The sequence below is a fragment of the Bacillus sp. ISL-7 genome (genome assembly GCF_018613065.1).
In genome coordinates this window covers 23,685-76,717 of sequence record NZ_JAGGQW010000026.1, presented here as the reverse complement: position 1 = coordinate 76,717, position 53,033 = coordinate 23,685, and the positions used below count along the sequence as shown (strand labels likewise).

General features: G+C 37.8%; 41 protein-coding genes. 27 read left to right on the top strand and 14 right to left on the bottom strand.

Annotation, left to right across the window (positions count from 1 at the left end):
* The first annotated feature begins 294 nt into the window (after positions 1–294).
* From J7E66_RS08110 to J7E66_RS08100, 3 genes are read left to right on the top strand one after another with little or no spacing between them, the layout of a single operon-like run.
* Positions 295–1,839, top strand: a complete 1,545-nt coding sequence (locus J7E66_RS08110; RefSeq protein ID WP_214999040.1) for a MotA/TolQ/ExbB proton channel family protein — start codon at positions 295–297, stop codon at positions 1,837–1,839.
* Between the two features lie 16 nt (positions 1,840–1,855).
* Entirely contained in the window at positions 1,856–2,599 is a 744-nt protein-coding gene (locus J7E66_RS08105) for an OmpA family protein (RefSeq protein WP_214999031.1), read from the top strand.
* A 37-nt stretch (positions 2,600–2,636) separates the two neighbouring features.
* Positions 2,637–3,992, top strand: coding sequence for a protein kinase family protein (locus tag J7E66_RS08100; RefSeq protein ID WP_214999029.1), 1,356 nt, complete (start codon positions 2,637–2,639; stop codon positions 3,990–3,992).
* Positions 3,993–4,390: 398 nt separating this feature from the next.
* Here the strand turns inward: J7E66_RS08100 and J7E66_RS08095 are convergent, their stop codons facing one another.
* From J7E66_RS08095 to J7E66_RS08065, 7 genes are all read right to left on the bottom strand, one after another.
* Positions 4,391–7,204 carry a GAP1-N2 domain-containing protein gene (locus J7E66_RS08095; protein ID WP_214999027.1) on the bottom strand — a complete coding sequence of 938 codons (2,814 nt, stop codon included), beginning with the start codon at positions 7,202–7,204 and terminating at the stop codon, positions 4,391–4,393.
* On the bottom strand, positions 7,201–8,469 hold the full coding sequence (locus tag J7E66_RS08090; RefSeq protein WP_214999026.1) for a TRAFAC clade GTPase domain-containing protein: 1,269 nt from the start codon (positions 8,467–8,469) through the stop codon (positions 7,201–7,203). The genes J7E66_RS08095 and J7E66_RS08090 overlap by 4 nt, the downstream gene beginning before the upstream one ends.
* 13 nt (positions 8,470–8,482) lie before the next feature.
* Positions 8,483–9,121, bottom strand: coding sequence for a beta-mannanase (locus tag J7E66_RS08085; protein ID WP_214999024.1), 639 nt, complete (start codon positions 9,119–9,121; stop codon positions 8,483–8,485).
* Positions 9,122–9,187: 66 nt separating this feature from the next.
* On the bottom strand, positions 9,188–10,462 hold the full coding sequence (locus J7E66_RS08080; protein ID WP_214999022.1) for a vWA domain-containing protein: 1,275 nt from the start codon (positions 10,460–10,462) through the stop codon (positions 9,188–9,190).
* Positions 10,463–10,654: 192 nt separating this feature from the next.
* The gene (locus J7E66_RS08075; RefSeq protein ID WP_214999015.1) at positions 10,655–13,000 is read right to left on the bottom strand and encodes a hypothetical protein; all 2,346 of its coding nucleotides are present in this window, start codon (positions 12,998–13,000) and stop codon (positions 10,655–10,657) included.
* A 114-nt stretch (positions 13,001–13,114) separates the two neighbouring features.
* Positions 13,115–16,507: a tubulin-like doman-containing protein gene (locus J7E66_RS08070; RefSeq protein ID WP_214999013.1), complete on the bottom strand. Its 3,393-nt coding sequence runs from the start codon at positions 16,505–16,507 to the stop codon at positions 13,115–13,117.
* Between the two features lie 93 nt (positions 16,508–16,600).
* The gene (locus J7E66_RS08065; RefSeq protein WP_214999011.1) at positions 16,601–18,364 is read right to left on the bottom strand and encodes a VWA domain-containing protein; all 1,764 of its coding nucleotides are present in this window, start codon (positions 18,362–18,364) and stop codon (positions 16,601–16,603) included.
* Positions 18,365–18,586: 222 nt separating this feature from the next.
* Here J7E66_RS08065 and J7E66_RS08060 point away from each other — a divergent pair, with 222 nt between their 5' ends.
* The 3 genes from J7E66_RS08060 to J7E66_RS08050 are packed head-to-tail and all read left to right on the top strand — an operon-like array spanning position 18,587 to position 21,460.
* The gene (locus J7E66_RS08060) at positions 18,587–18,736 is read left to right on the top strand and encodes a hypothetical protein (RefSeq protein WP_168245755.1); all 150 of its coding nucleotides are present in this window, start codon (positions 18,587–18,589) and stop codon (positions 18,734–18,736) included.
* Positions 18,729–19,661 carry a hypothetical protein gene (locus J7E66_RS08055; protein ID WP_214999009.1) on the top strand — a complete coding sequence of 311 codons (933 nt, stop codon included), beginning with the start codon at positions 18,729–18,731 and terminating at the stop codon, positions 19,659–19,661. The genes J7E66_RS08060 and J7E66_RS08055 overlap by 8 nt, the downstream gene beginning before the upstream one ends.
* Before the next feature lie 17 nt (positions 19,662–19,678).
* Positions 19,679–21,460: a hypothetical protein gene (locus tag J7E66_RS08050; protein WP_214999008.1), complete on the top strand. Its 1,782-nt coding sequence runs from the start codon at positions 19,679–19,681 to the stop codon at positions 21,458–21,460.
* 181 nt (positions 21,461–21,641) lie between these two features.
* Here J7E66_RS08050 and J7E66_RS08045 read toward each other — a convergent pair whose 3' ends face one another.
* On the bottom strand, positions 21,642–21,941 hold the full coding sequence (locus J7E66_RS08045; RefSeq protein ID WP_214999006.1) for a DUF4359 domain-containing protein: 300 nt from the start codon (positions 21,939–21,941) through the stop codon (positions 21,642–21,644).
* Between the two features lie 424 nt (positions 21,942–22,365).
* Here J7E66_RS08045 and J7E66_RS08040 point away from each other — a divergent pair, with 424 nt between their 5' ends.
* Together J7E66_RS08040 and J7E66_RS32585 are read left to right on the top strand one after the other, a co-directional pair.
* Positions 22,366–23,292 carry a CPBP family intramembrane glutamic endopeptidase gene (locus tag J7E66_RS08040; protein ID WP_214999004.1) on the top strand — a complete coding sequence of 309 codons (927 nt, stop codon included), beginning with the start codon at positions 22,366–22,368 and terminating at the stop codon, positions 23,290–23,292.
* A gap of 392 nt (positions 23,293–23,684) precedes the next feature.
* Positions 23,685–25,100 (top strand): L,D-transpeptidase family protein, encoded by a 1,416-nt coding sequence (locus tag J7E66_RS32585; RefSeq protein ID WP_214998998.1) that lies wholly within the window; start codon positions 23,685–23,687, stop codon positions 25,098–25,100.
* A 62-nt stretch (positions 25,101–25,162) separates the two neighbouring features.
* Here J7E66_RS32585 and J7E66_RS08030 read toward each other — a convergent pair whose 3' ends face one another.
* Both J7E66_RS08030 and tagU read right to left on the bottom strand, forming a co-directional pair.
* Complete coding sequence (locus tag J7E66_RS08030; RefSeq protein ID WP_214998996.1) at positions 25,163–25,738, bottom strand: 3D domain-containing protein; 576 nt, start codon at positions 25,736–25,738, stop codon at positions 25,163–25,165.
* A gap of 271 nt (positions 25,739–26,009) precedes the next feature.
* On the bottom strand, positions 26,010–26,939 hold the full coding sequence (tagU, locus tag J7E66_RS08025; RefSeq protein ID WP_214998994.1) for a polyisoprenyl-teichoic acid--peptidoglycan teichoic acid transferase TagU: 930 nt from the start codon (positions 26,937–26,939) through the stop codon (positions 26,010–26,012).
* A 333-nt stretch (positions 26,940–27,272) separates the two neighbouring features.
* Between tagU and J7E66_RS08020 the strand changes: the two genes are divergently transcribed.
* The 4 genes from J7E66_RS08020 to J7E66_RS08005 all read left to right on the top strand — a co-directional run bounded on the left by J7E66_RS08020 (position 27,273) and on the right by J7E66_RS08005 (position 30,731).
* The gene (locus J7E66_RS08020; RefSeq protein WP_214998992.1) at positions 27,273–28,064 is read left to right on the top strand and encodes a serine hydrolase; all 792 of its coding nucleotides are present in this window, start codon (positions 27,273–27,275) and stop codon (positions 28,062–28,064) included.
* Positions 28,065–28,126: 62 nt separating this feature from the next.
* On the top strand, positions 28,127–29,161 hold the full coding sequence (locus J7E66_RS08015) for a C39 family peptidase (protein ID WP_251032828.1): 1,035 nt from the start codon (positions 28,127–28,129) through the stop codon (positions 29,159–29,161).
* Between the two features lie 233 nt (positions 29,162–29,394).
* Complete coding sequence (locus tag J7E66_RS08010; RefSeq protein WP_214998990.1) at positions 29,395–30,366, top strand: glycosyltransferase family 2 protein; 972 nt, start codon at positions 29,395–29,397, stop codon at positions 30,364–30,366.
* Between the two features lie 53 nt (positions 30,367–30,419).
* Positions 30,420–30,731 carry a hypothetical protein gene (locus J7E66_RS08005; protein ID WP_214998988.1) on the top strand — a complete coding sequence of 104 codons (312 nt, stop codon included), beginning with the start codon at positions 30,420–30,422 and terminating at the stop codon, positions 30,729–30,731.
* A 37-nt stretch (positions 30,732–30,768) separates the two neighbouring features.
* On the opposite strand, the gene J7E66_RS08000 is transcribed toward J7E66_RS08005, so the two are convergent.
* A complete protein-coding gene (locus J7E66_RS08000; RefSeq protein ID WP_214998987.1) occupies positions 30,769–30,963 on the bottom strand; it encodes a hypothetical protein in 195 nt (64 codons plus the stop codon).
* 74 nt (positions 30,964–31,037) lie between these two features.
* On the bottom strand, positions 31,038–31,286 hold the full coding sequence (locus J7E66_RS07995; RefSeq protein WP_214998985.1) for a hypothetical protein: 249 nt from the start codon (positions 31,284–31,286) through the stop codon (positions 31,038–31,040).
* A 251-nt stretch (positions 31,287–31,537) separates the two neighbouring features.
* Between J7E66_RS07995 and J7E66_RS07990 the strand changes: the two genes are divergently transcribed.
* From J7E66_RS07990 to J7E66_RS07935, 12 genes are all read left to right on the top strand, one after another.
* On the top strand, positions 31,538–34,906 hold the full coding sequence (locus tag J7E66_RS07990) for a PA14 domain-containing protein (protein ID WP_214998983.1): 3,369 nt from the start codon (positions 31,538–31,540) through the stop codon (positions 34,904–34,906).
* A gap of 242 nt (positions 34,907–35,148) precedes the next feature.
* Positions 35,149–35,862 (top strand): IspD/TarI family cytidylyltransferase, encoded by a 714-nt coding sequence (locus J7E66_RS07985; RefSeq protein ID WP_214998981.1) that lies wholly within the window; start codon positions 35,149–35,151, stop codon positions 35,860–35,862.
* Positions 35,859–36,884 carry a ribitol-5-phosphate dehydrogenase gene (locus J7E66_RS07980; protein WP_214998979.1) on the top strand — a complete coding sequence of 342 codons (1,026 nt, stop codon included), beginning with the start codon at positions 35,859–35,861 and terminating at the stop codon, positions 36,882–36,884. Before J7E66_RS07985 ends, J7E66_RS07980 begins: the two co-directional genes overlap by 4 nt.
* A gap of 22 nt (positions 36,885–36,906) precedes the next feature.
* The gene (locus J7E66_RS07975) at positions 36,907–38,073 is read left to right on the top strand and encodes a CDP-glycerol glycerophosphotransferase family protein (RefSeq protein WP_214998977.1); all 1,167 of its coding nucleotides are present in this window, start codon (positions 36,907–36,909) and stop codon (positions 38,071–38,073) included.
* Positions 38,074–38,104: 31 nt separating this feature from the next.
* On the top strand, positions 38,105–39,301 hold the full coding sequence (locus J7E66_RS07970) for a CDP-glycerol glycerophosphotransferase family protein (protein WP_214998976.1): 1,197 nt from the start codon (positions 38,105–38,107) through the stop codon (positions 39,299–39,301).
* A gap of 125 nt (positions 39,302–39,426) precedes the next feature.
* Positions 39,427–41,733 carry a bifunctional glycosyltransferase/CDP-glycerol:glycerophosphate glycerophosphotransferase gene (locus J7E66_RS07965; RefSeq protein ID WP_214998975.1) on the top strand — a complete coding sequence of 769 codons (2,307 nt, stop codon included), beginning with the start codon at positions 39,427–39,429 and terminating at the stop codon, positions 41,731–41,733.
* A 168-nt stretch (positions 41,734–41,901) separates the two neighbouring features.
* Positions 41,902–42,300: a glycerol-3-phosphate cytidylyltransferase gene (tagD, locus tag J7E66_RS07960; RefSeq protein ID WP_214998974.1), complete on the top strand. Its 399-nt coding sequence runs from the start codon at positions 41,902–41,904 to the stop codon at positions 42,298–42,300.
* Positions 42,301–42,346: 46 nt separating this feature from the next.
* Positions 42,347–43,495 carry a CDP-glycerol glycerophosphotransferase family protein gene (locus tag J7E66_RS07955; RefSeq protein ID WP_308162486.1) on the top strand — a complete coding sequence of 383 codons (1,149 nt, stop codon included), beginning with the start codon at positions 42,347–42,349 and terminating at the stop codon, positions 43,493–43,495.
* Positions 43,496–43,631: 136 nt separating this feature from the next.
* The gene (locus tag J7E66_RS07950; protein ID WP_251032827.1) at positions 43,632–44,435 is read left to right on the top strand and encodes an ABC transporter permease; all 804 of its coding nucleotides are present in this window, start codon (positions 43,632–43,634) and stop codon (positions 44,433–44,435) included.
* Between the two features lie 16 nt (positions 44,436–44,451).
* Entirely contained in the window at positions 44,452–45,261 is an 810-nt protein-coding gene (gene tagH / locus J7E66_RS07945; RefSeq protein ID WP_088089635.1) for a teichoic acids export ABC transporter ATP-binding subunit TagH, read from the top strand.
* A gap of 84 nt (positions 45,262–45,345) precedes the next feature.
* Positions 45,346–46,077, top strand: a complete 732-nt coding sequence (locus tag J7E66_RS07940; protein ID WP_214998972.1) for a WecB/TagA/CpsF family glycosyltransferase — start codon at positions 45,346–45,348, stop codon at positions 46,075–46,077.
* A gap of 235 nt (positions 46,078–46,312) precedes the next feature.
* The gene (locus J7E66_RS07935) at positions 46,313–47,362 is read left to right on the top strand and encodes a glycosyltransferase family 4 protein (RefSeq protein ID WP_214998971.1); all 1,050 of its coding nucleotides are present in this window, start codon (positions 46,313–46,315) and stop codon (positions 47,360–47,362) included.
* Positions 47,363–47,476: 114 nt separating this feature from the next.
* Here the strand turns inward: J7E66_RS07935 and J7E66_RS07930 are convergent, their stop codons facing one another.
* Both J7E66_RS07930 and J7E66_RS07925 read right to left on the bottom strand, forming a co-directional pair.
* Positions 47,477–48,487: an LCP family protein gene (locus tag J7E66_RS07930; protein WP_214998970.1), complete on the bottom strand. Its 1,011-nt coding sequence runs from the start codon at positions 48,485–48,487 to the stop codon at positions 47,477–47,479.
* Positions 48,488–48,633: 146 nt separating this feature from the next.
* Positions 48,634–49,266 (bottom strand): YigZ family protein, encoded by a 633-nt coding sequence (locus tag J7E66_RS07925; RefSeq protein ID WP_214998969.1) that lies wholly within the window; start codon positions 49,264–49,266, stop codon positions 48,634–48,636.
* Positions 49,267–49,594: 328 nt separating this feature from the next.
* On the opposite strand from J7E66_RS07925, the gene J7E66_RS07920 reads away from it, so the two are divergent.
* From J7E66_RS07920 to J7E66_RS07910, 3 genes are all read left to right on the top strand, one after another.
* A complete protein-coding gene (locus J7E66_RS07920) occupies positions 49,595–50,737 on the top strand; it encodes a sensor histidine kinase (protein WP_214998968.1) in 1,143 nt (380 codons plus the stop codon).
* Positions 50,738–50,805: 68 nt separating this feature from the next.
* Positions 50,806–51,489 (top strand): response regulator transcription factor, encoded by a 684-nt coding sequence (locus J7E66_RS07915; RefSeq protein ID WP_214999042.1) that lies wholly within the window; start codon positions 50,806–50,808, stop codon positions 51,487–51,489.
* 136 nt (positions 51,490–51,625) lie between these two features.
* Entirely contained in the window at positions 51,626–52,474 is an 849-nt protein-coding gene (locus J7E66_RS07910; protein ID WP_214998967.1) for a DegV family protein, read from the top strand.
* The last annotated feature ends 559 nt before the right edge of the window (positions 52,475–53,033 follow it).

Below are 53,033 nucleotides of genomic sequence, written 5' to 3'. Positions count from 1 at the left end.
TGCCAGGCACGAAAAGGACAACTTGAAAAAGGTTGTCTTTTTTGTGTTCATTTTAAGAATTGCCATAAAATAAACATAACAATACTTTAATAAAAAGGCCTCGAAATTTACTCATTTCTTCTATTTAAAAAATCTAAAACCTAATATCTTACAAATAAAAACCCCCACACCAGTAGTTTCCATCGACAAAAATTTATATTTTTCCCTAAAAATTACTTTTTCTTGTTACAATTAAAGATGGAATTCTAGTGTAAATGACAAATTACTTACATTTATAGGAAAGGGACAAATAGAATGAATCGATTTTTATTACCTCTTTTAATGTTTTTACCGACTTTTTTACTATTAATCTATTATTTAAGTGGAGGGGCCACCAAGCTTGGTGCAAATGAGTTTCTTGTACTAGCCGTTTTAATTGTTCTTGGCACGATTGCCAATTTCTCAATAAGAAGTAATAACACCATCTTTACATTTTTAAATAAACAGGATGAAGATCTTTCGAAAAATCCAGAAAATAATCAACTTGCTGTAACGATATGGCGAGCATTTAATGATAAAAAAGAAAGAACAAAGACACAGCTCAATATTCCATCGTTTATTGAGGTGTTTATGTCTGAATATCATATTGATAATAAAACAAGTATTGTCAAACGAATGAAACTGATTCATACGTTTGCATCGATTTCCATACTCGTCGGGGTCCTCGGTACCTTTACAGGCCTCGTAATCACGCTAGCTGCCCTTAACCCAAGTGATATTGATAAATCCATCTTAAAGGTGTTAGGCGGCGTCCATACTGCCTTTTTCACTAGTATCGGTGGAATCCTATTTTCGATCGCGATCAATCTTCATTCAAAGGTAAGAAACTCGGAACAATTACTATTGCAAGTTATGTTGAAAGTTGAAAACTTTATTCACCAAAAGGATCAAAAAACCTCTGACTATTATGTGGTCGAGGCTATTGGCGGAGTTAAAGAGGCCGTTCACAATATGGGAAATGCCTTCCTGGAGGTCGCCGGCTTTTCGAAGGAATTTAAAATAGCTACTGATAATTTACAAAAATTTAATAAAAACTTTCAGCAAAACACGATGGCAGTTAGTGGTTTATTTAAAGACATGATGGCCATTACTGAATTGTTTAATCAAAAGACCGCGTTAATTCATGATGATTTTGAGAGAATGTTTACTTATTTTAATAATCAGCACAATCTTAATAACGAAATTAAGATGACGTTTGAAAATACAGCCCATGACATTAAGTCGTTTGTCGCGAACCAAAACAATGTGATTGATGGTTTTATGAAAAACAATTATAACTTACACAATTCATATAAATCATTAGTGGATAGTTCACAACAGGAGATCCAACAAGCTTACAAAGAAATGGCTAACTTTTTCGAAGGTACAACGTCTCAAATTTCTCAAATTGTAACTCAAAATGAATCACAAGTAGATATGCATAAGCAATTGACTGAATCGATCTATAAACAAATTAAAAAAGAGCAAGCAGGTCTATTGAAGCAGCTGAAAGAGACGAATACAGAAAACGGAGAAGTGAAGGACTTGTTTAAGGATGCCGTGACCAGTATGGGAAATTATATGAGCATTCAAGAGTCATCTAATCAATCTTTAGAAACGAGCCTATACGCCCTGAGCAACAATATTAAAAATACAAATGATCTCATCGGAAAACTGGACCAAAGCTTTTCAAAAGGGGCTAAGGAGACACCTGAAGCTTTAAACTCTCTTGAGTCAACTTTGAATGATTTAATGAAGAGTCTAGAGACTTTTTCAGAAAAAATGAATGAAAAACAATATGCAGTTAATCTATCAAAATAGGAAAAGGGTCTGAGCAATGAAGGAAAAATATAAACGACTAATCAATGACGGTTCCGGAGAATCAGATTTCTGGCCCACGTTTACAGATTTGTTATCAACCATCCTTTTAGTTGTCTTAATTATCTTTGTCGCGATCATCATTAGTTTTAATAAAGAAAGCAAAGCGATGCAGGCAAAAGCGATGGAAAGCCAGACGGAAATTAAGAAACAAGCAAAGCAAATTGCTGACAAAGAAAAGCAGATTGAGGCGTTATCCTACATTCAAAAGGATATTGTCAAAGATTTAGACAGGGAATTTAAAAAGCAGCATATGGAAATTTCAATCGATAAAGACACGGGTGCAATTAAGTTTAAGGATGACTTGTTATTTGAAAAGGGCAAGGATGTTATTAAGCCAGAATTTAAAAAACAGCTGGATAAGTTTATCCCCATTTATTTTAAGACACTTTACGGAAAGTATAACAACAGTATTGCTGAAGTCGTGGTCGAAGGGCATACCGATGATAAAGGCGACTATATGTATAACCTCGATCTATCCCAGCGCAGGGCTTTCAGTGTCGTGAAATACATTTTAAGTGATGAATTCGGAGATTTTCCATATAAGAATCAGGTAACAAAAAATATTACCGCCAACGGACGGTCTGAGAGCCAGTTGAAGATCGTCAAAGGCAAGGTGGACCGTGCACAGTCGAGGCGGGTTGAGTTCAAATTTAGGCTGAAAAATAGCTACGAGGGAAGCGAAACCCAAACTGGGAAGTAGGTTCCTTCGGTATTAGTATGACCAGGGAGCTGTGAAAATGGCTGACATTAACCAATTCAAGATCATTAAAGAACTGTATACTGGTGAGCAATTAACCGTTTATCAAGTGAAAGATCCAAAGGACGGAGAATCAGGAATCCTTCGCTTGATCCATCAGTTGCCGCTTCGTGATGAGTGGAACCAGTTCTATCATGAGTACGAGGCGAAGATTACCAATTATAAGCACCTTCCTGCAGTGAAGGTGCTAGATGTATGGGACCGTAAGCCCTTTGTTGTGATGGAAGGAAACGAAGGAAACTTTTTAGAAAAAGAGCAGATGCTTACCGGGAAACAAATTGATCAGTTAGTCGATGCCGTCGTATATTTGCACAAACATGGAATTCTTCATGGTAAGATCAATCGATTTAATATCTGGATAAAAGTAAATGGAGAGATTATCTTATATGGCGCAGGTGAGAGAACCGTTTTTCAACCAGATAGAAAAATAACCATTCAGGATGACCTCAAACAAGTGCTATCCGTATTAAAAAATCATTCTTCCCTTGCTGAATCGCATTTTGAGGGGATAAGCTTTGATCACATCGAGGAACTGCAAGGGTGGATTCTAAGGAAATTAGCGATTCCTAAGCCCGGATTAGTGAATCTAGGTGAATCCTCAAAGACCGTTTTTGAATCAGCTATTCAGGAGAAAAACAAAAGGGAAGAGCCAGAGTTTGTAACTCCTGCTCCTTCGCCCCCTAAAGAAAAGCGGAAATCCGGCTCATTGTTTATAGGCGTTGCTGTTGCTGCTATACTTATAATCGTCATCTTTTCCATTAACTTTTTAAAGGGTGGAGCGGAAAAAACCTCGAATCAAGCGAGCGAAAGTAAGCAAGAAACAGCTGTGGAAAAGGACAATCCAAAGGTGAAGGCAGTGGAGAAAAAGGGTCAGGTTGATTTAAGTCAATTCTCGCAAGTAGTTTCTGGCTGGGATCCAATCAAACATGCTTCCATCAAAGTAGCAGGTCATGAATATACTTTAGTTGCCGCTGCCCAGAAACAAGACGATTCATCAGGCAAGGTGAAAGTTTTTATTTTATCCCAGGGCAAGAAGGTAGGGGAATCGCATGAGTATAATGGCAATTCTTCCGAAACAAAATCATATATAGATTCGTTACTAACAATTACAGCAGAAAATGGGCAAACCGGTCTGCTGGTTTTTGAACTTCCAGATGATAGTGGTTTAATTTCAGAAGTGATAGCACTAACAGTACAAGCAAATGGAAGTGCCAAACAGGTATGGAGTGACTATGGTACTGAGGTTAAGCAGAGCAAAGATGTTATCAGCGTGACAGGGACAGAATTGTCCAATCTTTCTTTGAAAAATAATAAGTTTACCTTAGAGAAAAAATGAAAAGTAACTCCAATGAGTCTATTTTCAACAAAAATTAGATAAAAACAGAGAAAAGTGTGTCCAATAAGGGCTATTGGCGACAAAAATCATAAAAAAATAGAGAAAAGTGTGTCCAATGAGGGCTATTGGCGACAAAAATCATAAAAAAATAGTGAAAAATGTGTCCAATGAGGGCTATTGGCGACAAAAATCATAAAAAAACAGAGAAAAGTGTGTCCAATGAGGGCTATTGGCGACACAAATAAAAAAAATAAGTGAAAAATGTGTCCAATGAGGGCTATTGGAAACAAAAATCATAAAAAACAGTAAATAGTGCCTACAATGTCTAGTTCCCCACAATCAACAATAAAGGTTTCCACAAAAAAGAGCATCCCACCTCAGGAATGCTCTTTTTTGCACTATTCTTGGCTGTCACTTATTTGGTCTGTAAAAGGGAATTCATTCGCAACTTCGTTTTCCCCTTGAAGCAGCGTAAGTTTTTTATTATCCATCCTTACGTCTGTAATTCCCACCGCCTTAAAAATAGGCTCAAGTGGTTCTGCTGTGCCTTTTAGACCGGTATTAGTCGAGAAGACCCAAAGATAGGACTCTCCTGAATGGTTTTTTGAAACGATTACCACTTCAGATGTATTATCTGCAGGATCAAAATCATATTCCGTCCCAACAAGCGAGAATCCACCTTTTAGCTGCCCATTTTCAAAGGGGCTGGCTTCCGTTTCAGTTTTCAGATCCAACTGGAAATTACCCTCTTGTCGATCGGTCAGGGTTACCCCTTGGGCTTGTCCAACAATTTTTTCAAATTGCTTTCCATCAAGAGGTAGTCTAAAGATCTCACCGTCTACTTTTTTATCAGATAACTTTTTAAATTGGTCTAGAGATACTACATTCTCTGCTTTCTTGACATTCTTTTTCACAGCCGGTGTCGATGCAACCTTTTTTGTGGAATGTTTACTGGAATAATAGTCCACTCCAAACCAAGCTGCACCGCCTGCTCCGCCAAGTACGACTACAATAATTAACAGTTTTACCCCATACTTTTTAAAGAATTTGACAAGAGGACTTGCTGTTTCTGTTTCAACTTCCTTCAAAAAGTTCTTAAAGCTGCTCTTTCGGATTAATTTCAATTCTTTATTGTACTTTTTATTCCGCCAAATTGATTTTGGATCGGAAACTAAATAGCTTCGTAAAGCACTTCGATAGGGTAAGTCAATTCCAACTAAATTTGAATGATCCTTTATAAAAGCCATCATCGTTTTGTCATCGCCGTATTGGATCAAGTGTTTAAATAGCATCCCATAATCTACTTCACCATGTTCCGATCCAAAGGCAATATTTAGTACTGGAATGTGCTCAGTGGTAACCTTGACTCGTAAGAGCTGCTGCAAATTCTCCCGCACCAGTTCCCGGCCCAATCTTGATAACGATTTAAGCTGATTAGGACTAGCCTGAGATGGCATGCTGAGCACCTGGTATAGGGCATCAGTCATTAGATAATTATCTTTTGCCTTGCCATCCTTCATATCTCTCGGGTTTATCGGTTGGTTGAAAATTTTACCGAATGTCATGATATCCTGAGCTGTCAGCTCTTTTGGACGAATATGATCTAACATGACCCATACTGACCGCCCAAACATCTTTTGTTTAAAATCGAGAAAGTCCTTGTCTGCCATATCCACTTTAAAGTCCTTGATGGCAAGAACAGCGGTGAAAGCATTACTCTCCTGTTTTAACGAGGCTTCAATTTTGGTAATCACAACCGATTTAAATTTTTCAATAGCTAAAAGGTATGGTGAGCCAAGCATTGATTTGAGCTCACACAGAATGTCTTCGACTCGAATGATCCGATTGAACCGTTCATCCAGATAAAGCTCAAGGAGCCTGTCATAGTTGGGATGCTCATTAATAAACATCAAAATCGCTTTATAAGAGCGATTGTCCTGTTCAACCAATTTCCAGAGCTTATGGAAAAGTTGAGCATTTTGATAATAGTTGAGTGTTTCTAGTATGAATGAGAGAGCCTCATCGCTTCGTACCACTTGATTGATGGACACTACAGCGTGAATGTAATCTAGAGCTGTTGCAGGATCGCCTGCATATTTTTCCATCGCTAGGATTTTTAAAAATAGCTCAATCAAAGGTTGTTTCTCGTCACTATTCACCTGTAGAAACTTCTGCAAACTATTTAAAAAGCCTAGTTTATTATCATTATATAAGGAGTCATCATGACTATTAAGTGTTTGATAAAGGGAGGTCAACTGATAGTAGCTAGCCACCTCTAGCTTCTGCTCCTCAGTTATGCCTGATAACGCTGTTTCTGCGAACGCAAAGAAATCATCCATTCGCTTCGATTGGGAAAAATGGTCGAGTGCAAAGTCTAGATACTCATGCTTCTGACCAGAAATATCGAGGCCAGAAATCCTATCATTTGCAAAATCAAAAATGAATTGCTTTTCAATCGAACGATCATTCATGTTTAATGTACCTGGCTCATAAAACATCACATGGATATAGTTTTTACTCTCTGGTTCACTTGAAAAGGTCATTGCGCCTAATTTGCGGCGGTGTGCATAGGGCAAATAAAGATAAACTAACTCCAACAGTTGAAGTGCAGCCTTCGAATATTCCTGCAAAGGTATATTTAATGAGATAAACACCTTTTTCTTCCCAGCAATGGACGACATGACTGCAAATAATAGTTGTTTAAACTGTTCTTCGCGAATTCCTAAATTCCCCAAAAGAGTATCTTTTCCGGCAAGAACATCCATATCATCATATCCGGTTTCTTCCAATGCCGGAAGAACATGGCCTTGCTCCGTTTTATAGGAAGTCTGAAAGTCATTTATTCGAAATAGCTTTTCAGGATGTTTAATCCATTCTTCCTTTCGATTAGACGGGAGTACATAGTTATGCATGAAATAAGCGCTGCGCTGACCCGTAAAATCAGCAGGCACAAATACAGATTGACCAATGACCATGTCACCGGTTTCCGGCTGAAATAGTGTGACAGTTTCCGGGTAGAGGGAACTGTCCTTTTCCCCACGTGTTGTTAAGGCCTTTGGCGATTGATAAATGCAAAAGGGATGTAAATATTTTTTCACAAATGACTTATCCAAGCCTTCGGAAATAGCAATGGTATCATATCCGTCCGTTGAGAGGAATATTCCGCCCCGTTCCCTGGTATACATTTGTTGTTGAATTAACTTTCCGGTCACTGCACATGTCTCCCTTCAATATAGCCCAGCTTATACAGGAGCCAAATAAACGGTTCATCCACACGAATCGGACTAATAATCCCACTAACTTGTCGATCGACTGGATTGCTTCCGAGGGCAGACACGGCAAAATAGGAAGCCTCGTTAAAAAAAACATCAATGGAACCGACGAACGGAGTATCTACCTTTGATAGAAATCTTCTAATCTCTCCATTGATATTCTCGTATTCATCCAGGTTAAGGTATCCACTATGTGTGACATTGCGGAACACATTGCTATTAGAACGAATATATTCACCCTCGTCGGAACTTAGGGTATACAATAAATCACTTTTTGTCAGCACGACTGCAGTCGGAATATTCGTTTTGTTGTTTTCCTGTTGGGAAATGAAATCCTCAAATAATGCGACAACAACCTCGCGGGGTTCACGAGCAAGTCCAACTATCTCCCCCGGATTTTCACCCATTTGATGAAGCATTTTCTGACGGATTGCTCGAATTTGCATTGGGTCGACTAAGAATAAAATTCCCGCTGAATTTTTGATATGGGGAGCATGAAGTTGAAGATATTCTTGTTCAGTCATACCCTCACCAGCTACATCAAAAAATACGAGTGTCAGTGGTGCTTTGTCTTCATCTTTAAACACAAATTGGAAAATAAACGGTTCTTGGCGCTTTGTCACAGCGGTAGCATCAAGCAAATTTCCATTTTCAAATAAAGGAATTTCATAGTCATCCCTGAATCTTCTGCTAATCGCGTTATTAAGCGGAATACATGCCGCATTAAAATTATTAGCTGTTACATGCTGCAAGGTATGAATGAGAGACGTAATATAAACAGATTTCCCGACAGAAGTAGCACCGACAATGGAAAGAATATTACTTGGATATTTACCTGCTGTAACGGGGAGTTCATTATGGCACCCTGGGCAAAGTCGCTTTCTCGTCACAACCGAATATTTATCAGAAACACCCATAAGCACACGGTCGGAGTAAATCTTATTTTCATCTGGAATCGTCGAAGGATAAACAATTGCCTCCAGTTCATCAATGGGGGCAAGCCCAAATTTCGCCCGATAATCATTCAATTTATCATCTTCCTGAAGGTAAAATACCTCATCATCATCACGGTGGTGTGCGGCACGGAAGACGACATCTTCATGATGAAATTTTGAAAAGCAGTAGGGGCAGACAATATCATAAAAAGGCAGTCTGGTAGGTTCTGGCTGCTTTTTTTCAAACATTCGTTTTAGTAGTCCAAACATGTAAAGTCTCTCCTTATTGTGGAATCAGTTCAAAAATTTCAGCTGATTTCCTTCCATTACTAAAAAAGATTCTAATATATTCATCCTTGCCGATTTCCTTTTCGAGCAGCTCCGTTTTTCCAGGTGGGAAGTCACGAATAAATGGGAAGACGGTTCCATCTTCAATGGACATGGGAGGACTGCCTGTTTTTTTAACATAGACTAACAGATCTTTATCAAGCACGATTTCTGTCATGATGGACATGCGGACTCTTTTTTTCGGCTGAAGGAATTTATTTTTATAGGTAATTGAAAAATAAATCTTTGCCTTCGATCCCGTTATATAAATGAGATTGTTATCGTTTTCCTGACTAAAAACAGCCAGCTTTCCGTTACGTTTTTGGCAGGGGAAGATGCGATAGGCATAGCGGCCAATCGCATCCAGTCTTCCAACATATCCATGATTGGCTTTATATTCCTCGCGGGTATAGAGTTTCAAATCCTGCTCATTGATTTCGCTGATTGGTTTTACATTTTCTGAGGGCGTTTTATAAATATAGACAAAGTCGATATCTTTAGACCAGAACCAAGTTAAGTGAACCTCTGAATCTCTTATTGTTTTTCGTATATCCTTTATTTCATAATCAGGGGAAGCAAGGGTTTCCCAGTTCACCAGAAATCACCCACAATCTTTTCTAATTGGTACGGAGAGGTCCAAGCCGCTCCTAAACGCTGTCCATCAAAATCCCTTTTTAAAATGATTCCTTTTTAATGAATTTCTTTTTACGGAAAAATCAGGCCCACTGGTGTTACGCGGCGCACTGCCCGAGAACTTCTCACGGATCGGGATCATCAGCGTTCCAAGACCAGTCAACGCAGTTAAGAGAATATCGGCAGCGAGGCGGTAAGAAAATCCTGACTGCAGGCTATCTTGCAAACCAAGTTTGAGTACCAATCCTGCTAATAGTCCAGCAAACACCCCAGTAATAGCATAGCTTTTCGCTAAATAACGGTTGTCGAAAATTATTCCAAGCGCGAGACCAAACAATCCGCCGATTAACGTGATTAAGACCACTCGGAGAATGGCGAGATAGGTGCTGTCTTGAAACAATCCGTGTCTTTGTGTCACAAGCAAAAGGTCCTGGTTTTCTAAGTAGATTTTTTCAAATACGTTCGTTAATTCATTGGCATTTTTAACATCATAAAAGGAACCGCCGGTACTTGATGCAATTAATCTAAGTAATTGGGCACCGCCTTTATCAATCTTGCTCATCCCAATCGTATTTATGACAATGTCCTTATTCTGGTAGGGCTTGACCACTGCATCAAGGTCAAGTTCACTATAACCATCTGAGAACAGAATGACCATTGGTTTTCGTCCATTTTTTTGGTGGTCATCTATCTCTTGAATAGCTGTGTCTAAGGCGTTGCCAATATCGGTGCTTCCTGTAGCTTGTAAACGATTGATTTGCTCAATCGCATTGGTGCGTTCTTGTTTATCACTGACGTTAAACATCGATTTTGTAATAACAGCGTCTTCGTTAAATGATATAACGGAGGCACGATGGGTCGGCTTCATATTGGATATGAGTTTTCCAGCAGCCTTCAAGCTTTCGTGTCCAGGGTCCGTTTCATTCATGCTGTCTGAAATATCCATGACCATCACGATATCATCGGGCGGTTTGATATTTGAGAAATTAAGAGAATATAAGAATTGAAATAAGAGGCCGGCAGCAAACAGCATGACGAGAGTGGCAGGTACAAGCATTTTCCAAGAAAGGCCTGAGTATTCCAAGCGCCAACTGCGTCCATTAATAATGGGACTAATTAACTCAGCACCTAAGCAGAAGAGACCTGCGATCAGGGCTAGCTGGCCAAAATAGGCGCCCATTAAAAGGATATTAGGCCAAACGCCATAATAGGACTCGATTAACCACTCACCAAGGATAGCACCTAGAAGCCCGGCAATGATACTAAAAACAAAAAACAGGATACTAAATTTCCGAACAGGCATGTTCAAATCTCCTTACTAAAAGAGTTCGTTTTCAATGATTAAAGGTAATTCCTTGAAATTTGATTACCGTCTAGCTCCAACGCCCAACGGCTAGTGGACTTCGCCCTTCTCCCTACGATAAGTCAAGAACGAATGCGCTATCGCTCTCCGTGTTTCCTTTATCTCAGTCGAAGTGCTCCAGTCCATACGCCGCTAAGCGGGCGTTTCCGCTTTGGAGTGGAATTCGTATCCTTTTTCTGTATAGGCCTTGTAGTATTTTTCCCCTCTTTGGTAGTACATTAAGTCACTCAGCTTAAAGCCGCCCATCAGGGTAAGCTTTTCGATTCCGCTGCTATTCCTCTCATGGGCACAGCCCACCTTAAAATGGCGTGTTTCTTGTTCTTTTTCTAAAGCGAACTTCATGAATTTGCTGTGAAAGTCACCGAAGAAGTATTTTTCTTCATAGCGATGTTCCTGTTTGTAGTTAAACACTTCAATATGAATCGATGAATTTTCGCTTAAGCGCGTGTTTAATTGCTTAAACAAATCCTCTTTGGTTAGAACGTCTTGATTATCATAGTGCGTCATAACATTCGCCCGTTCTAACAGTTCATCTTCAAAGCTGCGCTGGAATTCCTCTTGGGTCAATACCTCACGATTACATACAAACAGCAATCTTTCGATCAGTTCGGTCGCACCGTTTTCAAGGAATGATAGCAGGTTTCCAAAAAAGAGCTCATCAGAAAAGAAATGAGGACCACGTTTTTCCTTCAGCTTTTTCGTTATGCTGCTAATCATTTGTCCATAATATTCCGCGATATTTTTATCTAAATACTCATCCGAATCATACAGACTCTCCGCAGCTGCTTGTTTCAATAAAGATTCCGCCTGATCGACAATCTCTATTTTCGCGCGCAGATACTGGTGGTTTTCTTGTAATACTTTATGATATTGCTTTAAGATGGCTTGCTTTACCTCAAGTTTGACCATTTGATACTTTAAACCGTAAGCTTCTTCAAAAAAATACTGTAAAAAGCTAGTTAGGTTTTTCTTGTCTGAAAATGGGAGATAGCTTTTTTTAAAATCACAGCTATCCACGATTCGATGATAGAGCTGCTCGAGCCGTGCTTCAGCTTCTGCTCGTTCATTTTTGGCTTCACGTATCATTTTATGAATTTCATCCAGTATGCTAAAATTCGAGCCTGTGGCATCAGAGGTCCATAAATAGGCGCAATATAACCCGTACTTTTCATTATTAATTACGTTTTCATGGAGGCACCGCTCAATATGTGCTTTCAAGTTCATGGTTTGTAAATGCTCACTAACCGGCTCTTTAAAGTTAGTATGGAAAAAGCGTTCTGTACCACATTCATACAGATGTTCTTCTGCCTCCTTGACAGACATTCTTTTTACCGTTTGATAGGAATTGGACACTCCCATCATGTCATTCATATCCACGAGCTTTTCGTCCGAAGGAATAATGTCATGATAATATTTCTGGAAAGAAGCCTCCGTCAACTTAAATAAGCCGAGTACATTTTCGCGTTTCTCGGAGCTGGCTGCTTTTAATGACGTCAGCAGTTCATGGAAAAAATGGCTGGCCGCATGAAGCGCAATCGCTTTATTGGGGCGGTTCACCTTGGAAAAGCCAGCTGAGGCGAATACTGGTTCCTCTGAGTTTCCTCTGAAACTACGTTTAAAGTCCTGATGATTATAGCTGTCCATCTTTTCATGATAATCGGTAATCATTTTTCGGTTTTTTAAGAGATTTAGATTGCTAATAATTTCGTAGTTTTGCTTCCCGGCATCACTTGAAATTAAGCCATCTTCATTTTTATCGCTTAACAAATACACCATGTCAAAGAGCGGGGAAGGGGGGTGAACGACTGGCAGCCGCAGATCTTCTTCCAACTGAAGTTCTTTTTCAAAGGTGTATTTATCGTGTTGAAACTGATTTAACTCATTAAAAAAACTAATCCCTAGTGAAGTAGAGAGGGCAAAATTTTCGCCATCCTGCTTTTCCTTTATTAATCCATACAAATCTACTTCCACTTGTCGAAAAGACTCTTGTAAAATACTTTTTAACAGCAAAGTAAATTCTTGAATCAGGATATTTGCAGGGTCATCGACGGCCGTCACCACACATAGGTTTAGTTTAACTAGAGAGGAATAGACCTTACCGTACTCAGCAATTTTTGACGAAAGTTTACGGAAGGTTTTATTTAGTTCAATCAGCAAATTCTCATCCTGATAAAAGGTCTCGTAAATGCTTCTACGAATGGTTTTGGGATCAAACTGATTGCCTGGAAGTTGAATGGATAATACGTTATCGTGGCTGATGGTATTGGTTTGATAGGCATGGAAATATAACACACCTATGCTGTTATGCCATTTTTCTTCATTAATAGTCATGATGGATGTCATGGCTTCCTTGACAGAGTCGCCTAGAAATAAAAAGACAATGGGATGGTTTACACTGCGCTGTTCGTTTTCCTCTAATGTCATTTTTTCCAGCTGGTTTGAAAAGGTGTTTGCGTATTTTTGTAAGAGTTCTTTCAAAGCTGTTTCCCCCCGTTGAAAACATTCCCCTATTTATAAAATAATGGGTGTGATTAGAGGCGGCCACATGCAAAAGCTGCAAGTGGCCTAAATAAAATTATCTGTAATTGTTTGTTATGATTTCAATTGACGGAGCATGTCATTAACCTTGAGCATCATTTCTTTATAGAAACTGTATATTTCTTCGCCATTGACTAAATCCTGGTAATCGTAATCAAGGGCTTCTTTTTCCCTTGAATAGGTTGCAGCCATTTCCTCTAAAGCAGTAACAAGTTCGGTCGTGTTTTCTTGGTTGATCATGTCATTGCTGCGACGATCTGATTTCTTTTGCAGTTGATCCATTTTCTTTTGGCTCAATGCTTTGAAGGCATGATAAAGTTCATAATCAACAAACTTCGTTGTCTTCATTAAATTCACAAATGGTTCCCATGCATCTTCTTCAATCTCTTTATCGTACACGTATAAGGCGCCGCGTTTCCGAATTGTTTTTGTATAAACGGCTTGAATGAATTGAGTTAAAGAAACCTCTTTTTCTTCTTGTGAGGCAATATATTGCTCAATCTCAGAGATTTTCTCTTTGATTAAGTGATACTTTCTAACTTCTAGTTTTACTTTTTCAATTAGTTTAGGTGTACGGATGAGATTTTCTTTTGCCAATTCCAAGTTGGTGCTGTCAAAGATATCACTCACACCGTCGGACTCCATGGCGCCGTTAAACATGTCTTTAAGCTGGCGAAGGATTTGCTTCAGGCTGCCTAGGGTTGCTTTGTTTAACTGTTTCGGATCTATTTCGTAATGAGCAAATAAGTCCGAAATGTTCATTTCTTTTGTAAAATGGCATTCGTAGCGAGCACTAGTGCTGTGATCGGAATTCTTCACCGTAATGACTTTAAATTCCATCGCTTGTTCAAACATGGAACGAATACTGGCATTGTATTGCTGAACGCGCTTGTTGCGGTACGTATCTCCCCATGATTCTTCAGGAATCGGTGAAGGGAGGTAGGCCCAGTTTTCTTTATCTGTTTGAACAAGGTGGCGGCCAACGCCTTCTCTTTCTAAAATCGTTTTTTCATAGGACTCCTCATAAATGGAGAGTGGGGAGTACGAGAACAATGGAATACCATTTTTTGTGTTTAACCAGAAGATCCGATTCTTCAGTTCACTCTCTTTAATGGTGAAATGAGATTCACTAATCGAATGCTTTTGGTATTCCTTCACTCCTTTTAAAATGTTAGGAGCCTTTACTGGAACGGATACAAATCCCCATTCTGGGAAATGAAGGGCACCACGACCGTTATCTAAATGGAACACTGGTGTTGCATCACCATCAAGTCGTGCAGCAATTTTGTCTTGGATGATTCGATCAATTGGCATATCTTCGCCATGCTTAAGCCTTAAAAAGTCTTCCATTGATTTCGTAATCAACTCGCCAAACTGGTCGCTTAGGAATTCTGAAACGGTACCTACGATATCGATATCTGATTCATTGACCCAATAGGATGACTTTTCGAGGAGCATTTCTGACCATTGCTGGACAAGTTGTTCTCCATCCTTTGAATCGAACATGCTTTCAATTTCACGGGCCACATCCGGTACACTGACTAAATGCCAGTAATAGGTGACATTATCTTGTTGTTTGACTTCCTCACCATTCACAAGAATATTGGCGTTCTGTTCAAATATCCCTCTAAGTGCATCGAGGATTTCTTTATAGACCACATAAATCTTGTTGTTTTGACTATTGATTAGCTGATATAGATCTTCATAGAATTCAATCATTTCTTCCATTCGTTCTTTTTCGGCGCGAAGATCATACTCATTCAACTTGGACTCGATATAGGCATTCTTTTTCTTTTCCTTAGATATAAATGCACTTCTGGCATCTTCAAGTTTATTGTAGGTATACTCCTCAGCCGATTGAATGGCTTTAGGCATACGTTCTAGACGTTCGCGTAAGCCTTCTACATAGGTTTGCAGGGTCGTTAATAAGCAAAACCCGTCCTTCTGGTAGATTAAACGTGATGCGTAGATAGGGCCTTTTTTTGAATTTAAAAACATTTTCTCAATTTGCCGGCGGAATTCTTCAATGATTTCGCCTGGATGCTGCTTTTTGCATTTACGATACTGATCTTTTGCTTTTAAAAGAAACTCTCTGTCTAATTCATCATTGATATTGGTTACCGATGTTTTGATGACATTGTTGTAGGAGAAACGGTCACTATTCTCATAGCCTGAAAGCGGTTCTGGTACACGTTCATTAAAGCGCTGGTGGACGGAATCAGGGTCAATCCGCAGTTTTTCAGCAAATTGCTCCACATCTGATTGCTCAGGACCTGCTTCAAACATATTATCCATTTTTTCAAACAGCTTGTAGGCAATGTAGGTTGTCATTTCTTCCAGTGGAATTTCGGCCATGGAAGCGCCGATAATGTTGTATTGATAGTTAGCTGGATACGGCTTATGCATGCCGGCAATATTGGATCTGATATTGCTGATATAGTCATGGATGGCAAATTCCTCGCCGGATCCTTTATCTTCACTAGCCATAAAGTTTGTAATATTTTCAGCTGTTACATTCATGCAGTAATCGTAGGCATTCTCAAGCCATTTACCCTCAGTATTCGTACCTGATATTAAATGGCAGAGATTAAACGGCGGCACTTGTGAGTTTACGGTTAATAAATTGCCGTACTTCTGAATAAAACGTTCATTTCTTTCATCACAGTTCATCCAGTAATCGAGTTCTTTTAAGGCAGCGTAGCCGTTCTTCTGGATGTATTCAGCCGTATGGTGGTTGATTCCTTTTTTAGACAAATTCACGTCAGGAGTGAAAAGGTAGCCAAGGATACTTAAACGGTCAACACCTTTTGCCCCAAACTTTTTATCCATGATTCCTCTTATAATGTAGGCAATATCTAGGTAACAGCCACTGCCAGTCCCACCAGAAAGTCCGGTAAGCAGGAAGACGTATAATCGTTTTCCAGACCCTTCAAGTACGGCATCCATTTTGTTTTGAATGATCGTTACAACCTGATTGATTTTTGTAAACATGAGCAGTCTGCCCGCTTGGCGTACGCCTGAAGCCCCGCTGATTCCATCCGTTATTGACAATTCGGGTGATAACCAGTCTTTAATATAAGGTTCAATCGTGCTGCGATTTGAAAGAACGCTGCCGATTTCTGGGTTGGAAAGCAGGACGAATTCTTTATGGGGGTCAAGGCCAATCCCATTATATTTTTTATTACGATCATGCTCATTCGTTTCAAATGCTAAAAACTCAATGTTACTTGGTTTATCTTTCTTCTTTTTCGATAAGGGATCTTCTGGAAGTTTAAAACGGCGATTTACTTGGTATTTGAGTCTTAATAGGGCATCAATTCCTGTACCGCCAAGTCCAATGACAAGCATCGGATTGTCAATCGTATCAACGCGGATTTTCTCTGATATAATCCCGCCGCCATGGGCGACTTCCAACTGTGATATATGCTCTTTAACACTTGCTTTCATGCAACTATTCCTCCCTAGCTGTGAACTACTAATATATAGACGAAAAATAAATTGATTAGGATTCCTTTTTCGGTGCCTGACACCGAAAACCGCTTAGCTTATATATTCAATATAAATAGACTTATTTACCTTCTTTAACACAATGCGAAGACGGTCATTTCGTTTGATCTGCTGACCTTTCTTGGCATCGATTGCCCGGCCGCTTTTTTCAATCGTACAGTCCGAGTTGTTGATCAGCAGGAGCGAATCCCCAGCATGCGGCTTGAAGATTATTTGATTGGTTTCAGCGAATTCAGGATGCAATCCTAGCAGCTGATGCAGCTGAAACTTCCCTTTAAAACCTTTTAATGGCTTGTATTGCGGATTTGAGCGTTCACCAGTATCCTCGTCTTTTACTTCCACAACGATTTGACCACTAAAACCTTGCTTTTTCCTTAACTTGTTGTAAGCAAATACGGCTAGAAGAATGAGCGCAATCACTCCAGCAGCCGCATAAAGCCATGAAAACGGCGTCTCTTCTTTTGGTTGAGTGGTTTTACCTGCTACAGATGTCTTGGCTGTGTTTTGGACCGTAATTTTTTGCGGCTGCGTTTCACGGAAAAAGCTATTATCTTCCGCTTTTACCACTACTTCATAACTGCTTGAGTTTCCTAACTTAAATTGACCTGAAAAGCCTTGGTCATCAGCTGATAAGCTTACTTCCTCGGTTTTCCCCTGATCGAGATCTTTCACATATAGAGTCGATTTCATTGATTGATAAATGCTTTTATCAGCGATAGGTGTACCATTATCTTCAAAAAAGGAATGGATCTTAACTGTTTCGCCCGGCTTGTAACTTTGCTGAGCAAGCTTATCTAGCTTCAACTGTAAATCATAATTGAAAACAAGGTTGATATCGATTTTGTCCTTTGCTACCCCTTTAACCTTCAGTGTCCAATCTCCCTGAACTGGTTTCAACAGTTTGACCATAGAGTAGGTCTTCGATTTTGAAAGTAGGACTTGGTCTGAAGGGATGGCGAGCTCATTACCGGAAGGATTAACGAGCTTAACCTCGACCGGATGGTTGGACATTAATGAGATGTTGGCTTCTAATACATTTTCATTGGGAACATTTATTTTGATATCTTGAAAATCACCATTACCTACTATTTGATTAATCGGAACGATTTTTAATTTTAAATGGTTGGCGAAAATTTCACTAAGGATGCCGGGCAATTTATCGGCAGAACTTGCTTCGAAGAATTCCCCATTCGTGCTCTTGGCTATATTTGTGAGAACCTGTTTATTTAGCTTGCCATTAGCGTTTAAGCCAATCGTATAGATTGGGTATCCTTTCGCTTTAGCGGCGGCGACTGCTTGGTTTAGGTCTTTTTCCGCTTGCTTTTCGGTTTTGGAGTTCTTTGGGTCTAGTTCGTTATTCCCGTCGGCAAGCAGCACGATCAATGGGTAATAACCTTGCTCGTGACTACTATCTAATACGTTGACGGCTTCCTTAACCCCAGTTGATAAATCGGTGTACATATATTTTTGAACGGAGTCGATGAACGACTTTAGGTCCTTCTTATCCTGTTCTGACTTGATTTTGACAAGCGCTTTTTCACGCATGACTTCGTCAGCGTAAGCGATGGCACCAATTTTATCGCCATTAAAGGAGGCCATATCAATGAACATCTTCATCGCTTCGTTACTGATATTCTTTGGGTCACTGCTCTTCATGGAATTACTCACATCAACGACAAGCATTCCCTCCATTCGAGAAGTGGAATTTAACGGACTTGCAGCGTGTACATTATATAAGGAAATATTCCAGAATAGACACGTAACTATGATTAAACTACTGATACATTTTCTTAACATCTGTGTGCAACCCCCACTGCATTTTTCCTATTTCGGGTAATAATTACAATTCTTGCATTGTACAACTATTCTACCACTTTCCTATTATATACCGAAACAATTATTCCCTAGATATATTATAATTCTACTATTATAATATAAGTTAATGTATTTATTGGAAAATATCTGGGTTTGATTGTGGATAATTAGTTTTCATAAAATGATCTCAAAAGGAGAAGTAAAATGTACGGTGTGGTATTCACTAGTCTTCTAGTTTTAATCCTTTGTTGGAAAACCTATAAATTAATGAAAAATAAGCGAAATAGCGGTGATTTTGAAGGTATTGATGATGAATTAGTCATCATGCTAAATGAAGGTGATTCGATTGGCTAAACAGGCCGTCCAACTCTCCAAGAAAAAAAGAACAAAATATCGATTTCAAAAGCTAAAGATGTGTAAAAAATGCAACCGTTATTCCGTTTTAGGGGATGAAAAATGCCAGAATTGCGGTTCGGATTTTATCGGAATTGAAACACTCGTGAAGTCGATTTTTAAAAACCGTTTATTAACAGAAGCGATATGGATCCTAATGTTTGTTTGTGTAGGTATTTTGGCTGCTCCAACGGTAAAAATGTTATATTACTCGTTAATTGCCGGGGTAGTGTTTGTCATTGGATATGTCATTCTTACCTCCATCTTCATGAAAAGTGAGTATTTCATGCAACTGAAAAAACTACTTCGAATTGACCTAAGAAAAATTGCCGCAGGTATTCAATATGACAGTGAACTAGCCAAAGAGGATGTTCATGCTGAGAGACTAGCCCCGGCATATGAAAAGCTTCGCGATATTGGCGATTTTATTTCGAGTGATCAGGTGAAAATCCGCCGTATCATGGTCTTAAATGAAATCGTTCTAAGAAGTGATATGGAGCTTGAACTAGAACCCCTTATCCCTTCATCCTATGATTCGAATTTTGTAAAATATGCACTTGAGGTGTTAAAAATTAATCGGACGCTTTTTACGAAAAAGTGTATTGCCTACTTTATTAAGTATCGAGAGGCGATTGTCAGCGATTTTGGAATGGAATCACTCATTTCTGTGGCCGGCTCAGCGTTACGAATGAAACTGTACATCCTAGAATTTTCAGAGTTCATCGAGGAATTCCTTGAATATTTCCCAAGGGACCGGTTCTTACGACTGTGCAGTATCATCTATTCCAACCCGGAAGTTGATTGGGGCAGTCTAGAGGAAAAAACCAAGCGTTTAATTATGGTGAAGTATCATTACGATCCTGATTTCAAGCAGTTCGTATCGTAGAAAGGATCTTACTCAATATGTTTAAATTTACCGTTTATCGAAAAGTGAATATGTCTAGGAATTTTTTCTTGTTAATGCTGGTTATCTTGCTTGGGCTGGTTAGCGCAAAAATCGTTTTGGCACATGAAAAAATTGACACCTACAATGAAGCAGTAAAATTATTTAAGTCCGGTGAATTAGTCGCTGCAGAGGAAAAGTTCCATGCCGCAAAGCTAAATGTTTCTGTCACTGACCATAATAATGACATCAATTTCATGCTATCTATTCTGTCACCGATTCGTGAAGTCATGGAAGATCTAGATGAAAAAGCTGCTGATTATAATGAAGGAAATGACCTCGACAACCTCATTAAAATATACGATCGTTGGAAGGCAAGCGAGAAAAAGTGGGTGTCAGGCACCAATGTTCAAAAGGATATGTACGGGGAAATGGTGTCGTTGACGAAGCTAGATTCGGATATGAAGGGTTATTTTTCCACGATTAAAAAGGAAAATCTGGATAAATTAATGAATGAAACGGCTAATGACATTTCTAAAGAGGAGGAGATATTTACCGTCCTCAATAAGATTCCAGCAGAATATTACGGCAGTCGTTCATCAGCTAAGACAGAGGCAATCCAATCTTCATTCAAAAACTATTACGCGGCAAAGATAAATAAAATGGTTGAAGCTGGCACTGTCTCATCGATTATTGACGAGGGGAGCAGGCAGTTTAGTGCACTAAGAATATTGTCGTTGGATGCTAGCTGGCTTGAGCAAACCCTTGATTCGAACTTGTTAAGGATTGTAACGGCTGCGATCGATAAAAAGGATTACGGCGCATTTGCCGAAGCCGCAAATTCAATCAAAAGGTTAGAAGCGAATATGAATGGTGCCGATGTATTTGCTTATATTGAAAAAACAACCTCTGATCTACTCGTTAAAGCGGAGAATCTCATAGAGGCTAATAAATACGAGGATGCAATTAGCATTTATGAAGCATTAAAACCACTAAAGGACACGACTGAATCAATTGCGAGTGCCAATCTTGCTTGGGATAAATTTGAACCCATTCGCGTTTTAAAACGTCTGTATCCAGGAAAAGAGTTTTCGAACGTTGTAAATGCAAAAAACAAATGGGGCGCAGACAGCGTCGTTGCAGCAATCTCCACGTACGGCGGCATATATTTTGGCAAGCTTACGGGAGAGGAAGCAATGGTTGTAACCGAGGGGTCGATCGAAGGGGCAGCGTCCATTAATAAGTTGGCTTTTAATAGTAACTTCAGCACTTCTGACAATCCAGTCCTTTATATTGAGGCGAAGTCATCCGAACGGAAGCATCATTATATAGCCTATGAAGTCAGCGGCGGTTCGATGGTAAAGATCCTCGATGTGGAAGCGGATAAGCTAACTTTCGAATCAGAGCAAGTGTTGGTTGTAGATAATCCTGTTGGACAGGGTGAAGGGGAGCTTGCTTACTTCGAACCCGATAGTAGCGGGGAATATCAGTTTTCTAGAATAAAGGTAGACTATGTTGATATACAAGTCACTGATATATCCAACTATTATGGGGAGAAGGTTCGCTTCACTGCTTTCGCAGATACAGTTCAAAATGGCGGGGCCTTGGTAACCTTATCGGAAACCTATAACAATAGCACGGGACTATGGGAGAAAACGTATTTGTTATTAAAGGGAGATTCCGATTTCACAATCTATAAGAATTATACCGTCATTGGTACTTTCAATAGTTATGAGAATATTACCAACGAAAACGGCGAATCTGTTCGCGTACCCGTTTTTCAAGTAGAAAAAGTTGAATAAATGAAAGAGGACCAAACAAGGGCTATTGCTGATGTTTGGTCTTTTTTTTGATTGGCTCTGTTAAACTTGCCTGTTGATTTCCGCTCCAATCAACAGGGTGCCAAAATTAACAATAAGCTTTAACATAGCCTTTTAAAAACAATAAGCCAGTCCCTAATGAGACCGGCTTTTGATTATTTGATTATTTTTTACTCGAGATGGTAATGAATTTATTGAAGATGCCAATCGATGTGACTTTTCCTAGACCTACTTCGGAAAAATCGGTTTTGTAGATTGAGAAAATAAAATAATCCTTTTGCGTTGTTCCCGCATCATAAATGGATTTCCCAGCAACAGATAATAATCCCTTTTCTATCAGACTCGAAGATTTATCCATTGTTTTGTGATTGGCCCAGTCGATATAGGCAGAGCGCTCAGGATTTGTGGCTGATAGAATAAAAATCAAAACGATTAAAACAATGATCGAAAAAAGACGTCTCATAGTAACATTCTCCTATCTCGTAATTAATAATTGTAAATTTTTATATAAATAAGTATAAATTAGAAGGGACTTTGTAAATTTAAAAAGAAAAGCTTGATCGGTTTTTGAGACTCTATCAAACTTTTTATTTTGATTAAATATATGTTTCGAACGTTTGGAATAGAAGACTATCGGTAAATTTTTTATGGTAATAAAAAGCAATCATTATTTTCGTGATATTTACCTACCAATATGCTAAATTATTACTAATATATTTTTTGAAAAAGAGGGGATCATTTCGTGACGAGAAAATGGAAGTGGACGATTGCTTGTTTCTTTTTCCTGCTTTTATTTAATGCGTTCGGGATCATTGCAGTAAAGATATTGGGCAGGTAAGGGGAAACGGGATTTCTCCGCCAAATTTTTCAGGTAGGGAATGATGAGAATGATAACGAATTTAACAAAACCGATTTCAAAAAAGCTGCTATTTGCAATGATCATTGTAACCATCGGGGCAGAGGTTCTTCTTTATCTTACTCGTTACAGTTCTATGGCCAGCACCTTATATGATGCCGTCATGGTGTCCTCCTTTTTTATCGGTTGGAAGCTTTACCGGAGGCTTGGGAATCAGCAGGGTCATCAGAAAAGCCCGCGCCAGATCATGCTGCAATTCACTGGTGCTTTTCTCATTTTCTTCCTTGGAAGTACGATTGTTAATGTGTACTCTAGTATCACATTTGAGGATTTTAATGAGGATTATGATCAATATGTTCAAGACTATACGGAGTCGCAATCCTTTGATGTGGAAGATGGAGTGGATGCTGGCCTTCCAGACGATCCAGTCTGGTCCATTTTTGAAAAGGTAGATACAATTGGATATGATCTATATAACGACTCATTGGCTGGCCTGGAAGAGGTTTGGCGGCTAGCTTATATCATTCTACTGCTCGTGGAATGTAAAAAGTTGTTTCCGCGGCGTTGGGAAAGTGGCTCAAGAGATGTTTTTCTAATGGCTGCGCTGTTTATCACCTCTATTCTTTTCGGCATAGACCATACGCTCGATACAGAGGAGCCATGGGCGATCCGAATTGGGGCGATTGTAACCTTCGCAAATATGGGATTGATGTTTGGAATTATCCTATTATGGACCCGGAACCTTTGGCTAACAGTTATTGTCCACGCTTTATACGATATCACAGCAACTCTTTCATGGTACTATATCGATTATGCGGTTGAATATTTCACCCTTGGTGTTTTACTTATCCACTTGAGTCTCTTTATTTTAGAAAAAATACACCAAAAACGATTAATGAGCCAGTTGGTGACGGTTCAGGAAGGTCAAATGGCAGAATTGACGCAAAGTGTAGAATAAAAGGAAAGAGGTTGCCGGGTGCTAGTTCAGAGTCTGGCAACCTCTTTTGTCATTTTTTAGAATGATTTGAAACTATTAATATCCTAATAAAAAAAGAGACAATAAATCTATATTTTATCCAATTTTTTCTTCAGTAAGTCAACAATGACCGTCAACCCCAAAATAATTGGTGGTATTTCCCGAGAAATGACGTTTTTTGTGTTTTTGGTGTCACTGTGGTGTCAGGCACCATTATTCAATGGATCTTCATATTTTTTATGGCGAATTTTGTTTTATTATGATGTGAGAAGTTTGTAATAAATTGCCGAAATATATATATAGTTAATCTTTTCTATTAAAACATTAATTATGGTATTGTAGTAATAAATGGAAATTGCAAAGGGGATGTACTTGTGTTTAAACGTTTTCTGATTGGATTTATTATTTTATGCTTGGGATTTTCAGTTTTTCCCAACTCCCAAGAGGCTGAGGCTAGTACAACTAAGAATCAATTAATTATTATTAACAAAAAGGTTAATAAACTCGCATTTTACGAGAATGGTAAATTAATAAAAACATATAGGGTGGCAACAGGAAGAACTTCAAGACTCACCCCGGAAGGAACTTTTTACATAAGAGAAAAAATTGTAAACAGACCTTACTATAAAAAACATATTGCTGGCGGCGATCCTCGTAATCCATTAGGAAACCGCTGGATAGGTTTAAGTAAAAAAGAGAATGGCGGATATCCGTACGCAATACATGGTAACAATAATGAAAGTTCGATTGGAAAATATGTCTCTGGCGGATGTATCCGGATGCATAATAATGAGGTAAGAGAATTGTTCAGTAAGGTAAAGACGAGGACGAAAGTAATGATCGTTTCCTCGAAAAAAAGCTTTAATCAGTTAGCCGCACCATATTACAAAAATATGGACATCAAAGCTCCTGCAGTTCCAACGGTTAATACTGTTTCAGACAAAACAATTGAAGTATCTGGTAAAACAGAAAAAGGAGCCACGGTCACTGTTGCGATTGGGTCAAAAAGGTATACAGCAAAACCTGCAGATTCCAAGGGAACATTTAAGGTCAAGATTCCGAAACAAAAGGCTGGCCTAAAATTATCTTTTACTGCTAAAGATAAATCTGGAAATATCAGTAAGACTAAAACGGTAGTTGTGCTGGACAGAACGGCTCCGGTGGTTAGCGGAGTAAGTAATAACCGAGTTTACAACAAGGATGTTACCATCTCCTTTAAAGAAGGAACAGCTTGGTTAGATGGAAATCGAGTAAAAACAGGAAAGGTTGTTACTACAGAAGGAACACACAGAGTTGTGTTAACTGATGCGGCCGGCAACAAAACAATTGTTATTTTTACGATTGATAGAACAGCTCCAGTAGTGAGCGGAGTAAGTAATAACGCATTCTACAACAAGGATGTTACCATCGCCTTTAAAGAAGGAACTGCCTGGTTAGATGGAAATCGAGTGAAAACAGGAAAAGCTGTTACTTCAGAAGGAAAACACAGAGTTACGATAGCTGATGCTGTCGGTAATAAGAGAACAGTTGTGTTTACAATTGATAAAACAGCACCAGTGGTTAGCGGAGTAAGTAATGATGAAATCTACAATCAGGATGTTACGATCTCCTTTAAAGAAGGAACAGCAACATTAGATGGAGCAACAGTGAAAACAGGAACAGTTGTTAGTGCTGAGGGAACACATACATTAGTGGTAACAGATGCGGCTGGCAACAAGACAACTGTAGTGTTTATTATTGAAATAACAGAACCAATATCAGAACCAATAACAGAACCAATATTGCCTTAAGTTTTAACATTTCATTAAAACAATAATAAGTCCCAAGTGAGTTCAATCACTTGGGACTTTGCTTATTTTAATATTTGTACTTTCACTGTTTTCCTACCCCATTGAATCGCACTTTTATGAGAGGGGACGAAAATATCAATTTTTTTACCTTTCATGGCACCGCCAGTGTCGCCGGCAACTGCATAGCCATAACCTTCAACATAGACCTTTGTTCCGAGCTTAATTACTTTCGGGTCTACAGAGATGACCTTTAGGTTTGGATTTTTCTTTAGATTTAAACCGATCGCTGTGATGCCAGAGCATCGTTTACAATTCGCTGTATAGGCAGTTGCACTTACTGTTAAAGTCTTTACTACCTTTAACTTCGGTGCTTTACTCGTACTAGTGCTGGCCTTCTTAACAACCGGTTTACTAGCTGGTACATTAGTAATCTTTAATATTTGATTCGGGTGAATAGTATTTGATTTAAGTTTATTCCATTGTTTTAATGTGATCACGGAGATTTTATATGTTTTTGCAATACGATAAAGCGAATCGCCACTCTTAACTTTATATGTATTGGATGCTGCTGATGCGCCGTTGCTACTTCCGAATAATAACATACCTGCCAAACTACACATGACTAGGAATTTCTTCATAATTGAAAACCCCTTCCTTCTGTTATATAAAAGTTACCACAATAATATTACACAAATATTTCAATAGCTTACTAGTTTCATGACAAAACCGTGATAATAAGGTGTCAGGCACCAGCCGTGGACAAAACTCCTAATTTGTCCGCAGTTGACGGACACTGAAGGCAGGGAAGTTCATTTTAATATAATTTGTTCCTTTGTGGTTCGATTAGTGGTGAATTATTAAATAGCAAAAAAACCTCTGCCAATTATTATCTCGGCAGAGGTTTTAATACTATTTAATATCTAATTGTGTTTTCAGTTCACTTTGAATCCGTTGTTTTTCGTCTTGCGGAACGATGTAGTAATAGATTCCGTTAATTTTCGTCCCGCCGCCTTTTATTGTCATTTGCTCAACGTTACCAGCCGCACTACGGTAATTCTTTTGAATATCCATCATTTGATCAAATGTAAGATTTGTTCTCACATTATTGCCAAGGGCTGTAAAAATACTTTGATATTTAGTAAGCGATGAGAGGCTCGCACCTTCTCTTAAAACACCTTGAATAATTTCACGCTGACGTAATTGGCGCCCAAAATCACCACGAGGGTCTTCATGTCTCATCCGAGTAAAGGCTAACGCTTTTTTGCCATCTAAAGTTACTTGCCCCTTTGGGAAATGGTAACCATCTTGAGAAAAGTCTAAATCATTGCTTACCGTTATGCCTCCAACCGCATCAACAATATCCTCAAAGCCTTCCATGTTTATTTTTACAAAATAATCAATGGGAATGTCCAAGAAATTTTCAACCGTGTTCATTGCCATTTCTTCGTTGCCGAATGCGTAAGCATGGTTGATTTTATCCTCGGTGCCTTTACCAACTATTTCTGTTCGGGTATCACGTGGAATACTTAACATCTTTACAGAATTTAGTTTTGGATTCACTGACAAAACAATCATGGTGTCAGAACGACCTTTATCGCCTTTACGCTGGTCCACACCCAAGAGCAATACCGAGAAAGGCTCCTTTTCTTGTAAAGATACTTCCTTGGTACGTTTGTCGGATTTTCGATCGACCGGGTGATGCATCGTTTCGACAGCAGTTGTTAATGAGCTATATACTGAATAGGCGTAAACACCGATTCCAATTATAAGTAGTAATAAAACAATTCCAGTTACGCGGAGCCATGTTTTCTTTTTCTTTTTATTCTTTTCAGCTCTCATCTAGTTTTCCTCCATAACGTTATTTTGGACCAACCTATAGAATAGCAGAAATTATCGAAATTTAATACAGAAATCGATGAGATTCTACTCAAAACCTATATTAATATATTGCTAATTTTGGTAAAATTTAAGAAAGATGAAATCTGGAAAAGGATGGGGAAAGAGTTGATGGCAGGACATTTTTTAAAGGGGATTTTTATTGCATTTATTTTGTTTTCCGTAATCATGCCGAGTAAACATGCAAGTGCAGCAGAAATAACGGCACATTAGGATTTTTCAAATAAGTTATCTGTTGAACTAACTAATTACATAAAAAAATAGGGGAATTTTATCATGTATATGAAAAGCGTTGGCGGTCAGTATGCTTATCCGAATGGGCGAAATTTAACCTCTGCCAATGATTTAAAGAATTATGTGAAAAGACTTTATCAATTTTCTGAAAAGAGTCCGCTTGGCAAAGAACTCGTTGGTTATTTGAAACAGACAGTCTATAATTCTACTATACCACGTGGGGTTAAGGGAGTTGCCGTCGCACACAAGGTGGGGATGATCCCGAATGAAAGAATCTATAATGACGCGGCCATCGTTTATGATAAAACTCCCTTTGTTTTAGCAATTATGACAAAAGGTATTTCCTATGAGAAATCACAGAGGGTAATTGCCGATCTAGCAGCCATTGTGAATAAAAATCATAAAGATAAGGCGTCAGCCATATATTTTAAGAGTAAAGCAGATGTGACAATCTATCAAAGTATGTCAAAAACAGCTGCAATTGGAACCTTGACGAAATACCAAATCCTTCATATTGTTTCAAATCAAGGCACATGGTATGGGATCAAATTTGGTAAAGGCACCGGTTATATCGAAAAGAAATCGGTGATCGCACTGATCAAGCAAACACAAAGCGGCTGGGCCACGAATCAGCCGAAAACCGGTATGATTAAAATGAGAGAAAAGGCACCTATTGTCGACAAATCCACTGCAGGTAAGGTAATTGGCTATATTAATAAATATCAAGAATACTATTTTTTCAAAAAGGAAAAAGACTTCTATGTTGTTGACATAGGTGGAAGAGTTGGTTACGTAGCTAGTAAATATATTACGGCTCTTAGTGTTGGCAAGTAAGTTTACCGTTTTAACTAAATCATCTAAGAAAAAATGTCATGTTAGGATAGGAGAAAATAATAATGAATAAAAAATTATGTCTTTCTTTGTTAATTCTTGTACTTATCTTCCCTTCTTTAGGCGGTAATGTACATGCAGATACTGTTAAAAAATCAACAAAGATAGAAGTATTTTACCCAAATAGCAATGTAAACGGAGCTAAAAAAATTAGATATATTTTTAATATCAATAGTGGTGGATACATTGTGAATGCTGTAAGACTCGATGAAAAGACTCAGAAGGTTACTAATCAGTATGTGTATTTTCCGAATACAGTCTATGGAAAACATGCAAATAATATCAAGTATATCTTCAACATGGATGCCTCAGGAAAATTGACTAAGGCTGTTTTAAGAGAAAAAGGAACACAACGAGTACTTTCTAGATATGATTATTACCCTGGAACCATTTATGGAGCCCATGCAAAAAATATTAAGTATATCTTTACCATAAATACTTTTGGGTATGTGACACAGGCTACTAAAAGAGAAAAAGGTTCACAACGTATTCTTTCGTGGTATCAATATCAAGCAAAAACGGTTTACGGGAACCACGCATCTAAGGTCAGTAGTCTTAAATTAAATGTACCCTTGATCAATCAAAGGCCAGAGCTGCCAACAGGTTGTGAAATTACTGCAGTCACAATGATGCTTCAGTATAAAGGCGTGCGTGTCGATAAAGTCACCTTAGCGAAAAAAATGCCAAGGCATTCAAGTAATCCAAACCTTGGTTATGTTGGGAATCCGTTTACAAGATCAGGATGGACTATTTATCCTCCTGCCCTAATGGGATTAGTAAAGGAATATGCTGGAAGTGCCAAAAACCTAACAGGTGCTAGTAATGGAACAATAGAAAAACAATTAGTAAATAATAAACCGGTTGTTGTTTTGGTTTCACGTATGCATGGTTTTTCAGTGCATGCATTGGTGCTAACAGGTCTTGATCAATCTAATTATTACTATAATGATTGCTGGACAGGGGAAAAGAATGCCAAAATCAGCAAAGCGGAATTTAATAGATTATGGGGCAACCAAAGTAAGCGGGCCATATCTTATTAATTAAAAATCCTTTAAGGTATTAAATACGTGAATACAAAACATAAGGCGGCCTTTTGGCGGCCTTTTTTGCGTTATAACACAGGCAATCAAGATTAATACGAGATTAATACGGGAATAATGAATGTAACTCGAAGTTAGGTTCTTATTTTTATGCTTCTGTTATATATTGATACAAAAAGTGAAAAAGTAATACATATAAATTTATTTTGGACTACCTAGTTGGAGGAATGGACTTGTTAAAGGTTACAGTGGCTATACCTGTATATAACGCGGCAAGACATTTGAATGTAACGTTGGATTCCTTAATGCACCAAACGATGGATGCGTCAGAATTTGAGGTCATTTGTGTGAATGATTGCTCTACAGATAATAGTAAGGAAGTTATTGAGAACTTTAGTAAGTTAATGAGTAACATTGTTCTAATTGATCGGATTGATAATTCAGGAGGCCCAATGATTCCACGAAACGATGCGATAGATGCGGCTCGTGGTGAATATATTCTTTTCCTGGACAATGACGATTTCCTAGGAGAAGAAGCGTTAGAACGCTTTTATATAGAAGCAAAAAAAAATCAGTCCGATGTCATTTATGGCAAGTATGTTGGTATCAATGGGCGCAAAGTACCTGGGTCTATGTTTAAAAAAGGGAACCGTCCGAAGGCTGATATTATCAAAGATAATTTAGTTAACTCTTTAGCACCTCACAAGATGTTTAAGCTCTCTTTTCTGAGACAAAATGATTTTAGATTCCATCCAAAGGCTGTAGTGGGTGAAGATCAGCTTTTTGTCATGCAATGCTATGTGACAGCTAAGGTTATTACCGTACTCGCGGACTATCATTATTACTTCGTTGTATCACGTGGGAAAGAGAATCTGAGTGTAAAGTATTTCCCTGCAGAGCAATTCTTTTTTTCCTTTAATCGACTCATGGAATTTTTACATGAATGTAAACATGATGAATCATATAAAACAAGGTTAAAGGTTGCTTTCTTAAATCGGTTTCTACATGCCAGCCGTTTACGTGGGCATCTATTAACTTCCCGGTTAACACAAGAACAAAAAAAAGACTGGTTAAGTGAAACAAAAAGATTTATTGACAACCATGTGGATGACAGCTTACTTACTTCTCTAGAACCTCGGTTCCATTACTTTATGGAAGTGGCAAAAGAAAATGATATTCATAAACTGGCTTCAGTCCAAATGTAGAATCATTATTCTGGACATGAGAGGAATACAGAAAAAATATAGAGGTGACCACCATGTGGAAAATGAAAACAAAAAGGGCAAATGTAATCACTTATACTAGACCTTCCATTAAATCTATTCCAGCCAATCACTATGAAATATCTGGGCAGGAGCATATTGTTTATCCATGTATAAGAGGTTGGTTTGAGATCAGGCGAGTCGATAAGGATAATATAAAGACCGTAGAATTTATTCGGAAAGAAGATATCCGGTACAGTACGGAATATTTGATCTTTGTTATGAAAGAAAAAGCCAGACGTCTCATGAGAATTAAACCTCTAACAATAAAATTTCTTAGAAGTGCAATGGTAAAAAGCAAAAGGTGAGGAATACTATACTCCTCACCGATTCCAAAAACTCAACTCAAATTTCATCTGTTTGTAATAAATGAAGGACAGGATCTAAGGGCATTACATTGCCAGTATCTCCATTTTTATCTCCATCTTCATCCTCATCATTCCATTCAGAAATACTATTATATTCAATACAATCCTCACAAAAACCATTTATTAAGTAGTATGAAATATCTTCCCGTCCGCAATCAGCACATAGTGCCATAGTACCACCTTCTATTTCAGTTAACTTTGTATAATATTTTGTCCTAAAAATTATTAATCATACTAAAGTAGACTTTATTTATTAACTTGGGAATCCTTTTCCATAGCCCTTAACATCCAGTCATCAGCCCTTCTTCTTAGCCAGTGGAGATCTTCATTGGCCTCAAGCCATTTATCCTTGAGGAGCTGATTTTGTTGTATCATTTCATCAATAATGGAAATCAAACTTAGTCCCATTGCTCTTATTTTCTCGACGGAAGTATCCTGATCAACAGTTTCAAAAAAAATTCTTATTTTTTGAATTTCCAACATTTGATTACTCATATCTTCCACCTCTTTCTAGGATTATCTATAACTTATTCAATATTAATTAATAAATGTACATAAAATTTACCATTTTAACTGAATATTCCCTAGTTGGGGCATATCTCCAGTTGTCATGCTGGGTCTTTTTTACTATATTTATATTATGTATTAACATTTCTATGAAACTTTAAGATAATAGTTTATATATCGACAAAAAAATTATTTAGGAGGGCTTAAAAATCAAATTTCGACAATTGAATATTCCATTAATGATATTCTTTCTTGGATTCTTCGGATTATTTTTTATAAACGATGATTCCGCTAAGGCTGAGGATGGAGCGTGGAAAGCTACTTTCTACCCCAGAATTGATTTTACTGGAACTGGGATAACTAAAACATATACAAATGTAAAATTCGATTGGAAGGCAAATTCGCCTGATCCAAAAATTCCAAAAGACAATTTCTCGGCAATATTTGAGAAAACGGTAACCATCTCAAGTCCAGGGAAATATCGCCTAACAGGAAAAGCTGATGATGGGGTACGGATTTATGTAGATGGGAAGAAAAGAATAGATTTTTGGAGTGACGGTGTACATTCTATTAATCAAGAAATCTATTTAACCGCAGGCACTCATACGCTAAAGGTTCAATATTATGAAAAAAAGTGGAGCGCTGCTCTAGCTATTGATTTGGTAAAACTTTCTGAAAGTATTGGATCAGATTCGTGGTCAGCAGAATTTTATCCGTCAGCTGATTTTTCTGGAAGCCCAGTAAAGAAATTTTATCCAAACTTAGACTTTCATTGGGGGAGTGGATCACCAATTTCAGGCATTCCATCTGACCATTTTACGGCTGTATTTAAAAAACAAGTACAGGTTACTAAATCTGGAAATTACAGCTTAACAGGCAAGGCAGATGATGGAGTGCGTGTTTACGTCGACGGTACCAAAAAAGTTGATAAGTGGAAGTCGGGAATTAATTCATTTAATCAAGAGGTTTATCTAGCATCTGGCAGTCATACGATATTAATAGAGTATTTTGATGACAAATGGAGTTCTTCCTTTGTATTTAATATGAATGAAGTAGTGGAATCCATCCCAGAAGAAGTGGTAACAATTCCAGTTGATAAGTGGAGTGCCAGATTTTATCCTACTAAGGATTTTACAGGTACACCTATTAAGAAAGAATATGATCAATTGCAATTTTCTTGGGGAAGCGGCTCACCAGATTCTACTATTCCAACTGATAATTTCTCAGGTATTTTTGAAAGAAATTATGTTGTTGATAAAACAGGCGATTATAAAATCGTAGGAAAAGCGGACGATGGAGCAAGAGTGTATATTGACGGAATCCGTTATGTGGATAAATGGACAGATGGCGTGCATTACATCGATGCTCCTATTACGTTAGAGCCAGGGACCCATACGGTTAAAGTTGAGTATTATGACTCAAAATACAGTGCTACATTGAATTTGAAACTAGAACCAATTAATCATGAGAATGAAACGGTGGATCCTACTAAGTGGAAAGCATCGTATTATCCATCAAAGGATTTTACAGGTGCTCCAGTAATAAAAGTTTATGATGAATTACAATTTTCTTGGGGAAATGGCTCGCCAGATCCTACTATTCCAACTGATAATTTCTCAGGTATTTTTGAAAGAAATTATGTTGTGGATGTAGCAGGGGATTATAAAATCGTAGGAAAAGCCGACGATGGTGCAAGAGTTTATATTGACGGAATCCGTTATGTGGATAAATGGACAGATGGCGTGCATTACATCGATGCTCCTATTACGCTAGAGCCAGGGACCCATACTGTTAAAGTTGAGTATTATGATTCAAAATACAGTGCTACATTGAATTTGAAACTAGAACCAATTAATCATGAGAATGAAACGGTGGATCCTACTAAGTGGAAAGCAACGTATTATCCATCAAAGGATTTTACAGGTGCTCCACTAATAAAAGTTTATGATGAATTACAATTTTCTTGGGGAAATGGCTCGCCAGATCCTGAAATCCCGAGTGATGGTTTCTCTGGAACCTTTGAAAAACAATATGTTGTGACGCAACCTGGAAAATATAGATTCATAGGAAAAGCAGATGATGGTGTACGAGTTTATATAGACGGAGTACTCAAAGTCGATAAATGGACAGATGGCGTGAATATCATCGATGATCCAGTAACTCTTACGACGGGTACCCATACCATTAAGGTTGAGTATTATGATTCAAAATATAGTGCCACGATGAAATTAGACCTCATTGAAGATTTTTGGGAAGCGAAATTCTATCCTAGCAATAATTTGACAGGGACTCCTGTTCAAAAAACGTTTGATGCGCTGAATTTTTATTGGAGTGGATCTCCTATAACCAATATCCCAGCAGATAATTTTTCTGCTGTTTTTGAAAAAAAGGTATATATCGCAAAATCAAGTAATTATAAACTTTCAGGTAAAGCCGATGATGGTATACGAATTTATGTTGATGGTATACGTAAAGTGGATAGCTGGAAGGACGGGGTTAATAATTATAGTTCTTCCCCCCAACAATTGTCCGAAGGGATTCACACCATTAAGGTTGAGTATTATGATGGTAAGTATAGTGCCTCATTAATAGTAAACTTTTTAGAGGTTATTAAGAAAACCACTACTCAATATACCAATTATGATATTTCATTAGGAGAACTTCTCGATAAACAAATTGGTGTATCTCAAACTGATAAAAAATATGATGCCTATGTACGAAGTGATTTATTAACAGTCAATGCCTCAACACCGAATGTGGGTGTTGTAAACACAGACAATACAAACGTTAGAGGAATACCAGTTGATGGTTGGATCCTTGGAAAGCTAGAACTTAATGAACAAGTAACAATCGATTCCAAAACCATGCAAAAGGATGGATATTATTGGTATAAGATTCAGTATAATGAAGAATGGGTAAATCCAAGCCCAACGGATATTAGCTATTATATTAATCCTACTAATTTTGGAATTGGCACTTCAAGTTATTATCAATTTCTTAAGCTTTCCGAAATGGCTGGAGCAGATGCGTACGAAGTGAATCAAAAAATATTGACCAATAAAGGAATTCTTACAGGAAAAGGACAAGTTTTTGTTAACGCAGGTGCACTGTATAACATCAATGAAATTTACTTGATTTCCCACGCGCTTCTTGAAACAGGCAATGGCAGTTCTACGTTAGCAAAAGGGGTTAAGGTAAAGAAAAAGCTTGATAGTAATGGGAACCCTGTCATTGATCCTGCTACAGGAGAAGAAGAGATTACCGAATTAGCAAGTGATGCAGCCTCCTATGATGCGATCGTTTATAATATGTATGCTGTTGGTGCTTTTGATAAGTGTCCGCTTCATTGTGGAGCAAGAAGGGCATTTAATCAGGACTGGACTACACCGGATAAAGCGATTGTGGGTGGGGCAAAATTCGTTGCCTTGAATTATATTGATAAAGGCCAGGACACGATTTATAAAATGAAATGGAATCCTGCAGCTCCAGGTACACATCAATATGCAACCGATATTGGCTGGGCTGTGAAACAAACACCTAACATTTTTAATCTTTATAGTTTACTAGATAGCTATACTTTAGTTTTTGATGTCCCTAAATATTATTAAGCCCCAAAAAATGAAGTGGAAGATTTCTTCCCTTCATTTTTTTTGCAATAAAGTCACTGAACTGAAATCTTACCTCGCTTGAAAATGTATTTGAAAGAGTGTATAGTTTTAATTGAGTTTTTGTCAAGAAATTTGTCGTTTTCTGTTAATTAGGATGATGAGTGGTACGGTTAATTATGTATCATTTTAATAATAAAGTTACTTTAAATTAAGCATGTTAAGTATGATAAGGAGTGTTGACAATGATTTTTGCAGAAATTCTTGCCGGAGGAAAAGGAACAAGAATGGGTAATATTAATATGCCCAAGCAGTTTTTAACTTTAAATAGTAAACCTATCATTATACATACAATTGAAAAGTTTATCCTGAATGATCGTTTTGAGAAGATTCTAGTCGTTACACCGAAAGAATGGGTCAATCACGCCAAAGATATTATTAATAAATATATTGGAAAAGACGCAAGGATTATTGTGCTTGAAGGCGGAAAAGATCGCAATGAATCGATCATGAGCGGTATCCGCTATATCGAAAAAACTTTTGGAATTAACGATGATGATGTGATTATTACCCATGATTCTGTTAGACCATTTCTAACGCATCGAATTATTGAAGAGAATATTGAAGCGGCTATTAAGTTTGGGGCTGTTGATACAGTGATCGAGGCGATTGATACGATTATCCAATCTGAGGATGGAGAATTTATCTCAAACATTCCGGTAAGGGATACTATGTACCAGGGACAAACGCCACAAAGCTTTAATATCAAGAAATTAGTTACTTATTATAACGCGCTAACAGAGGAACAAAAAATGATTCTTACGGATGCATGTAAAATTTGCGCGCTTGCAGGTGAAAAGGTTAAGATTGTCAAGGGTGAATTATTTAATATAAAGGTAACAACCCCATATGATTTGAAGGTTGCTAATGCAATCTTACAAGAAAGGGTTTCACGATGATTAATCAAGTGTATCGTTTAGTGTCTCCGCGACAGTTTGAAGTGACCTATAAAGATCGTTCCATTCAGTCCGATAAAATTGTGGTGCGTCCCACCCATCTCTCTATATGTGCAGCGGACCAAAGGTATTACACCGGCACACGTGGAAAGGAAGCAATGGCAAAGAAACTGCCAATGGCGCTTATCCATGAAGGGATTGGTAAGGTCGTTTATGATCCAAATAATGAGTTTGCACCTGGTACCCGGGTCGTAATGGTACCGAATACCCCAACTGAAAAAGATGAAGTTATTGCAGAAAATTACTTGCGATCAAGTAAATTTCGTTCAAGTGGTTACGATGGATTTATGCAGGACTATGTTTTTCTTAATAGGGATCGGATTGTCCCTTTACCAGAAGAAATTGATCCATCGGTTGCAGCTTTTATGGAATTAATCACCATCAGTATGCATGCATTAGTGCGCTTTGAGGCAAAGGCACATGCTCGAAAAAATACGTTCGGGGTATGGGGAGATGGGAATTTAGGTTATATAACCACGCTGATTTTAAAGAAACGCTATCCGGATAGCAAAGTTTATATTTTTGGGAAAACAAAATATAAAATGGATCATTTTTCGTTTGTTGATGAAGCGTATCAAATTGATGAAATTCCGGATGATTTACGGATTGATCATGGATTTGAATGTGTTGGCGGGCATGGCAGCCAATCTGCGATTAATCAAATGATTGATTATATTAATCCAGAGGGATCTATTTGTATTCTCGGTGTCTCTGAATATCCTGTTGAAATAAACACTAGAATGATTCTAGAAAAAGGTCTTACAATGATTGGCAGCAGTCGAAGTGGACGAAATGATTTTGTCAACACTGTAAATTTCATGGTTGAGCACCCGGAAGTGGTCGATTATTTTGGCATGCTGATTGGAGAAGTTCACCAAGTAAAGAACATCCAAGATATTATTGATGCATTTGAAAAAGACCTGACAAACTCGTGGGGAAAAACCATTCTCGAATGGAAAATATAAAATAAAAAAGGCAGGCATGGCGATGTATTTAGTGAGAATTTTTCCAACAATTATGGTGAAGGGATTCATTCAGATGATCTTTTACCTGTCATGCCTTCTTTTTAAAGTAAATAATGAAAAGGTCACCTTTGCTTCCTATCGGGCCACTGAGATTCAGGGAAATCTCTATTATATTTATAAGGAATTACACGGAAGATATCCCAATTGGACGTGTAATTTTCTTTTTAAAAAGTATAGCAGCTCATTTCTAGGCAAATTCCACTATGTCTTACATATGGTTAAAGCGAGTTATCATTTAGCAACATCCCGTTATTTTATCATCGATGATTATTATTTCCCCGTTTACGTGATAAAACCTCGACAGGGAACGGATATTGTTCAGCTTTGGCATGCAGCAGGTGCATTCAAGAAATTTGGCTTAAGCACCGTAGATAAAGAATTTGGTCCCAGTTCAGATTATTTAAAACATGTTAAGGTTCATTCAAACTATGCTAAAGTATTTGTGAGTTCCTCGGAAGTCATTCCTTTTTATGCTGAAGCCTTCGATATGCCATCCTCAAGGATATTCCCATTAGGTGTACCGAGAACAGATTATTTTTTTAATAAACGAGAGCAGTTCAGATTGATGGGAGAATTACAGAGTGAATTTCCTGAGATTCAGGGAAGAAAGATTATCTTATATGCTCCTACGTTTAGAGGGAAAAGTCATTATCAAGAATCATTTCACTGTCCTATCGATTTTTCAGCTATGAGGGAAACTCTCGGAGATGAATATGTACTACTGATTCATTTACATCCATATATGCGTTCGGAGATCACCATTAAGGAAGAAGATAAAGATTTTGTCTTTCATGTAAAGGAAAAATTCAACATCGAACAATTACTAGTTTTAGCTGATATTCTTTTAACAGATTATTCATCGGTTATTTTTGATTATAGTTTATTAGTCAGGCCAATTGCCTTTATAGCTGATGACCTTGAAGAGTATATAAAGGAACGAGATTTTTATTTTCCTTTCCTGTCATTCATTCCAGGGCCGTTCTTTCATCAAACGCAAGATCTGATTGAGTGGATCCAACAAGATGAATTTGATCTGAAAAAAATTGAGCAATTTAGAAATCGTTTTTTTACATACTTTGATGGAAAAACAAGTAAAAGAATCGTAGATAATTTAATTGAAAAAAGCTAGATCGCATAAATTTTCCAGTAGGAGATTAATAATGTTAAAAAATAAAATGGAAAACCAAGCGGAAAGTAAAGGAAACAGCTCTCAATTTAGTCTTGTTTACCGTTTTTTCCGTAAAGTTATGTTTCGATTGCTTTACCTACTTTTTTGCCTATTTCCGTTAAATAAAAAAAAAATATTATTTGCATCAGATAGCCGAACCGATTTAAGCGGTAACTTTGAATTTGTATATCAGACATTAAAAAGAAAAAATGAAAATTACCAATACCATTTTTTTTTAAAAGAGAGTACGCGTGCTTATAAAACCTATTGGGAAATGGTTCGTTTAGCTTTTCATCTGGCAACGGCAAAATTTATTTTGTTGGATGATTTTTATCCGATGGTCTATCCATTAAAGATACGGAAAGATGCCGATCTTATCCAGTTATGGCATGCAGTCGGTGCGTTTAAAACCTTTGGATACAGCCGTGTAGGTCTTCCAGGCGGTCCAGACCCTCATTCTTTGAATCACCGCAATTACACGAAGGTAATCGTAAGTTCGAAGAGTGTGGCAAAGCATTATGCTGAAGGCTTTGGGATTAGTGAAAATCGGGTCTTTGCAACTGGGATACCAAGAACGGATGTCTTTTTTGATCAAGCTTACCAAGTGAAGGTTAAAGAAGAATTATACAGAAAGTATCCTATTTTATCTGAAAAAAAAGTCATTATGTTTGCACCGACCTTTCGAGGGGACGGCCAGCAGTCTGCCTATTATCCGAAGGATTATCTTCATTTAGATAAACTTTATCATGCCTTACATGATGAGTATGTTTTTCTATTTAAAATGCATCCATTTGTAAAAGACTATTGGAAAATCCCTGAAGAATACAAAGATTTTTTCTACGACATTTCACATTATCGGGAAATTAATGATTTATTATTTATCTCAGATCTATTAATAACCGATTACTCCTCTGTTTGCTTTGAGTTTGCATTATTAAATAAACCGATGATTTTCTATTCTCCAGATGTAGAGGAATATATAGCAACACGAGATTTTTATTATAAATATGATTCATTTATCCCTGGCCCATTAGCAAGGACATTAGATGAACTAATTGAAACCATTCAAAATAAAGACTTCAAAATGGAAAAAATCGAGACATTTGTTGATTACTTTTTTGATCATACGGATGGGAAATCAAGCGATCGTGTAGTAGACCAACTCATCGTAGATGCAGATTCCAAATAGAATCGAATTTTATACGTATTCTTATATTTAATAATAAAAGAGGAAAATGATGTAAATAATAGTTAAAAAAGATGAGCGTTTCAAAAAATGGTGCTTTGTTTTTTTTACAACAGAGGAGATATTATATGAGTAAACTTCAATATATCATTCATCCTGAATTAGAAGATGTAAAGGTAAGTATTATTACCCCAGTTTTTAATGTGGAAGAATATATTACTGAGACATTGGAGTCTCTTGTCAACCAGACGTTAGATCACATTGAAATTATTATGGTTGATGACGGATCAAGTGATCGAAGTCCAGAAATCGTTGAAGAATATGCAAATAAATACAGAAATATTGTTTTTATAAAACAAGAAAATTCAGGACCAGGGGTAGCACGGAATAATGGTTTAGAAGTAGCAAGAGGTGAATTCATTAGTTTTGTTGATTCAGATGACCTCTTACCCCTGGATGCCTTAGAAACCATGTATTATAGTGCGTTAAAAGAAAAGGCAGATATCGTTTTAGGAACTTCTTTAAGCTTTAATAGTACAGAAACATGGTTTATCGCTAGTCACGTGAATAATGGTGTTTACGTTCCAGGTGAAAAGAGCCTCGTAGCCAATCCAGGGTTACTATTCTCATTGGGACCGTGCAATAAGCTTTACCATTCTAAAATCGTTACAGGAATACGGTTTCCTGCAGATATTCATGTAACCGAGGATCAGCCATTTGTGATTGAAGCCTATATGAAGGCAAATAAAATTTATACAGTTGATAAAATCATTTATAAATATCGGTCGAGGGAAGCGGAGGAGAATTTATCCTTATCACAAACTGTGCGCGTGAATTCAGTGAAGGTTTTAACCGATATTTTTAAAAGCATGCGTATTTCCGATCAATTATGGGATAAATATATTCCGAATAAGCGTACCCGGTTTGCTTTAAAGAAAAGTTATTATACCCGAATTGTTTCGGCAGATATCTGGCCTGCTATTCGAAGTGCGCTTGTAAGCAAGGATCAAAAAACTCAAGTAGAATCCTTTACCCTGGTATTGGAGTGGGTGAAAACTTTAGATTATCATTTATTTAATGAGATTCCACCGTTACATAGAATTATGACCTATGAAATTGCAGATCGCTATAAGCTGGTTAGTCCAGCTGCCAAAAAACTGTATCTACAATGGCTAAAGGTTTGTTTCTCAAAGCTTGATCCAGGTTCTTTACATGTATTAGAGACTTCGAAAAAACAAAAAGTGTTCATGGCAGTAAAAAAAGCTTGGAAAAGAAATAGCCTATCTCCAATCTTTTTCTATCTAGTTAAAGTAAAATCGAAAAAAATAAAATCCAAGGTGAAAACAGCTCTTGTTCGGCGGGTGGCTTTTCCATTTTTTAGCACCCTGCCTGTACAAAAGAAAATTACGATGGCTACCAACAAATTTCCGAGATTAACGGATTCATTTGAGCATATTTATGATGAATTAATTAATGAGCGCCCAGATTACAAAATTAGAGGTCATTTCAAGAAAAAGCGAAATTTCAGGGATTTCTGTAGACTGTATTATGATATCGCGACTTCCCGTTATTTAATCTTAGATGATTATTATCGTCCATTATATAAGCTTCGTGTACGCAAGCAAACGGAAGTGATTCAAACCTGGCATGCAGCTGGTGCCTTTAAGAAATTTGGCCATAGTGCCGTAGGGTATCGTGAAAGTAATTCCGCCCAATTTGAACGAAGTGCTCATCAAATTTACACAAAAGCCGTAGTTACAAGTAAAGAAATTATTCCTCACTATGCTGAGGCATTTGAAGTGCCGGAAGAAAATATTTACTCATTAGGGTTGCCGCGAACGGATGTCTTTTTTGATAAGGATTTAATGGAATTCGTTCACCAGCGATATCTGGGAACCTATCCAAAGCTTAAAAATAAAAAAGTGATTACCTATGCACCTACGTTTAGAGGTGGTCCAGGTAAGCGGGCTAATTTTAATATTAAATTGGATTTAGTAAAAATGGCTGAAGAACTTTCAGATGAATATGTACTGATATTAAAGCTTCATCCATCTGTTACCAAAAAAGTTAAAATACCGGAGGAAGCAGCAGACTTTGTTATAAATATGAGTTCGAATGAAATAAATAATGTATTAATGAATACGGATATTTTAATTAGTGATTATTCATCTTTAGTTTTTGAATTTTCTTTATTGGAACGACCAATGATTTTCTTTGCATATGACCTTGATGAGTATCTCGAAGATCGTGGTTTTTACTATGAATACTCTGACTTTGTTCCAGGGCCAATTGTAAAAACTACTGACGAGGTTATCAAAACGGTGAAAGAAAACCAGTTTGATTATAAAAAGATTGAAAGCTTTAAACATCGATTCTTCGATGAGCTTGACGGAGAATCTGCAAAAAGATTTGTGGATATACTAATAAAACCATGATAGTAACTATCATGGTTTTATTTTTACATAGACCGAACGTGAATCCTTTCACTAGTGTTTGAAATTAAAACTAGTGGGATATATAATGGGAACTGGATTGTTTTTCTGCAAGAGTTTTCAAGTGGTGAATAAACGCTGCAATGAAAACTTGGTGAGGAGTTGAAAAGAATGAAAAAGGTATTAACGTACGGGACTTTTGATTTGCTCCATGTTGGTCATATCAATATATTAAGAAAAGCTAAGGAATTAGGAGATTTTCTAATCGTTGGTCTATCAACAGATGAATTTAATATCGAAAAGAATAAAAAAGCCTACTATAGTTATCAGGACCGAAAATTAATTTTGGAGTCAATTCGCTATGTTGACCACGTCATTCCGGAATCCTGCTGGGAACAAAAGATCCAGGACGTAATTGACCATAATATTGATGTCTTTGTAATGGGTGATGATTGGAAAGATCATTTTGATTTTCTAAAAAGGTATTGTGAAGTGGTTTATTTACCAAGAACTACCGGTATCTCAACCTCCAAAATTAAATCCGATTTAAATTATGTGAAAAATGATTAGAGAAATTGTCATATCCATTTATTTGTTTATATTTAAGTGCTTTTTTATGATTTGTAAGGCATTCCCATTAAAAAATAAGGTCACCTTTCTGGTTTCCTTTGGGGATAATGCCAAATATGTGTACGAGGAAATTCTTCACCAGAATATCCAACAAGAAATTGTCTTTTTATGTAAGGGTTCTTCCCTTTCACTTTTTAAGAAATATCCTACTCTTCCTGTCATTCCATTTGAAACATCGTTTATCGATCTATTGCGTTCCATCTATCACCTCGCTACTTCCAAAAAAATTATTATTGATAACTATTTTGGGGTTTTGGCTTCAACTAATTTTAAAACGGGTGTGGAATGTATCCAGCTTTGGCACGCAGCAGGTGCGATTAAAAAGTTTGGACTGGAGGATGAGTCCAATGTCAATCGTAGTAAAAGGGCTCATAAGCGATTTCTACGAGTTTACAAAAAATTTCATAAGGTTGTTGTTGGGTCAGACAAAATGGCTGATATTTTTAAACGGGTATTTGCCCTAAAGGATCAAAACATTCTTCGAACAGGAATACCGAGAACTGACTTTTTTTTTGATGAGAACAAACATAAAGCAATAATTTCTAAATTATTAGATGAGAATCCTGAATTAACATCCAAAAAGGTGATCTTGTATGCCCCAACATACAGGGATCATCAATTAGATCAATTTGAATTAAAATTGGATTTAGAAAAAATGTATCAGGAGCTCAGTGATGAATATGTTTTGTTGCTCCGTTTCCATCCTGCGATAAAAAGTTCATTGGAAAACAATGAATTATATTCTAATTTTGTTTATGATTATTCATCCTCACGTTATGATGCTAATGAACTGTTGCTTATCACTGACTTGCTGATTACAGATTATTCTTCCATACCATATGAGTTTTCATTATTAAATAAACCCATGATCTTTTTTACTTATGATATTGAACAATACAAAGTGGAAAGAGGATTGTGGGAGGATTTTGAAGAGACCGTTCCAGGTCCGATCACGAAACATACGGATGAAATCATTACGATTATTAAAGATAACTTATTTGATTATCAGAAAGTTACCAGTTTTTCTGACATTTGGAATAAATATTCAAACGGGATATCCAGCCAGAAGCTCGTAGATTACATTTTTAAAGAATCACAAAGCGACTCGTATCAAAGGGATAAGAACTCAAACTAACTACATATGTCTAATTGAGTTAGAATTTATCCTTTTTTTATGGTAAAATGTTATGGTCTTTGAGGGGGAATGATTCATTTTATGAAAAGGTCTTATCTTATATCCCCAATTAAATCGTTTAGGAAGGATCAACACGATGTCAATGTTTAAGGTCATAAGGGAACAGATTAGCAGTTTTTATCTCATCAGAAGATTATCCCTTTTTGAATTAAAAAGTGCAAATAACAGTCATTATTTAGGGATATTATGGGAATTAATCAATCCCATGATTCAAATAGGTATCTATTATTTTGTATTCGGATATGGTATCCGTGGTGGACGTGCAGTAGAGGGGATTCCGTATTTCTATTGGATGCTGGCGGGTATTTTAGTTTGGTTCTTTGTTAATCCAGCAATCTTGGACGCATCAAAGTCGATCTATACGAGGATCGCCTTAATCGCAAAAATGAGCTTTCCGATGAGTGTTATTCCAACCTATGTCATTATATCGAAATTTTATCAGCATCTCATGTTAGTTGGAGTCATTGTGGTTATCTTTCAATTTACAGGCTATCCTATATCGATCTATTATTTGTCGTTACCCTATTATATGTTTGCCACCATTCTTCTACTGGTAGCTATTTCATTAATTACTTCTACCTTAGCGACGATTGTACGGGATGTACAAATGATTGTCCAAGCGATTGTCAGAATGCTGCTTTATCTGACACCATTATTATGGACGCCTGAAAGACTTCCACATATCGTTCAAAGCGTAATGAAGTTTAATCCATTATACTATATTGCTGAAGGTTATCGCGCTGCTCTGTTAGGGCATAGCTGGTATCTAATTGAACACATTAAATATACCGCCTACTTTTGGGGACTTGTTTTCGTGTTGTTATTTATAGGCTCCGCACTGCACTTGAAATTTCGAAACCGATTTGTAGACTACTTGTAAAGTGGAAGTGGATAAAATGACTAAAACAGTTATTATTGATAATGTATCAAAGAAATACAAATTGTATAATAGAACATCTGATAAGCTTCTTGATATCATTTTGCCCAATGGCTATGGTGATGATTTCTACGCGTTGCAAAATATAAGTTTCACCGCTGAACAAGGCGATGTTATTGGTTTAATTGGTGTAAATGGCTCCGGAAAATCGACTCTATCCAACATTATTGCAGGCGTAGTTCCACCTACAAATGGAAAGGTCGAAACGATTGGACAAACATCTTTAATTGCGATTGCCTCTGGGTTAAACAATAATTTAACGGGTCGAGAAAATATTGAACTGAAATGTTTAATGCTCGGTTTTAGTAAAAAAGAAATCCGGGAGCTCGAACCCGAAATTATTGATTTCTCCGAACTAGGAAGGTTTATTGATCAGCCTGTAAAAACCTATTCAAGTGGTATGAAATCAAAGCTTGGTTTTGCCATCTCCGTGACAGTGGATCCCGATATATTAATTATCGACGAGGCGCTCTCCGTTGGGGACCAAGCATTTGCAGAAAAATCAAAGAAAAAAATGTACAGCTTTAAAGAGAAAGGCAAAACCATCTTTTTTGTAAGCCATGCGATTGGCCAGATTAAAGATTTTTGCCAAAAAGCTTTATGGTTAGAATTTGGGCAAATCAAAGCATATGGGACGACTGCGGAAGTGGTTCCGCAATATGAAGCGTTTCTCAAAGAATTTAAGGCCATGTCTAAAGAGGAACAGCGAAAGTTTAGAGAAACAGCTTTAGAAAAGCAGAGCAGATTAGTATTAAATACAGCTAGATAATAAAAAGAGGCTCAAATAATTGGCTAGATCCATTTTTTTGAGCCTTTTTTTATAAATATGAAAAAATACAAAAGGATAAAAACCATGCAGAACAACACCGTCGATATATTAGGTATTGATTTTATCAATAAACAATTTAATGAAGTAGTTAACATTCTTAATGAAATGATAAAAAGTAATCGCAAAGCTTTCATTGTCACAGCCAACCCGGAAATTGTCATGTACGCTCATGAACATCCCGACTATAAAAAAATCATTCAATCAGCCGACATGGTGGTTCCTGATGGTTATGGGATTATTCTAGCGTCAAAAATATTAAATACCCCGATTAAGGAGAGGGTCGCAGGTTATGATTTAATGATCCGTCTACTGGAACTTGGGAACGAGAATAAGTTGAAAATTTATCTATTGGGCGGGCGCGAAGAGACCAATCAAAAAGCTGTGGCTAATATCAATAGTCAATTTCCGCATGTTCAAATAGTGGGCAGTCATAATGGCTTTTTTGATTGGGAGAACAATCCGATCACTGCTGAGATTAAAGCCTCAAGCCCCGATTTGATTTTCGTGGCATTAGGGTTCCCTAAACAAGAACAATGGATTGCAAGAAATCTGGCTCAATTTCCCAAAGGAGTATGTATGGGGGTTGGCGGCAGCATCGATGTCCTCGCTGGAGAGGTCCAGCGTGCCCCTCGTTTCTGGCAAAAAATGAACCTCGAATGGTTCTATCGCTTGATTTCGCAGCCGTCGAGGTGGAGGAGAATGTTAGCCATCCCCCGTTTTTTACAGGAAATCTTCCAATTAAAGTTCACCAAATAAGCGATTATTCTAAAATAAATGTAACTTTTTGGAGTAACCAATCGTCTTACATGGTGTGGGATCGTGACTAATAAATCCTAGTAACGCTAGCTTATTAAGAAGGAATTTTCCGACAATTCAACAAAATATACCAAAGTAAAAAATATGTGCTATAATATGTTCGTTGTGTACTTAGAAATATGTGCCTGTTTCTAAAATTTATTAATGGGGCATTATATTCATAGGGAGGGTCTTCATGTTATATCTGACCTTAATATTATGTTTTTTATGCTCCGTATTAATCACTCCAATCGTAAAAAAATTGGCTTTTAGATTAGGAGCAACGGACAGTCCTAATCAGCGTAAGGTACATGTTAAGATTATGCCGCGTTTAGGCGGACTGGCGATTTATATCAGTTTTCTCTTCGGTCTTTTAATCCTGCACCCAAGCAGTCCCTACCATGCAGCTATTGTTGCTGGTGGTTTAATCATACTAGTTACCGGTATTTTAGATGATATCTTTGAATTATCGGCCAAAATAAAATTTACCTTACAAATTGTTTCTGCCCTGATCGTTGTGATCTGGGGCGGGGTGGAAGTTGAATTTATTAACTTACCGTTTAATGGGACCTTAGAATTTGGTATCTTTAGTATTCCAATTACAGTCATCTGGATTGTTGGCGTTACCAATGCAATCAATTTAATCGATGGACTTGATGGTTTGGCAGCTGGTGTTTCCTCGATCGCCTTTATCACTATTTCCGGGATGGCGATTGTGATGGGAAATGGTTATGTAGTTGCCATGGGGACAATCCTGCTTGCGAGTACGTTAGGTTTTCTACTATTTAATTTTCATCCGGCAAAAATTTTTATGGGAGATTCTGGGGCACTCTTCCTTGGCTACATGATCTCAGTTCTAGCTTTGCTCGGTTTTAAAAATGTTGCCTTAATCTCGTTTGTTGTTCCAATCATTATTTTAGGTGTTCCGATTTCAGATACTTTTTTTGCAATCATCCGTCGTATTTACAATAAGAAATCATTATCCGCACCAGATAAGTCCCATTTACATCATTGTTTACTAGAATTAGGTTTTACGCATCGAGAAACGGTTCTGTTAATTTATGCTATGAGCGCCATGTTTGGCCTCGCAGCCTTTATTTTTACGATTACAACCGTATGGGGCTCGATCTTAATCATTACCATTATCGTGCTGGCCATTGAATTATTTGTTGAAACGATTGGTTTAATTAATAAGAATTACCGGCCGCTCCTCCGAATCATGGGGATTTTGAACAAAAATAGATAATAAAAGGGTAAATCACAACAGTGGAAGGCGTTGTGATTTACCCTTTTATTGTTTTCTTTTATTTGAGATTTATGTAAAAAAAGAACCCGGATACTATCTGATCCGGGTTGCTTCTTATTCAACTTTCGTTGCACTTGCTGTATTTGTTCTGTTAAGGTGTGTCTTAAGTGTTGATTTTGTTTCCTCTAGGGCCGTTTCATCAAGCTGATAATAGTAAACACGATCAATATATGAATCGGACCCTTTTAGTGATAGTGATTCAACATCGATTCCACTACCAGCCTGGATATAGCTAATAAACGATTTCATTTGGTCAAACGTTAAGTCTGTTGACATATTCTTTCCAACAGCTTCCATCACGTCTGTGTAATTAGAAATAGACTTTATGGATGATCCTTTTGAGAGGATGGCTTTAAAGATCTGCTGCTGGCGCTGTCCTCTTTGAATATCACTATCCATTTTCCTTGTCCGTGCAAACGCAAGAGCTTGTTCACCATCTAATTCTTGTACGCCTTTTTTCAAGGTGATTGCTTTCGCATGGTCCTGGGAATCTTGTTCAGAGAATGTGAAGGGAACGTCTACTTTCACACCATCTAGCGCATTAATAACGTCAATAAACGCGTTAAAATTCATTTTAACATAATAATCGACTGGTACATCAAGCAATTCTTCGACTGTTTCAAGCGTAAGTTTCACACCGCCATAAGCATGGGCATGAGTAATTTTTGTATAAATATTCTTCTCAGGGATGTGAACATATGAATCACGCGGGATACTCAATAGCTTAATAGATTTTTCTTTCTTATTAAAAGTAGCCAGCATCAAGGCATCTGAACGAGATCTGCCATTTGATTTTCTCTTTTCACTATCATCGACACCAATAAATAGTATCGATGTATTTTCAAGTTTTACATTGGCCTTCCCTTTGGTATCACGATCAATTGGCTTGTAGGATTTATTCATCACTGATTCAGCCTTATTATACAAAAATCCGCCGTAAGCTGTTGCGCCTATTATTAATAGTAGAAGGGGCATTACGATCCATAGTAAGATTCGTTTTCGTCTTAGTCTTCTCTTTACCTTACCCTTGTTATTATTTTTATACACTTGTCTATTGATAGACATAGATTGCCTCCTAGTAGTTTAAATAGAAAATTGTCAATTTTTGTTGAAAATCTACTCTATTTTATAATATTTATTGAGATTGGTAAAATGAAATTTTCTTTACAATATTATTACTATTCTCAATAGGTAGGGGGGAAAGAAATTTCCTAGTTATCTGACTCAAGATAGGTAACTTCTCCAGCAGTAATAGCGGCTTGTCCATTTGTCATTTCAATCATCCATTCTGTGAAAGCTGGTTGGTTCTCTTCTTCGACAAATACTTCAATTTCGACATTCTCCTGGTACTGGATATTTTTAAGGATATAGATGGACGACCGCAATTCATTTTCAATCTTGCCAAGCCAAGAATAATCAATTTTTACATGGCAGACCCGCATTAGCCTTCTTTCGACAATCCCAACTGCATCCAGGCCTTCCGACGTGGCTTTCCCATAGGCACGAATTAAACCGCCTGCGCCTAATTTAATCCCGCCAAAATAGCGTGTAACGACCACCACTGTATCCTTCAGCTTTCTTTTTTTCAAAACTTCAAGGATTGGAACGCCGGCTGTACCACTTGGTTCGCCGTCATCATTGGCTTTCTGAATTTGGTCGTGCTCGCCAATCAGATAGGCAGAACAGTTATGCGTGGCATCCCAATATTTTTTTTTCAATGTTTGAATGAATTCCTGGGCTTCCGCTTCCGATTCGGTTCTTTTGATGTGGGCAATAAATCTTGATTTTTGAATAATAATTTCATGTTCACCAGTTTGTTTTACTGTATGGTAACGAGGCAACATATTGCGCACTCCTTCCTTAATATCATATTGGTGTAATATAACTTTAATATGGTAGTAAAGTTTCCGTGTTATAATAAAAAAGATAAAGGTAGTGAAAACCTATTTTTATAGACAAAAAGAGATACTACCATTATACTACTTTTTTACTGAAATTAAGGATACAATATAAGTTCATATTCGCATATTGATAAAATTCAAGGTAAAATATGTTAAAAGGTAGTATGATGAATTTTGAAATCCAAAGATAATAAAAATCATTCACTGAAATTAGATTATTGTTTAGCTTAGCGTCCAGGCGTTTATTGCTTATCTTATCGGAGGAATGTGTATGAAGCTTAAGCAGATTAATATGAAATCAATTGATGAAATTCGTGAAGAAATGATTGAAACTGTTACTTGCAGCAAAACCGACATCTTCCAGATAGGCGAGCAATGCCGTCAAGATTACGAAAATATGATCAATGAATTAGACAATATCAAGAAAATGATGAGCAAACTCATAAAAGAAGGCGAGAATCTCGAGAAACAAGTCCAAGAGGCGCGGAGTATGCTGTCAGAAGTCAGTATGAATTTTAAAAATTACTCTGAAGAAGAGGTCCGTGATGCCTACGAAAAGGCCCATCAACTGCAAATGGATCTTTCGATTAATTGGCAGTACAAAAAGCAGCTTTTGGATAAACGGGCAGACCTGGAAAATCGTCTGGTCGGTTTAGATGAAACGATTGATCGTGCTGACCAGCTTATTTCGCAAATTTCCGTCGTGATGAATTACTTAACGAGTGATTTAAAACAAGTTGGTAAAGTCCTAGAACATGCGAAAGCCAAACAAGATTTTGGCTTAAAGATAATTGAAGCACAGGAAGAGGAACGCAAGCGGCTTTCAAGGGAGATTCACGATGGTCCCGCTCAAATGCTTGCCAATGTTATCATGCGCTCCGACTTAATCGAACGTGTTTATAGGGAAAAGGGCGCGGATGAGGCTTTTTCTGAGGTCAATAGCTTTAAAAAAATGGTCCGATCGGCACTTTATGAGGTCCGGCGCATTATTTATGACCTTCGTCCGATGGCATTGGATGATTTAGGTCTTGTCCCTACCCTCAGAAAATACTTGCAAACCATCGAAGAATATCATAACCACTCAAAAATCGAGTTTGTGAATATAGGCCTAGAACGCCGGCTTCCTACTAAGTATGAAGTCGCACTCTTCCGGATGATCCAAGAATCGGTGCAAAATGCACTGAAGCATGCAAATGCCTGTGAAATCAAAGTCCGATTAGAAATAACCAATGCCTCAGTTACCGTCTTGATCAAGGACAATGGGGGCGGTTTTGATATCACGCAAAAGAAACCTGAGTCATTTGGCATGATAGGGATGCGCGAGCGTGTCGATCTGCTTGAAGGCGAAATTACCTTTGATTCAAAAATAGGCAAGGGAACCGCAGTACTTATTCGAGTTCCACTAATTAACTAAAAAACAAATGAACCTACCGCCAATGGAGAAAAATTTCGAAATTAGAAGGATTAGGGGGCGTAAAATTGATTACAAAAATTGTCATTATAGACGATCACCAATTATTTAGAGAAGGCGTTAAGAGAATACTAGAGTTTGAAAAATCGTTTCAAGTTGTTGCTGAGGGCGATGATGGCTGTGAAGCACTAAGATTAGTAGAAGAATTCCAACCCGACGTTGTCATCATGGATATTAACATGCCGCAAAAGAACGGAATCGAAGCAACTCGTGAGTTGGTTGAAAAATATCCGAAAACGAAGGTTATTATCTTATCCATACATGATGATGAAAACTATGTGACCCATGCTTTACAGACGGGTGCACAGGGTTATCTATTAAAAGAAATGGATGCCGATGCCCTGATTGAAGCAGTGCGTGTTGTGGCGGATGGCGGTTCCTATCTACATCCAAAGGTCACCCATAATTTGGTGAACGAATATCGCAAGCTTGCTGCGGGTGTGGCTCGTGGCGGCGGCGGATATATGCCAACAATGGAAATTCGCCGTCCATTGCATTTATTGACACGACGCGAGTGCGAAGTGCTCCAAATGCTTGCCGATGGAAAAAGCAACCGTGGTATCGGTGAAGGTTTATTCATCAGTGAAAAAACAGTCAAAAACCATGTTTCAAACATTTTACAAAAAATGAATGTCAACGACCGTACCCAAGCAGTGGTTGTTGCGATTAAAAATGGCTGGGTAGAAGTAAAGTAAGATTTTAATAGAATAGTAAAGGGCATACTTCACGGTATGCTCTTTTTGTTTTTGCGAAGTAATGCAATTTAGCTCTATTTCATATAAAATAGTAAAATCAATAGAGTGGTTATATAGAAAAGGATGGTATTTTGTTATGAAGACAGCCGTTGTCACGGATAGTACTGCGTATATCCCAAAGGATGTACGTGATAAATGGAATATACATATGATCCCGTTACATGTCATCTTCGGTAACGAGGTTTACCAGGAAGAAATTGATATATCTTGGAGTCAGTTTTATGATGAGGTGAAGACAAAAGCGCTGCCGACTACCTCTCAGCCGCCAATTGGCCAATTTGTCGAGCTATTTGAAAACCTTTCAAAGGAATATGATGCCGTCATCTGTGTTCACCTATCAAGTGGGATCAGCGGGACTTTCCAAGGGGCTAACGCAGCGAGTACGATGGTTGAAGGCATCGCCGTTTACCCATTTGATTCAGAAATCAGCTGCATGGTTCAAGGCTTTTACGCGATCGAGGCAGCCAAGCTGGCATCCCGAGGCAAGGACGCTGCTTCCATTATGGACCGCTTAGAAGAATTGAAAAAAACGGCTCGTGCCTATTTCATGGTAGATGATTTACAGCACCTGCAGCGAGGCGGCCGCCTTTCAAGTGCTCAGGCTTTTATCGGGAGCCTCCTCCAGGTCAAACCATTGCTTCATTTTGACAACAAGGTGATTGTTCCGTTTGAAAAGATCCGCACCCGGAAAAAGGCAATGAATCGAATGGTCGATTTGCTAAGTGAGGATGTGTCAGGTGGCAGCGAATATCAAGCCGTCATTATTCATGCCAATCGAGAAGAAGTCGCCAAGGAGTGGCGCGATGAACTGGCTGCCAGGTATCCAAACGTTGAATTCTCGATAGGCTACTTCGGTGCAGTGATCGGTACCCACCTCGGCGAAGGATCCATGGGCCTAGGCTGGATGAAAAAATTAGAAAAGTAAGTGAGTTACCATTCCGTCCTTTCGGCCGGAATGGTTTTTAATTTTAATGGGTTGGTGGGAAAATAGGGGTTTTGCGGAATCATCAGAGGAATCGGCGGAAAAGGTTGTGAAGTCGGCGGAATCTGGACGAAGTTTGACGGAATAACTCCAATAGTTGGCGGAATCGAACGGCTGAGAGCCAAGCAGTAAATGACCAGAGGCTAGGCTCGAGATATTAAAAAAAGGTAATTAAAAGGGGTTTGGCGGAATCATCAGGAGAATCGGCGGAAAAGGTTCCGAAGTTAGCGGTATCCGTACGAAGATTGACGGAATAACTCCAAAAATTCGCGGAATCCCGGCCATTTCGGCGGAATCCATTGGCAGGGACCAAGGAGTATAATGCCCAGGGAATAGGCTCGAAACATTAAAAAATGGTAATTAAAAAGTGTTTGGCGGAATCATCAGGGGAATCGGCGGAATAACTCCAAAAGTTCGCGGAATCCCGGACCATTTCGGCGGAATCCATTGGCAGGGACCAAGGAGTATAATGCCCAGGGGATAGGCTCGAAACATTAAAAAA

Bases quoted from the DNA above. Each gene is read 5' to 3' on its own strand.
- J7E66_RS08110 (WP_214999040.1), top strand. From the start codon at position 295: ATGAATCGATTTTTATTACCTCTTTTAATGTTTTTACCGACTTTTTTA.
- J7E66_RS08105 (WP_214999031.1), top strand. From the start codon at position 1,856: ATGAAGGAAAAATATAAACGACTAATCAATGACGGTTCCGGAGAATCA.
- J7E66_RS08100 (WP_214999029.1), top strand. From the start codon at position 2,637: ATGGCTGACATTAACCAATTCAAGATCATTAAAGAACTGTATACTGGT.
- J7E66_RS08090 (WP_214999026.1), bottom strand. From the start codon at position 8,469: ATGTTTGGACTACTAAAACGAATGTTTGAAAAAAAGCAGCCAGAACCT.
- J7E66_RS08080 (WP_214999022.1), bottom strand. From the start codon at position 10,462: ATGCCTGTTCGGAAATTTAGTATCCTGTTTTTTGTTTTTAGTATCATT.
- J7E66_RS08070 (WP_214999013.1), bottom strand. From the start codon at position 16,507: ATGAAAGCAAGTGTTAAAGAGCATATATCACAGTTGGAAGTCGCCCAT.
- J7E66_RS08065 (WP_214999011.1), bottom strand. From the start codon at position 18,364: ATGTTAAGAAAATGTATCAGTAGTTTAATCATAGTTACGTGTCTATTC.
- J7E66_RS08060 (WP_168245755.1), top strand. From the start codon at position 18,587: ATGTACGGTGTGGTATTCACTAGTCTTCTAGTTTTAATCCTTTGTTGG.
- J7E66_RS08050 (WP_214999008.1), top strand. From the start codon at position 19,679: ATGTTTAAATTTACCGTTTATCGAAAAGTGAATATGTCTAGGAATTTT.
- J7E66_RS08045 (WP_214999006.1), bottom strand. From the start codon at position 21,941: ATGAGACGTCTTTTTTCGATCATTGTTTTAATCGTTTTGATTTTTATT.
- J7E66_RS08040 (WP_214999004.1), top strand. From the start codon at position 22,366: ATGATAACGAATTTAACAAAACCGATTTCAAAAAAGCTGCTATTTGCA.
- J7E66_RS08030 (WP_214998996.1), bottom strand. From the start codon at position 25,738: ATGAAGAAATTCCTAGTCATGTGTAGTTTGGCAGGTATGTTATTATTC.
- tagU (WP_214998994.1), bottom strand. From the start codon at position 26,939: ATGAGAGCTGAAAAGAATAAAAAGAAAAAGAAAACATGGCTCCGCGTA.
- J7E66_RS08020 (WP_214998992.1), top strand. From the start codon at position 27,273: ATGTATATGAAAAGCGTTGGCGGTCAGTATGCTTATCCGAATGGGCGA.
- J7E66_RS08015 (WP_251032828.1), top strand. From the start codon at position 28,127: ATGAATAAAAAATTATGTCTTTCTTTGTTAATTCTTGTACTTATCTTC.
- J7E66_RS08005 (WP_214998988.1), top strand. From the start codon at position 30,420: ATGTGGAAAATGAAAACAAAAAGGGCAAATGTAATCACTTATACTAGA.
- J7E66_RS08000 (WP_214998987.1), bottom strand. From the start codon at position 30,963: ATGGCACTATGTGCTGATTGCGGACGGGAAGATATTTCATACTACTTA.
- J7E66_RS07995 (WP_214998985.1), bottom strand. From the start codon at position 31,286: ATGAGTAATCAAATGTTGGAAATTCAAAAAATAAGAATTTTTTTTGAA.
- J7E66_RS07990 (WP_214998983.1), top strand. From the start codon at position 31,538: ATGATATTCTTTCTTGGATTCTTCGGATTATTTTTTATAAACGATGAT.
- J7E66_RS07985 (WP_214998981.1), top strand. From the start codon at position 35,149: ATGATTTTTGCAGAAATTCTTGCCGGAGGAAAAGGAACAAGAATGGGT.
- J7E66_RS07980 (WP_214998979.1), top strand. From the start codon at position 35,859: ATGATTAATCAAGTGTATCGTTTAGTGTCTCCGCGACAGTTTGAAGTG.
- J7E66_RS07975 (WP_214998977.1), top strand. From the start codon at position 36,907: ATGTATTTAGTGAGAATTTTTCCAACAATTATGGTGAAGGGATTCATT.
- J7E66_RS07970 (WP_214998976.1), top strand. From the start codon at position 38,105: ATGTTAAAAAATAAAATGGAAAACCAAGCGGAAAGTAAAGGAAACAGC.
- J7E66_RS07965 (WP_214998975.1), top strand. From the start codon at position 39,427: ATGAGTAAACTTCAATATATCATTCATCCTGAATTAGAAGATGTAAAG.
- tagD (WP_214998974.1), top strand. From the start codon at position 41,902: ATGAAAAAGGTATTAACGTACGGGACTTTTGATTTGCTCCATGTTGGT.
- J7E66_RS07955 (WP_308162486.1), top strand. From the start codon at position 42,347: ATGATTTGTAAGGCATTCCCATTAAAAAATAAGGTCACCTTTCTGGTT.
- J7E66_RS07950 (WP_251032827.1), top strand. From the start codon at position 43,632: ATGTCAATGTTTAAGGTCATAAGGGAACAGATTAGCAGTTTTTATCTC.
- tagH (WP_088089635.1), top strand. From the start codon at position 44,452: ATGACTAAAACAGTTATTATTGATAATGTATCAAAGAAATACAAATTG.
- J7E66_RS07940 (WP_214998972.1), top strand. From the start codon at position 45,346: ATGCAGAACAACACCGTCGATATATTAGGTATTGATTTTATCAATAAA.
- J7E66_RS07935 (WP_214998971.1), top strand. From the start codon at position 46,313: ATGTTATATCTGACCTTAATATTATGTTTTTTATGCTCCGTATTAATC.
- J7E66_RS07930 (WP_214998970.1), bottom strand. From the start codon at position 48,487: ATGTCTATCAATAGACAAGTGTATAAAAATAATAACAAGGGTAAGGTA.
- J7E66_RS07925 (WP_214998969.1), bottom strand. From the start codon at position 49,266: ATGTTGCCTCGTTACCATACAGTAAAACAAACTGGTGAACATGAAATT.
- J7E66_RS07920 (WP_214998968.1), top strand. From the start codon at position 49,595: ATGAAGCTTAAGCAGATTAATATGAAATCAATTGATGAAATTCGTGAA.
- J7E66_RS07910 (WP_214998967.1), top strand. From the start codon at position 51,626: ATGAAGACAGCCGTTGTCACGGATAGTACTGCGTATATCCCAAAGGAT.